This is a genomic window from Vibrio sp. Isolate34 (assembly GCF_022397915.1).
Lineage (GTDB): Bacteria > Pseudomonadota > Gammaproteobacteria > Enterobacterales > Vibrionaceae > Vibrio.
Genome location: NZ_JAKEUO010000013.1, coordinates 115,344 through 164,526, shown reverse-complemented (window position 1 = coordinate 164,526; position 49,183 = coordinate 115,344). Strand labels below are relative to the sequence as shown.

Genomic DNA, 49,183 nt, shown 5'->3' with positions numbered 1-49,183 from the left:
ACACTCTACACAGTTGCTTTACCGTAAATACAAGGTATCCGCCCCATGAACCCACGGGGCGATATTACTAATGTTTGAAATTCCAAGGTAGGAGCGCATCGATATCTGGCTCTGCTTTCGCCAGCTCTTTCATGCACTTGACCATGTAGTCGTAGAGGATAAGGCCGTTGGCTTTTGCAGTTTCGACGATACTATAAAGCATCGCACTCGCTTCAGCCCCGTTAGGATTGGTCGAGAAGAGCCAGTTCTTCCTGCCAATGACCAGCGGTTTAATTGCGCGCTCAGCACGATTATTGTCGATAGATAAGTGACCATCGTCGATATAGCGAATGAGCTTCGGCCATTGCCCAAGCGTGTACTTTATCGCTTTACCCAGTGAGCTAGAGCCTATCACTTTCTGAGTTGTCATCCATTCGTAAAAATCATCCAGTATTGGTTTAGCGTGTATCTGTCGCTCTGCTTTTCGTTTTTCGGCAGAGATGCCTTTCAAGCGTGATTCTATTCCATAGAGCTTCTGGATTTTAGCCAGTGCTTTATCCGCTTTGCCTGACTTGCCTTTTCCTTGAAGCTTCTTAGCATCCATGAACTTACGCCGTGCATGCGCCAAGCAGCCAACATTGGTCACTTGGTGAAGACCGTCATAGGCACCATAGCCATCGGTTTGCAGATAACCGCTATAGTCTCCCAAGAAGGCGACAGGACACGCCCTCGCGCGACTGTTTTGATAGTCGTACAAGGCGATATTTTTCACGTTGGGAAGTGCGGCTTCTGGCGAGTCTGCGCCCGAGCAGTAGAGCCACATGTAGCACTGCTTATCTTCCTTGAGAACATTGAGTGGTGTTTCATCCGCCTGAACCACTAATTGCTCTAGTAGGTGTGTTTTCAAGGCCGCATAAAGCGGTACGAACTTCTCACTGACTTGGATAATCCACCTTGCCATAGTGGTGCGTGATAATTCGATACCCGATTGAGTAAACAACGACTCTTGTCGATACAGTGGCATCGCGTATTGGTATTTGCCAAGGATGATATTGGCAAGCAAGCTTTCTGTTGCGAAGCTTTTAGGGATAATACTTTGCGGCGCTGGCTTTTGAACGATGCGGTTGTTGTCTTGGGTTTGCTCACACTGACGACAAGCATACTTAGGACGAACATATTCCAGCACTTTGAGTACAGCGGGCGTGAACTCCAGCTTTTCACTGCGGTCTTCACCGATTTTATGCAGACCATGTTTGCAGCATGCGCACTGCTTTTCATGGTCGTCTAAATCGAGTTCGATAACCTCACGAGGCAAGGTATTTGGAAGTGGCTTGCGCTTACCACGCCTCTTCGTTGTGGTGGTTGTCGTGACCTCAACCTCTTTTTCCTTAGCCGCTTCACATTCCACTTCGTTGAAGAGGTCACCTTGAAATTCGTCGTAAGGCTTTAACGCCTCCGAGCGTTTAGCGAACTGGCGGTCGAAGGCAAGCTTGAGCTGTTCAAGTAAGGATTGACGCTCTTGTTGCCATTGAGATTCCTTCTGCTCCTGAGAGAGCATCAGCGCTTTCACCATCGCTTGTAGCTCGGCAACACTTTGACTTTCTGGGTTGATATTTGGCGTCTTTTTCATGACATTTATTATACTAAAATCATGCCGTTAACGCTTGGTGGATAAGGCTTTATTATCGATTAAGTCATTGTAAAATCGTTTATTCGAACGGGTTTATGGCCGATAATCGTGAAGCCAGAAAGCAGTCTATCAAGCTCGAATTGAGTCAGGGTAAACACTTCATTTTTCTCTTTTGTAGGCCACTTGTACTTGGCTTTTTCGAGTCGCTTATACCAAAGGGCGAAGCCTGTTTTATCCCAATACAATACTTTGATTTTGTCGCGCTGTTTGTTGGTAAACAAGAACAGTGCGCCACTACCCAAAGGCAAATCGGTGTCACTTTCGATAATCGCAGCGAGGCCGTTGATGGACTTTCTAAAATCGACACTCTCACGATATAGATAAATCTCTGAAGCGCTGAGCATACGTTTCATGATAGCGCACCGATGAGCTCTGCGAGATAAGTGGCTGGCGTGCCTTGTGGAATGCTCAACTCAACATCATTGACGAGCAGTGTCATGTTAGCCGTTGCTAATTGAGCTTGATACTTGGTTGTCTTTTCAACGACTTCAGCTTTAACAAATCCGACAGGTGCTGATTGAATTGTCGACTGAAGTTGACGGCGTTTTGCGAAGAACGTCGATAAGCTGAGTCCGTGCTGTTCACAGAAAGCACGTTGAGTGATGTTGCTGTGCTCATAGCTTTCTAGAAGAGTTTCCCATTCTTGGTTTGTGCGTCGAATTGCCATTGCAAGTCTCCTTGTGGTTGAAGACCTGATCTTATTACTCGTGCAAAACGATTAGAATGCGGGGTTTATGACGCGCTTACNCAAATCCGACAGGTGCTGATTGAATTGTCGACTGAAGTTGACGGCGTTTTGCGAAGAACGTCGATAAGCTGAGTCCGTGCTGTTCACAGAAAGCACGTTGAGTGATGTTGCTGTGCTCATAGCTTTCTAGAAGAGTTTCCCATTCTTGGTTTGTGCGTCGAATTGCCATTGCAAGTCTCCTTGTGGTTGAAGACCTGATCTTATTACTCGTGCAAAACGATTAGAATGCGGGGTTTATGACGCGCTTACGACACAACTCATCATATTCAAGTTGTTAACAATTAAACCCTTTGGACTTTGGACTTTGGACTTTGGACTTTGGACTTTGGACTTTGGACTTTGGACTTTGGACTTTGGACTTTGGACTTTGGAGAATAGTGTGCTTTGATCACATATCAATGTGTAATTTAAGTATGAGCACTCAATATTTACGCTATACGTCGCATGCTAATTTGACTGAAGTGTTGTTTGGAAATGAGTTTATTATAATTGAGACAAGAAATTAAATACTAGGCATAAAAAAACCCAAGTAAGTACCTGGGTTAGAGTTACAAAAACCACTAATCATTAATGGCGTAAGGAACCTGATTAGTAGCCAGCTATGCGTAACCTGAGGGTTATTTTTATTACTGATCGGCGGCCAAACCAAATGGTGTAATAAAAATGCCAATATAGAGCGACCAAAAAGGTCGCTCTTTTTCTTTCTTATGAGATACAGCTTATCCTTTTACACCACCTGCCGTCAAACCGCCAACCAACCAACGTTGAGCAAGTAAGAACACGATAGTAATCGGAAGTGCTGAAAGTACAGCCGCTGCCGCAAAGTCACCCCATAGGTAGTTCTGAGGGTATAGGTATTGCTGCATACCTACTGCTAGCGTGTAAGAGTTCACATCGGTAAGTAGGATAGACGCTACTGGTACTTCACCTACTGTTGCAATGAACGACAGAATAAACACAACTGCTAGGATTGGCACAGACAATGGCAGTAGAACCAGTCTGAATGCTTGCCAAGGCGTTGCACCATCCAGTGCTGCAGCCTCTTCCAAAGAGTTATCAATCGTCTCAAAGTAGCCCTTAATCGTCCAAACGTGCAGTGCGATACCACCTAGGTAAGAGAAGATCAGACCGCCATGCGTGTTCAAGCCTAAGAACGGGATGTATTGACCAAGTTTGTCAAACAACGCGTAGATAGCCACTAGAGCAAGTACCGCTGGGAACATTTGGAAAATCATCATCGCTTTCAGGATAGTTTCTTTACCCTTGAAGCGCATACGAGCAAATGCGTAAGCCGATGTCGTAGACAGTGCCACAATCAAGATAGACGTCACACCCGCTACTTTAACCGAGTTCCATAACCACGTTAAAACAGGGAATGGAGGTGGCGTTACCGAGCCATCTGCGTTCGTTACTGAAATACCTAGTGCGAGTTTCCAGTGCTCCAATGATGGGTTGTCTGGAATCAAGCTACCCGTTGCGAAGTTACCTTCACGGAACGAGATCGCGATGATCATCAGAAGTGGGAAGATAATCATTGCCAAGAAGCACCACAACACTGCATGCGTTGCCCACACTCGGTATTTAAGGCCTTTACCTTGTACCATAGCCATTGTAGTGCTCCTTAATCTTGAGACAGTTTAGTGAAACGAAGGTTTAGTAACGCTAGTGCACCAACCAATAGGAAGATAAGCGTTGCGATTGCACTTGCTAGACCGAAGTCTTGACCGCCGCCGCCTTCGAATGCAATTCGGTACGTGTAGCTTACAAGCAAGTCTGTGTAACCCGCTGGCTCAGAAGTACCAATCATGTTCGGGCCACCATTCGTCAATAGTTGAATCATTACGAAGTTATTGAAGTTAAAGGCAAACGCTGCAATCAGTAGCGGTGTAAGCGGTTTAATCATCAATGGGAATGTGATGCGCTTGAAGTTATCAAGGAAGTTCGCACCGTCAATTGCTGACGCTTCGTATAAGTCATCAGGAATCGCTTTCAGCAAGCCCATACATAGAATCATCATGTAAGGGAAACCTAGCCATGTGTTAACAATCAACACCATGGTTTTCGCAAGGATTGGGTCTGAGAACCAGTTCGGGCTTAAGCCGAAGATATTCTCGAGCACCATGTTGATCTCACCAAAGCTCTGGTTGAATAAACCCTTAAAGATAAGAATCGAGATGAACGCTGGTACGGCGTAAGGCAGAATCAGTAGAACACGATAAATAGAGCGGCCTTTCAATTCTTCCCATTGTACGATGTTCGCCAGTACAAGACCGATGACAAGTGTGAACACTACGGTACATACAGAGAAGATAACCGTCCAAATAAAGATGCTGATGAACGGTTCTTTAATGCCTTCATCTTTCCACACACGTTCAAAGTTATGTGTACCAATGCTAACAACGAAGCCCGGAGAGATTGTGTTACCTGTAAACTCACCATTGGCATCAACAGATTGGTAGAAACCTAACTCCATATTTGGCTTGAGAACATCACCCGTTTCGTTGTTGATTAACGTTTCGTCATCATCTTGAAGAGTGTAAAGCGGAGCAACAGAAGCAAACTTACGTAAGCCACTCATACGGATGTCACCACCGTCCGGTAGGTTGAAATCAACACCACTGATCGCTGCTCGGTTTTGGATGATCGCTTTGATCTTCTCTTTTTCACCTTGCGTAGACTCGATTGCAGATAGGTCCATTTCTGTCGCTGTCATATTATCTAGAGAAAATACGTCAGTCGCTAATAGTTGGTCGCCATCTTTAACCACGATCTGGTGACCGTCGTCTGTTTTGTACAAAGTGAATGGGTAGCTATCACCACTTTGGAAAGTGCGGTCTAAAAGAACGGTTTGAGTACGTTCTAGAGAAAGCTGGTTTTTTGCGCTGTAGTTTGTAAACGCAAGCCCTACGGTGTATGCCAATGGGAAAAGAATGAATAAGATCATTCCGGCAATACCTGGGTAAATATAACGGTGGGCGTAAGTTTTCTTACTACCAAAAATGTAAAGTGCCAAAGCCGTTAAGATCACTGTAAGCAACGCAAAAGCGAGCTCACCGCGAGAATACATTAGAATTGTAGCGTAGCCGTTAATTAAGCCAACGCTACCAAGCAACCCCCATTTGATGAAGACGCTTTTACTGCCTGGAAGGCTTGATGGTGCTGGGATAGCATCTGTACCTTGAACTGACTGCATAGAGGAACCTGCTAGCGATATAGATAAAAAAATAGAAAAGTAAGGAGAGGTTGCCCTCTCCTTAAAAGGTAGTGCTTGGTTGTTACTTAGTCATACGACCTTCAGCAGCTTTTAGTGCTTGGTCTACTGATTGACGGCCGTCAACTACGTTGCCGATCGCTTCTTCCATGCTGTACCAGAACGTTGTGAACTGAGGGATGTTAGGCATGATTTCGCCGTTCATCGCGTTGTCCATTGTTGCTGCAATACGAGTATCGCTGTCTAGTTGACGTTGGAAAGAGTTAAGAGCAACAGCGCCTAGTGGCTTGTCGTCATTCAGGCTCTTCATACCTTCATCAGTTAGTAGGTAGTTTTCCATGAACTCAACAGCTAGGTCGCGGTTTGGAGAAGCAGTGCTGATACCACCAGCCCATACACCAACGAAAGGTTTAGACGCTTTACCGTTGAACTTAGGTAGCGTTGTTACACCGTAATCTACGCCGGCTTTCTTGATGTTTTCCCAACCCCAAGGGCCGTTGATTGTCATTGCAACGTTACCTGCAACGAATTCAGACTCAGCTACTGAGTAATCCATATCTGCAGAGATAACTTTGTCTTGTACCATCTTCTCGATGAAACCTAGAGACTTCTGAACACCTTCAGTCGCTACGCCCGCATCTTTAATGTCGTAACCTTCTGCTGTCTGTTTGAAGGCGTAACCACCGTCAGCTGCAAGTAGAGGCCATGTGAAGTAAGCGCCGCCACGTAGAGGCCACATGATCGCTTTCTTGCCGTCTTTCTGAAGTTCAGCATTGAGTGCTGGGATTTCTTCCCAAGATTTAGGTGGGTTAGGAACAAGTGCTTTGTTGTAAATTAGAGAAACTGACTCAACGGCAACAGGGTATGCAATTGTTTTACCTTCGTAAGAAACAGCGTCCCATGCGAAGTCTACGATACCTTCTTTAGTCTCTTTAGAAGGTTTGATATCTACAAGAAGACCCGCTTCTGCATAGCCGCCAAAACGGTCGTGTGCGTAGAAGATCATATCTGGGCCGTCGCCCGCTGCTGCTACTTGAGGGAATTTCTCTTCTAGCTTGTCAGGGAAAGCAACTGTTACTTTAACACCAGTATCTTCTTCGAAGCGTTTACCTACTTCAGCCATGCCTTCATAAGCTTTGTCACCACCTACCCAGATTGTTAGTTGTCCTTCTTCGATAGCAGCGTTTGCACCAAAAGAACCCAGAGCAACCAATGTACCTAGAGCTACAGCGCTTAGAGCGTTTTTCATGTGAATATCCTTTTTATATTTATACGTAGGGCACATCTACAAAGACGAGCCAGTTTTCGGAGGTTATGATCTGAGAAAACAGACCCTAGCTCATCATCCTAGCCACTACGCCCTAGCTATTATGGCTTAAATTCGTGATCGCCATCCGGTCAGATTAGAGACTAGAATCACAAAACACATACTCATCGTGATCAACATCACCGTTATGTGGTGGATTTATTTGAACTGGATCGCCAATTATTATTAACCCCCTATATCTACTCCTCCCCTCCTACTCCCCCTAGTTAATTTTCTATTAGGAGGATGTACCCTTCCGCCAATTCACGGAAACTGCATTCATCCAAGAGTGGATAGTAAGAACCCTTTACCAGCAAGTGTCGTGTGTAACCACATTGTTCATTAAGCTGGCTTCACTGCCCGCTGTTGTCTTTATTAAGCATCGAGCTAAATCTGTGATTGAATCACGGGGGAGGTTTAGCTGGATGTGGGGGAAATAGGCACCAGTTTGGCTATGACGGGTGGGCTTGGTTACAGAATCCAAGTCTCACCCACTTTTTTTCTTACTCACTCAATACTTACCAATTCCTACAGTTACTGCTGACCCAAAAATTTCTTATAATGATAAGCAGTAAAACTTAAAATTTGATCGATCGAGGACAAGCTAGATGGCGAGTGTCACGTTAAAAAACGTTTATAAATCATATGGTGATGTACAGATTTCTAAGGACGTAACCTTAGACATCAACGAAGGTGAATTCGTAGTATTCGTTGGACCATCAGGTTGTGGTAAATCGACGCTATTACGTTGTATCGCAGGTCTAGAAGACATTACGTCTGGTGATTTGTACATTGGCGACCAACGCATGAACGACGTTGAGCCATCAAAGCGTGGCGTAGGTATGGTATTTCAATCTTACGCGCTTTACCCTCACCTGAACCTTTACGACAACATGTCTTTTGGTCTTAAGCTAGCGAACGCTGATAAAGCTGAGATTGATAAGCGTGTTGAGCATGCTGCTGAAATCCTTCAGCTTGGTCACTTACTAGAGCGCCAACCAAAAGCTCTTTCTGGTGGTCAACGTCAACGTGTTGCAATTGGTCGTACTCTGGTTTCTCAACCAAACGTATTCCTGCTAGATGAGCCGCTATCTAACCTAGATGCTGCACTGCGTGTTCAAATGCGTTCACAAATCACTAAGCTACAACGTCAACTTGGTTGCACCATGATCTACGTTACCCACGACCAAGTGGAGGCGATGACAATGGCCGATAAGATTGTGGTACTTGATGGCGGTTATGTATCTCAAGTTGGTAAACCACTTGACCTATACCACTACCCTCAAAACCGTTTCGTTGCTGGCTTTATTGGCTCGCCGAAGATGAACTTTATGTCTGTACACATTGAACAGGCTGAAGCAGAACGCGTATTAGTACAGCTTTCAAACGGCATGACTTTCTGGATCCCTGTTGATGGTACAACCGTTAACGTTGGCGACCGTATGTCTCTGGGCGTTCGCCCTGAGCACTTGATGTCTGCTGAAGCGGGTGATGCAACGATTGAAGGCGAAGTAATGATCGTCGAGAAACTAGGTAACGAAACTCAAGTTTACCTAAACCTTGAAAGCGCAGATGCTGACGTTATCTATCGTCAGCCAGACACGCTAACAGTTGAACCTGGCGACAAGCTAGCGATTGGTATTCCAGCGCACCGTTGCCACTTATTCCATAGCGATGGCCGAGCATGTCGTCGTCTATACAAAGAGTACGGCACTGATTAATCGATTCACTGTTATTCGATAACTGTCCAAATTCAGTCCCTCTTACGTTGTAAGGGGGATTTGTCTTTCTGTAAGGTCTTAATCAGTAACACGCATTGCTTTCACTAGCACATTAGTTGCAGGCAATAAAAAAGATCTAGCATGTGCTAGACCTTTATCTGTTCAGTTAGAGCCTCGGCTCAACCAATCACTTCAAACAGCCACTCAAAACCATTACTTAAAAGAGAGGACGTGTCTTAAGCTTAGTGGATTGGCGTATCACTTTTTTTGTTGAACTGGCCAAAATGCTTTTCTAACACTTCTGGAGTCAGTTTGCCTTCCGCTTCTAGTCGCTTAAATTCAGCAACGATCGCTTTTTGCTCTTCAAGTGATGGCAGTTTTACCTCTGGCTCATCGCCCATCTCTTGAGTCATCTGCTCTAGTTCTTTTTCAAAATCGCTCATGATACTTACCTAAATATTAAACCTAATCAGATTTTACTCATTTACGCCCTGTGATGCTAGGGTGATTGAGTTTAAAGCCCGAAACCAGATCAAGCTAAGGTCAATTAGAAGAGAACAAAACCACAAAACAAAAAGAGCTGGATTCACGATTAAATGAGTCCAGCTCTTAGTCGATGTAACCATCTAAGCCATGCTATGACCTAAGGTATTAAAGCTTGAATGAACCAACCATCTTATCTAGACGAGAAGACAAGTCGCGAAGCTCTTGGCTCGCTTCTGCAAGTTGCTCAGCCGTGCCCGTCGTCACTTCGTTGATCGCGTTGATCTCTTCAATGTTCTGGTTGATGGTGTGAACCACGGTTGATTGCTCTTCCGTTGCCGTAGCAACTTGCGTGTTACGGTCGGTAATATCAACGATACGGTCTGAAATGCCACCCAGTACGTCTACCGCCTCATCCGATGCAGATACACCCTCAAGAGTGATCACTTTACCTGCACTCATTGCCGTTACCGCATCTTTCGCATCACTTTGCAGTTGGTTGATCATCTTCTGAATCTCTTCCGTTGAATCGGCAGTGCGGCTTGCTAGGTTACGTACTTCATCTGCTACAACGGCAAAACCACGACCTTGTTCACCGGCACGTGCTGCTTCAATCGCAGCGTTCAGTGCAAGTAAGTTAGTTTGCTCTGAAATATCACGGATAACACCCAGAATAGAGCCAATGTCTTGCGTTGTTGAAGCCAGCTGCTCAACCACTTGGCCTGTGCTTTCAATGTCTTGAGCTAAACGGCTGATCGCGTCTTTGGCTTTGTTCACAACAGAACGACCTACTTCCGTATTGCCTGACGCTTGTGTTGCTGTTTCTGCTGCTGTTGCTGCGTTTGATGCAATCTCACTGATGGTCATACCCATTTGGTTAATCGCAGCCACCACTTGAAGCGTTTGGTCACGCTGTTCTTGGCTATTGTCATGAGTGATGTGCGCTTTGTTAGAAACGCTCTCTGCTGCCACTTGAAGCGCTTGGCTTGTTGAACATACCTCTTTCATCGACTCGTGGATCTTTTCAATGAATCCGTTGAAACCTTTTGAAAGCTGTGCGATTTCATCGTTGCCTTTCACTTCGATACGCTGTGCAAGGTCACCATCACCTTCACCTAGGTCACCAAAGCGTTTAGCCAGTAATTTAATTGGCTGAGTAATGCTGTTTGCTAGTACTACGCCCATTAGGATGAACACTAGCGCCACAACCGCAGTCATGATCAGCATCTTTTGTGCCGTCTCATCTAGCTCAGCAAATACTTCACCTGTTGGTACTACACCAATAACAAACCAGTCCATCGACGACACGTATAAACTTGCCACGAACAGCTCTTGGCCTTGGCTTTCTGTGGTAATCAGGTTAAAGCCAGACTTGTTCAAAAGCTGGCTTGATTGAGAACCATAAAGTTGTTGAAGTGAAGAGTCACTGCGCGAGCGTTCACGGTGGATTTGAACATCACCTTGGCTATCCGTTAAAAAGACGAAACCAGTATTTTCAATCTTGAACCCGTTCAGTAGGCTCACCATGTCATCCATCGATTTTGATAAACCAGACATCGCTAAGCCAGAAGGCTGTTGGTAGTTAGCGAACATTTTCACTTCACCATTGGCTTCTTGGAACATGCTCACCATGGTTGGCTGTCCAGACTGAGTAAAGCCAAAGAACCAACCATCTTGCTGTTGATTTAACTGACGTAAGAAACCATTTTGGTTCCAGTAGTAAGCCGTTTGACGGTTCGCCACTGAAGCATCATTTAACTGATATTGGTTACGAACGTTGTTCAGTTGTTTAACTAACTTATTCTCTAGTGCAGGGTCGCGATCTGTCGATTCAATTGCATCAGAGATGAATTCGTTTGACGCAATTTGCTCCGCCGCTAACAACAGTTGAGAGACTTCACGGTCAATTTCACCATTGATTCGCTCAAGCATCCCAGGAAGTTCAATATCAACCAATCGATGACTCAAGACATCTCTTGCTTGTTGCTGTGCCATCGCGCCAACAATGACCGTAGAAGCAAGAACCGCAAAAGTAATACCAAGTACAACCTTTTGCTTGATACTCAGAGAGTTAGTTTTCAACATATTTGGACCTTCAAAAAGAATCGCTCGTTATTTGTGTACCCTGAACAGGACTTTTTTAGTGCACTCCAAGTAGAAGTGCACAATCTAAGTTATGTATCGACCGCAACCAATAAAACTAGAGAGGATTCTCGCAAAAATTTGCAAATTCGATGTAACAACCGAATTGACTTAGCCTAAGGTCACATCAGCAAGGTAAGTGCACGGAGGTTTGATATTTATTTTTGTTATCTGAGCATTGAGGTTTCACCTAGTTTTCACGAGCGCCCTCCTTTTGAGCTTTAGTATGTAAAAACCAGTTGATATGGTAAAAGTCATAACCGAGTAGTGTTTTTATCTAACTACTTGTAAATCATTCCAAATTTGAAAAAATAAATTACGCAGATGTACTGGAACTTTTTACTACGGATAAGTGACCAATACTCAAAATAAAAATCAAATGGATACCCAGAGAGTCCAAAATGCACAAAACAAATTTCGAAGTCCTTCAAAACTATTTAGAGTCTCAAATCATTGGTCAACAAGAGCTCGTTAAACAGCTGATGATCGCCCTGCTGGCGGATGGTCATATCCTTGTTGAAGGACCTCCCGGTTTAGCAAAAACTCGCGCCGTAAAATCACTGGCTGATTGTGTTGAAGGAGATTTCCACCGCATTCAGTTTACGCCTGACCTACTGCCTGCAGACTTAACGGGTACCGATATCTTCCGACCAGAGACCGGAGAGTTCACTTTCCAATCTGGCCCGATTTTTAACTCGCTTATTCTAGCGGATGAGATCAACCGTGCTCCGGCGAAAGTACAAGCGGCAATGCTGGAAGCGATGGCTGAAAAACAAGTCACTGCAGGTCGAAAAACCTATGCTCTGCCTGAACTGTTCTTAGTAATGGCAACGCAAAACCCGATTGAGCAAGAAGGCACATACCCACTGCCAGAAGCCCAGCTAGACCGTTTCTTACTTCATCTAGAAGTTGAATATCCAGATATGGAAAGTGAACTTGAGATCCTTCGACTCAACCGCGGAGAAGCTCAAGGCAACGAATCGGTTCAGCCACAAGAGATATCTCAGCAAACGATCTTTGAAGCACGCCAAGAAGTACTCAATATTCACATGGCAGATACCATTGAGCAGTACATCATCAGACTGGTAATGGCGACTCGCCAACCTAAGCAGTACAGCGACCAACTTAATCAATGGCTAGATATGGGGGTTAGCCCACGTGCAACGATTGCTCTAGACCGCTGCGCTCGTGCACATGCTTGGCTTGCTGGCCGTGACTATGTTACTCCACAAGACGTTCAAGCGATGGCATTCCCTGTACTGCGTCACCGCCTACTTCGTAGCTACCACGCACAAGCTGAAGGTGTCACTGCAAACCAAGTGATCGCACACCTTATTTCACTGGTTGGCAGCGCATAGGAATACGCGCATGAATAATCAACTACCTAACCACAGTGACGGCGTGATGCTGAATCTGGATGAATTGCTGCAATACAAGGCGCAGTCTGTTCGATGGTTACCTCCGGCGAAGAGCCTCTGGTCTCAACTCAATGGCCAACACGAAAGCAACCGCAAAGGGCGTGGGATGAATTTCTCGGAAGTTCGTCAGTATCAAGCGGGCGATGACATTCGCAGCATTGATTGGCGAGTAACAGCGAGAACCGGCAAGGCGCATACCAAACTGTTCTCTGAAGAAAGAGAGCAACCTGTCATTTTGTTTTTGGATCTATCAAGCAGCATGATTTTCGGCTCAACCTTATTGCTAAAATCGGTTCAACTTGCGCACTTTGCTAGCCAACTGTGCTGGTTAACTGTGGCGCAAAAAGACCGAATTGGTGCTGTGATCGATACGGGCAAAGAGATCATTGAGATTAAACCCAGTGCGAGCAACCACGCTCCGCTGCGTATTTTGCAAAAAGTCATAGAAATCAATAATTCGGCACTGACTAATCACGACAATCATAGTGACACGACCTTAGAGCATGGACTGAAATCTCTGCACCAGCTTTGCTCTAAAGGAAGCGACATCATTATGCTCAGTGATTTTGTGCGTTACCAAGAAAGTGATTACTCACTTATCAGTCAAATACGTCGCCACAACCGAGTACGTCTGGTGCATTTTTATGACCCACTAGAGCAAGGTCAAACGACCTATAAAGGCTCGAAACAAGTTACCGATGGCAATAAAACACAGTGGTTCAACTTCTCCTCTAATAAAGAAAAGGAAAAGCTCAACCATGCCTTCTCGGCCAAGCAGCAACAGCTACAACAGGTGGGATTATCTCTCGCGATACCCTATAGCTCGCTGTCGAGCGCGCAGCCATTGATGAGCCAGATATCAGGAGCTCAGTCATGAATCAACCCTTAGATTTAAGCCCTGTTATTGCGCCAGACGCACCAACATGGTGGCCTTTGGCGTGGGGTTGGTGGGCCGTAATTGTCACAGCCATTATCCTGATTGCTTTGGTGTTTTTTATTGTAAAACGCAGAAAAAACAATCAACAGGCGAAGAGAGAAGCGCTGTCTTACTTCACTAATAGTCAGTCTTCAGATCGTTTGTCTCCAAGTGAAGCACAACGCATCCTTCGTCAGGCTGCACTGAGCTACTTTCCGCGAGAAAAAGTGGCTGGCCTAACAGGGGATGATTGGTTGAAGTTCTTAGACACGCAGCTGAAAAAGCCGTTGTTTGTAGAAAAACAATCCCAGTGGCAACAGTCGCTTTATCAAGATCCAACTTCAATGAATGACGATCTGCGAAAGGTTCAGCAGCAATTAGTTAATGACTGTGAAACTTGGATTCGTAAAGCCCTTCCTCCAAAGCGAGGTAACCATGACTGATCTTTTAAACACGAGCATTCTAAATATTGAATTCGTTTGGTGGTGGATGTTTTTCCTAGCACCACTGCCGTTTCTCGTTTATTTGTTCTCACCTAAGGCGGAATCAAGTAGCGCCCTTAAGCTTCCATTTCTGCCAGAGAACAGCAATACCAAAACACCGAGTACTCGCTTACCAAAAGCGTTGTCAGTGCTTATTTGGCTACTGCTAGTAACGGCGAGCGCTCGCCCGGTCTGGTATGGCGAACCCGTTGAGTTTCAACCGAAGCACCGTGATTTGATGTTGGTTGTCGACCTCTCATACTCCATGAGCCAAGAGGACATGCAATTCAATGGCGAGTACATCGACCGCTTATCGGCAGTGAAACATGTGTTGAGTGACTTCATTGAACGCCGCAAAGGCGACCGAGTTGGTTTGGTGCTCTTTGCCGATCATGCCTACCTACAAACACCTTTGACTTTGGATAGAGACACGCTGTCACAGCAACTCAATCAAGCAGTCCTAAGACTGATCGGTAATCAAACCGCGATTGGTGACGGCATTGGCCTGGCGACCAAAACCTTTGTTGATAGCGATGCACCGCAACGTGTGATGGTGCTACTTAGTGACGGCAGTAATACTGCAGGGGTGTTAGACCCATTAGAGGCTGCAGACATTGCCAAGAAATACAACGCAACCATATACACCGTCGGTGTTGGCGCAGGCGAAATGATGGTTAAAGAGTTCTTCATGAATCGTAAAGTGAATACTGCTCAAGACTTGGATGAACGCACGCTAATGGAAATTGCAAAACGCACAGGCGGTCAATACTTCCGAGCGCGTGACAGTAAAGAGCTGGCGACGATTTACGACACCATCAACCAATTGGAACCCGTGACAAATGCCACTAAGGTTTGGCGACCACAACAAGAGTGGTTTGTATGGCCTTTGTCTGCGGCAATGTTCTTCGCATTTATGCTGTTAGCCATTAGGAGAAACAATGTCTAACTTTACTTTTATCTACCCATATTGGTTCTTGGCTCTTGGCGCGTTGCCCGCGATTTGGTGGCTTAGCAAGAAGCAATCTAAGCAAGGGTTATTAGCGTCTCATATCGCTCGCTACTTGGCGCCAGAATCGAGCAAGCCATCGAAAAACCGCAGCACTTACTTTGGTATCTGGTGGTTAATTGGTGTTATTGCACTAGCCGGCCCCAGCTTTCAAAACAATGAACAGCCGAGCTTTGAAAAAACGCAGGCGCGAGTTGTGATGATGGACATGTCGATGTCTCTATACGCTACCGACATAAAACCAAATCGCCTAACTCAAGTGCGATACAAGGCTCTTGATCTGCTTTCGTTATGGAAAGAAGGTCTAACCGGAATGGTCGCGTACGCTGGCGATGCTTACACCATTAGCCCGCTAACGTCCGACATCAACACCATCAAGAGCCAAGTGCCAAACTTGTCTCCGGATATCATGCCCTACCAAGGCAGTAACGCACCAGCTGCGGTAAAGCTTGCCATTGAAATGATGACTCGCGCGAAGATATATCAAGGTGACTTGGTATTGATTGCTGATGACATAGATGACCAAGAGAAGAAAGAGATCGACTCGCTGCTATCTGGTAGCAATTGGACGCTATCCATTTTAGCGGTGGGTACTGAAAGTGGCGCGCCCATCTCTTTACCAACAGGCTCAATGCTGCAAACCGATTCAGGACAAACCGTGGTCGCGAGAACCCACTTAGAGAACATGCGCGAACTGACTCGCAGTTATGGTGGCACGTTCACTGAGGTTCAATTTGATGACTCAGATGTTGAACATATCGCGAGTTATCTCGACCGAGTTGCAACAACCTCTGAGGTGACCAAGACCAATAACTCCCTCAACACCAGAGTCAACAATGGCTTTTGGTTACTGCCATTCCTATTACTCCCTGCACTTGGGCTGTTTCGGAAGGGGGTTATTTGGTGCGGATTAGCTGTAGCTTTGTCATTCAGCCAACCAAATGCTGCGTTTGCGAATCCTTGGAAAACCGACGATCAGGTGGGTTATCAGCTTTATCAAGATGAAGACTTTCAACAAGCTGCAGAGCAGTTCCAACAACAAGAGTGGAAAGGCATTTCACAATACAAAGCGGGAGACTTCGAAGCTGCAGAGCAGACACTACAAGGTTTGAATGGCGAAGATGCTCGCTACAACCTTGCAAATGCACAAGCTCAGCAAGGCAAGTACGATCAAGCAATAGAAGAGTATCAACACATTCTAGAAAACAACCCTGAGCACGCCTATGCCAAGAAGAATCTAGAGATCGTCAAACAAGCCCAACAGCAACAGCAACAGCAACAGCAACAGCAACAGCAACAGCAAGGCGATTCTGAATCCAAAGATCAAAAAGACCAAGACCAGCAGAATCAGCAAGGTCAGCAAGGTCAGCAAGGTCAGCAAGGTCAGCAAGGTCAGCAAGGTCAGCAAGGTCAGCAAGGTCAGCAAAATGATGCTTCGCAAGACTCGTCGGATCAAAAGCAAAGTTCTGCAGACAATAAAAACTCCCAGAACCCAACAGATGACCAAGCTGAAAGTGCAAACCAAGCACAAGCCAAAGACCAACCGGATGCAAATGCAGGCGAACAAGAAGGCGAGCAAACAGCACAGTCTAAACAGCCAAGTAAAGCCGAGCAGTCAGAAGCTCAAGAGCAAGATGAATCACAACCTCAAAGTGCGAGCGCACAGCAAGCTTCAAGCGAAAAAGGTGAAGACGATGCTCAACAAGCTGTAGCACAAACTTCAGGGCAACCGCTATCGAGTGACCCAGATATGCGAAAGCTTGAGCAAGTAGAAAGCGCCCGTGACCCGAGCCAGCTGCTTAAAGCACAAATGATTTTACAAGCACGACAAAAAGGTGCTCCTAACAACCAGAACAAAAAGTGGTAACCATGCGATTTCTTAACAAGCCATTTTTATCCATACTCCTAACGCTGTTATTAGGCGCTTTCTCGTCCTTTTCGGCATTGGCGGCGACTGCTGTAGCGAGTGTTTCACAAAACAGTGTCACCAAAGATCAAGTATTCCTACTTAGAGTCGCAACCGATGAAAAGGTCTCTTCTGATGCTTTAGATTTAACGGCGCTCCAACAGGATTTCTATGTCAGTACACCAAGCTTTGGCACGTCGATGCGAATCGTCAATGGTAGCCGTTCGGTGTCAAGTGAATGGAACATCAGCCTTGCTCCACTGCGTTTGGGTAAGGTTCAGATTCCTAGCTTCAATATTGAAGGGGCAAAAACCAAGCCTATCACCATCAATGTTGCCGTTAATAAAGCGGCACCCACTCAACATGATATGGCTGAATTCAAGCTTAATCTGAGTAAAGACTCGCTGTACCCACAAGAAGTCGCTGAGCTGGACGTAAAACTCATTATTAAAGCTGACCCAAGAAGACTGCAAGATCCTAAAATAGCGCCACCAAGCTCGCCGGGCTTAGATGTTGAACCTATTGGTGAATCGAAACAATTTCAAGATGTCCTCAATGGACAAGAAGTGACGGTTGTTCAACAGTCTTTCCGTATCTCATCACAAAAAGCCGGACAGTTTAAGCTGAGTGGACCGAAGCTGACTGGAGCCGTTGTCTACTCGACCAACAACTCAAGCACAACGCGATTGTTCCAACTCGACACTCCCGTTGAAACCCTAGATGTAACCGTCAAAGAGGTGCCAAAAGGCTACCAAGGTGAGTGGTTACCAACATCGAACTTCAAGTTGATTCAAAAGTGGTCAGATAGCCAAGGTAACGAGCTAACCAATAACAATGGTTTGGAAGGCGATGACCAAACCATCGAAATGGAAGCGGGTGATTCGTTAACTCGTACCATTACTATGACGGCTAGCAACTTAACCCAGCACCAACTGCCGAAACTCAATGTCACCTACCCTAAATCGGTTCGTGTTTATGAAGAGAAGCCGCAATTTGGTACAACGCAGTCAGGCGATGCTGTGGTGGTTTACAAGCAGGTATTGATCCCGAAAGAAGCTGGAAATATCTCGCTTCCGGATATCTCTCAAGCTTGGTTCAACACCGATTCACAATCTGAGGAAACCAGTAAAGCACTTGGACTAGGGTTAGCGGTAAAAGCAAGTGACCGTGCGACGTCTAGTACACCACCGGTTACAGCACCACCAGCACAACAAGTAAGCCCAACGGTTGTGACTGTTGATAGCCCGGGGTTTTGGCCTTATCTCACCGCTCTGTTCGCTGTCTTATGGTTAATCAGCTCAGCGATGGCTTTCTACTTCTGGTTACGCCGCGGTGTCACGACAAAACCAACACACACTGTTGAACGTCAATCAGATACAGCTGAAGCGCTTATTGAAGCTCTAAAAACGAAAGATGGTGTTATGACCAGAACCTTGTTTGAGCAATGGAAAGCTGAAAACCCAGATTTGAACAATGAGACGTTAGCAGCCGTTGAAGCCGAGCTAAGCAAGTTAAACCAAAGCCTTTATGGTGAAGCTAGCTCTTCAACCTCATCATGGGATCCTTCTGAGGCAATCAAAGCCGTTAAGAAGCCAAAGCGAGTCTCTAGCAAAACGCGTAAAAGCTCACTAGAAACACTTTAATTAACCAGAAAAGCTATAATTGGTAGAAAAATGAAGCCGTGATGACCACCTTGTGAGCATCACGGCTTCTTTTGTTTTACGGTAGGGAGAAACAGATACTAGACTAAGAGATTGAAACTGCGACTTTTTTTCGCTTCAAGGCTGAGACGATTCTATTTCGCCCTGAATCTTTAGCTTGATACAAGGCTTTATCCGCCTTGCCGTAAAGCAGGTCAAAGTCGAACTGGTGTTGGTCTGAAGTTATCGAGGCATACCCGACCGATGCAGTTAAATATGGGCTAGTGCTGCTTTCACAGTGAAGGATTTTCGCCTCTTCAATGCACTTTCTAATCGACTCGGCACGCTGCTTCGTTTCAGAATGATTAGTGCCAATCATCAACAACATAAACTCCTCGCCCCCAATACGACAGAAGGTTTCCTTGTCACTATGAACATGAGCATTAAGTATCTTGCCGATGGTTCGCAGAGCTGCGTCCCCTTCAGTATGGCCATAGACGCTGTTGTACAAACCAAAATGATCCAAGTCGACGAGGATCAACCCAAATGTAATTTCATGCTGCGTAGCAAAGGCACCTTGATCGTCGCAGTTCAAATCTTCTAAGACTTGCGACAACATACGACGATTTCCAAGACGTGTCAGAGGGTCTAATTTAGAAATGATATCCAGTTGCTCATTGGCCAACTCTAGCTCTTGGGTGCGCTTGCTGACTTCCTGCTCCAGAGTTTCATTGAGCTTTTTCAGCTCCTCTTGCGCCATGGTTCTTTGCAACACCTCGGCAAGGCTTGAAGCAAAGATACGTATCACTTCACGAAGCTGCGAGGTTAAAGGGCTGCGAGTTAACAGGTTATCGGCAGCAATAAACGCAATCGGCTCACCTGTATTTGTGGTGAGCATGGTCATTGCCGTCCAACCGACGCCGACAATATTAAAATCGTGATAAATAGGAACAGACTCTTCAAACGCCACTTGGTTAGGACAAGCACGCGCTGCGGCTACGATGTCACGTTCCACAAGCTCTGAGCGATAATAGGACTCATCGACTATGTCGCCTTTAATGTCAGTGCCCCACGTACCTTGCATGTAGCTACAGTTTTTATCAGTGAGGAACACCGCTAATCGGTCAATGCCTAAGTGCTGAATAGCGAAACTGACCGCGGACTTACAGACTTCACTGACACTGTCGCAGCGAGAAAGCTCAACCATGCTCGAATGCAGCATACGTATGTTCTGCTCTTGACGCTTACGGATGTAGATCTGAGAAAGCAGAGAGCCAAAAGACTCAAGCATCTGCTTTTGATAATTAGTGATTGGCGAGCGGTGAATGTAGTTATCCATGGCGATCCAGCCGACAGGTTTGTCCCCTTCACGCAAGATAAGCATACCGTTCCAGCCTTGCCCAACGACCTTCCCTTCTGTGTATAGGGGCGCGTTCTCTATAATGACGAGATTAGTGTGATTATCAGACAATGCCTCAATGTACTCGGCTTCAAGTTGATGCAAGTCGTATTGAGTATGATGCTCGCTATTTGTCTTGCCCGCTTCGTCAGTGCCATAGGTGCCACTGAAACAACGCTTTTTCATATCGAGCAACATGAAGATCGCACGATCAAAACCTAAACGGTCACGAACAGCTTCAACCGAAGCTTTATACAAGGCATCTAAGGACTCAGGGTTAGAAAGCTCTAACGCGACTTGATGAACCAATTTCATGTTCTCAACAAACAGCTCTCGTAGCTTTATCTCATCAAGGTACAGTGCTTCGCGTGTGTCTCGGTGCTTTATCTCAAGAGCGGCATTCTTTTCGGCACGAATACATTGCCAACGGGCAGCCGCGAGCTGTAAGACATCAAGATCTTGATCGAAGGTTTGATTAACCTTCTCAGCATTGCAATTTTGAACAATTAAATAAGTTCTGCAGGCAGGCGCGTTGTCGAGCATCATGATGAATGACTCTCCACCCAGCACCTTCATATGCTCCCACTTACAAGTATTGATAGCCATAGGCAACACCCCGTCCGCGGTATCGAACTGGGCAACCCAAGGCCAAAATGTGGAAGGATAACTCGATAACGAGGTTAATTCGCCGAAAGAGAACAGCGCTAACGAATCGCTCTCCGGCGTCGGCTCCGCAAATATTCCAATCCCTTGAGGAGCGAGTACCTTAACCAGATAGTCAAAAAGAGGTTCAGCCAATAAACGATGGTCGCGCGCAGCAGATATTTGTTTTGCAAAGGCTTTTACAGGCACAGCTTCCGTCCATTGGCTATTGAGAATACAGCAAAAATACAGAAGCCTTGATATGCAATCAATGTAACTAAAAATGAGATGTTAAGCGGGTCGCAATTTCACTTTTAACATTATCACAAGCATGAGAAGGACGACAAAAATGGGATTTTCTGCCCAAAATTTCATCGACATTAGGACTTTTTTAAAGGCATAAAAAAGCCCCACCTAAAGTGGGGCAAAACTTCCATCGCTTATAGTTATAGTGATAATTCTGTCGATCTATTCGATTATCTAACCTGCGTATCAGTTAGCGTACTGGTTTTGCTAAAAGGCCAAACACAGCACTTGAATAATCAATTAACCAAAGTCACCGTTTACGTAACCTTTAGTACGATCATCTTTTGGTTCGCTGAAGATAACACTTGTTTCGTTGTGCTCTACAAGCTCTCCCATTAGGAAGAAAGCAGTACGGTCTGAAATACGACGCGCTTGCTGCATTGAGTGCGTTACGATAACGATAGTGAAGTCTTTCTTCAGATCTTCCATCAATTCTTCAATCTTGTGTGTCGCGATTGGGTCTAGAGCCGATGTTGGTTCATCCATTAGGATTACATCCGGTTCCATTGCAATGGTACGAGCGATACATAGACGCTGTTGCTGACCACCAGACAAACCAAATGCGTGTGCTTTAAGACGGTCTTTTACTTCGTCCCAAAGTGCCGCACTGCGCAGTGAGCTTTCTACTACTTCATCAATGTGCTTCTTGTCTTTGATACCTTGAGCACGCAAGCCGTAAGCCACGTTCTCGTAGATGCTCATTGGGAATGGGTTTGGCTTTTGGAATACCATGCCTACGCGGATACGTAGGTCAGCGACATCGATATTACCGTAGATGTCAGTGCCATCCATATCCAGCTTACCCTTAATCGTAACGCCTTCAATTAGGTCATTCATGCGGTTCAAACAACGTAGTAGTGTCGATTTACCACAACCCGATGGGCCAATCAGTGCCGTAACCTGACGAGTTGGAATTGGCAGGTTGATAGATTTAAGCGCTTGGTTTTCGCCGTAAAACAGATCTAGGTTCTCAATATCAAATTTGTTCATTTTCATAATCTCTAAATTCTTAAATTCGTGTCTAGCTTGATGCTTTCTTTATCACGGAGGCTCTTTTTATTGTGGAGCCAGCTAATCAGCTTAGTAAGTTGCCGTGTTGAAGCGTCTTGCAATCAGTTTTGTAACCATGTTGATCAAGAGAACCAATACGATTAGGACTGTCGCGGTGCCGTAGGCTTGGTTCCACTCATCGATAGTAAATAGCTCTGTTGTCAGCTTATATAGGTGAACCGTTAGTGTACGGCCAGAATCGAATACTGATTCAGGAACACGTGCCACCATACCTGCTGTTAAAAATACAGGTGCTGATTCGCCAATTACACGACCAATACTAAGAATGACCGAAGTTAAGATACCTGGCATTGCGCTTGGTAAGATCAAACGCCAGATAGTGTAGATTTTTGAAGCGCCAAGGCCGTATGAGCCTTCACGGTAAGTTTGTGGTACTGCCATCAATGCTTCTTCTGTAGTACGAATAATTACAGGAAGAATCAAGATACTTAGCGTTAATGCACCCGATAGAATCGAGAAGCCAAGACCAAGAATCGAAACAAAGAAGGTCATACCGAACAGACCAAAGATAATCGATGGGATACCAGCGAGCGACTCAGTACAGAATCGAATCACTTTCACCAATCGGCTACCTACTTTCGCATATTCTGTTAGGTAGATTGCCGTCATGATGCCTAGTGGTGCTGCAACGGCAATCGATGCAATTACCATGTAGATCGTGGCGATGATCATTGGGAAAATACCACGCTCTTCACCCGTACGAGTGTAATCGTCAGTGATGAAGTTCCAATCTACGTATTGCAGACCGTTCGATAGGATGTACCAAATAATCCAGAATAAGAAACCAACGGTTACAGCGGCTGCTGCCCAGATAAAACCTTTCAGGATGTTATCTTTGGTTTGACGTGCTTGTTTTAGTTTTACGAGATCCATATTACTTATCCTCGCCTACTTCGATTTTTCACGGTTAAGATAAAGTAGAGCACCATTTAACATCATGATGAACACTAGAAGTACAACACCTGTTGCGTACAATGCGTTAGCGTGAACGCCACTTGCGTAAGACATTTCAATAGCAATGTTTGCTGTTAGCGTACGAGCCGAGTCCAAAATACCTTCTGGCATTGCTGGCGCGTTACCCATAACCATGATGATTGCCATCGTTTCGCCAAGTGCGCGACCGATACCCAAAATCACACCAGTCATAATGCCTGAACGTGCCGCAGGAACGAGTAGCTTAAAAATCGTGTAGATTTTCGAAGCACCCAGTGCAAGTGAACCTTCTTTGTACGTACGAGGTACAGCACGAATCGAAGTTTCAGAAACCGTGATAACGGTAGGAAGAATCATGATACCCAGAACAATGATACCTGCCAGGATAGTGTTACCCGCTGGTACTTGGAAAATGTTCTGAATCATTGGAACGATGATTACCAGACCGAAGAAGCCGTAAACTACCGACGGGATACCCGCTAGAAGCTCAACTGCTGGTCGAATAATATCTGCAAGACGCTTTGGAGCAATCTCGGCAATAAAAATAGCGGTTAATACACCTACTGGTACACCAACAACTACAGCGCCTAGTGTCGAAACAATCGATGCAACAATCATAGTTGCAACACCGAATAGAGCTGGAGGTAACCAGTCAACCCCCAGAACGATGCCAGAAACACCAGCCTCTTGGAATGCAGGGATACTCTCTGCAACAATAAAGTAAGCGATAACGGCTAGTGATACGATGCCAATTACAGCACTCGATAAGAACAAGCCGTGGAAAATTCTTTCTCTCCAGTCAATGCGCTTTTTAGCACGTAGACGCGGCTTATTGATTTGAGTCGCTTCAGTATTCATAAGCTTTTCACTATTTGCGATGGTCATAAATAAAATCTCAAACTTTGTGGCTCAAAAAGAACTCGAAATAGACAAAGTTGAAAGAAAAGGCTCAGCCTAAACAGGCTGAGCAATAATTAAAAGTGAGTCAGTTAAAATTAGTTAACTGTGATGTAGCCTTTCTTATCAGCGATAGCTTGAGCTTCATCTGCAACCATCCAGTCTAGGAATTGTTGAGTTTCAGCTGATGGTGCGCCATCTTTGTAAAGTACTAGGAAAGGACGAGCAACTTTGTAAGAACCGTTCTTAACGTTATCTACAGTCGCAGCAGCGCCGTCGATAGTTAGAGCTTGAACAGATTCATCAACGGTACCTAGAGAGATAAAGCCGATAGCGTATGGGTTGTTTGCTACAGAAACTTTAAGTGCGCCGTTACCGTTTGCAACTTGTGCACGTTGAGAGATAGCCGATACTTTCTTATCGCCAATCTTTTTCTTAAGCTTCATGATGTCTTCGAATGCACCACGTGTACCAGATGCAGTATCACGAGTGATTGCTACGATTGGCTTGTCAGCACCGCCAACATCTTTCCAGTTAGTGATGTCGCCTTTGTAGATTGAAGTGATTTGCTCAGCAGTTAGAGCAGATACTTCGTTGTTCGGGTTAACAACAACTGCGATACCGTCACGAGCGATAACTAGCTCTTTCAGGTCAGCTGATTTTTCTTCTTCTTTTAGGTCACGAGAAGAGATACCAAGGTCAGCACTTCCATTTTTTGCTGCTTTGATGCCTGCAGAAGAACCTGGTGCTTGAATTTCGATGAACACTGGTTCGCCTTTATTCATGTAGGTTTCTGCAAAAACTTCAACCAGTGGAGAAGCACTGTTAGAGCCAACTACAGAGATAGTTTCTTTAGCTGAAGCTGTATTCACTGTTAGAGCGCCTAGTAGTGCGATTGCACCGATAACTGTCTTTTTCATCACAAATTTCCTTTAGTGGCGTTATTGCCGTTATGTTTTGCTTGAACGAGGCCTACTTTAGAATCCGAATGTGACAGTTGTGTTTCACTAAATTGAAGCCTATATGACAACTGCAATTTATTTTCTTGGTTTTCCCTTACTAAATAGCATTGAGCTAATAGAACGAGTGAATTCATAGGCGAAAAGTATTAATTGCAACGTCTTCAAACCAAAACGCTTAATATCTCACCACCCCTTGTCATTACTGACTACCAGCCTCTTACCTGTATTAAATTACCCACTTTATTTAAGGGCAAAACCTTGTTTGTACAATAAATATTCAATATTTATCAAATACCTATCGCATATATCAAAATCGAATCTATTACTGATTGAATTGTCATTCTCAGAAGTTAGAATCACCTGCTAATTACAATAATAACAATTGCTTCTGCTCATTTACTTATTCAAAGAGGGACAATACATGCGCCAACTTCTCAGTGGCTTATCTATAAAAATACAAATTCTCATTCCAGTACTCTTTTCTGTCGTACTACTTTTGACGGGTGTCATCATCGGTGGTGACAAACTGGAAAACGCTTTTAAAGATGTATCAACAGCAACCGATCAACTCATCCTACATAAAGAAGAACTCAGCGAAATCGTCGACAACAGCTATGGCATGCGCATCAAAGCGATCTACAGCCTATTCAATGCTGATGATGTAAAGACACTGGTTGCAACGCTCAATGAAAAGCGTGACCAGAATACTCGTTTACTGAATTCATTAGACACAGTGCCAGGTATGCAAGATGAAGTAGCCGCGATGAGCAAAGCGATGAATCACTATGTCGACTTTTCTCGAACTACTATGCTTCCTCTATTAAAAGCAAAGCATGGCGATACTGCGCTATCTTCTGATTTTGAGGCTCGCTACCAAGTTGCCATCGATCAATACCGTCACGCGGGTAATGACATGGTGCAAGCAATCAACACGCTGTCTAAAAAGCTGAACCTGCTTGCGACTCAAGAAGTCGACATCAATGGTCAGCAACACACCAGTACACTGAATACAGCGACCATTGCCCTACTCGTGATTCTTTCAATTGCATTAATCATCAGTTGGACGCTTGCTGGCATCATTGTTAAGCCGCTGAGTAATATCCAAGAAACCATGCGCGAAGTAGCCAAAGGTAACCTACTGGTTAAAGCGGAAGAGTATGGCGATAACGAGATTTCACGTCTTGCACAAGACGTAAACAAATCCGTTGAGCAACTGCGTGACACGGTAAGTTCATTGTCTCGAATCAGTATCGAAGTCGCTTCTGCATCTACGGAACTGGCTGCGGTAATGACACAATCAAGCGCTAACTCAGACCAAGAGAAGCAAGAAGTGGAACAAGTTGCTTCTGCCGTGAACCAGTTAGAAAGCACAGCAGCAAACGTGAACGAGAACGCAGTACAAGCTGATTCGGCGTCTAAACAAGCTGACGAAATGGCGACACACAGCATGAGCTTGTTTAATGAGAGCAACCAAGCTAATGAGCAAATGGCGGTTCAACTGAGCGAAGCAGCTAACGTTGTCGGCACCCTGAAAGAGCATTCCGAACAGATTGGTAAAGTGATTGAGGTGATTCAAAGCATCTCTGAACAAACCAACCTGCTTGCGCTTAACGCGGCAATTGAAGCGGCACGTGCGGGGGAAAGTGGCCGTGGTTTCGCGGTTGTTGCTGATGAAGTTCGTATGCTGGCAGCACGCACTCAAGACTCAACCAAAGAGATCCAAACCATTATTGAAGGTTTGCAGGTTCAATCTGGCAACGCTAACGAGAGCATGAGCAGCTCACTAGCAATGATAGAGCACAACCAAACTCTGACAGCGGAAGTAAGCACGGCCCTTTCAGGCATTGCTAACTCGGTAACAGATATGACGGAGATTAACACTCAGGTAGCCTCTGCAGCAGAAGAGCAAAGCCAAGTAACCTCAGACATCAACCGTAATATCTCAAACATCTACAGCTTAGTAAGCCAAAACGTAACCGGTATCACTCAAGCCGCAGCAGCAAGCCACGAGCTATCTAACCTCGCTGAGCAACAAAAGCAGCAGTTGGACTATTTTAAAGTATAAGTGCAAGGTTTTGGCTTTAAGGTGCAAGCTTTAAGGCTTAGGTTTTGAGTTATAAAGCCCAAGGTGTAACTCCTCCATACACATAAAACCAGTCACTCGTGACTGGTTTTTTATTTTAAATCGAGACTTTCTTGGCATAGAAGACCTACTCGCCAAGATCTTCGTCCCAAATCCTTTCTATCGCTTCTACTCTTCTAATCTGCTTTGAAGGAAAGTGTGCGACCCTAAGATCAGCGATCGTTTCTTGTTGTTCTACCTGTGACAGCGCAGCATCGTTGAGGATGTCATTTCGTTCTACTTGGTAAACTTCCAAGGCATCTTCAAACTCGGCTCTTTGTTGGTCGAGCGCTTCAAGCCTTTGCGCAGCTTCTTCGCCAACAAGTTCATTTCGCTTTAAATATTTATCTTGCTGTTCAAGCCCCTCGGAGCTTGATAGCTGTTGAAGCAAAACCTGATTTTGATGGCTCGTTTGAACGTAATCTGGCTGCTCAGATAGATAAGACTCAAGCCTTTGCTGATATTCTGACTCGTCTAACCCTTCTTGTTTCAGAAGTAACTTTTCTAAAGCGACTTCTCTCATGCGATTGTCATGAGTAAACAGAATACTTATCTCGCTCTGGCTAAAGAATCGGGCCTGGAGATCGACTAGCGCTTGATTAAGTGCGTGTAAATCTCCGGCTGAGATTGATGTCGTGTCGAACTGAACGTCCAACGCGGTCAGTGCCGATTTATATTCAAGGTATTTGGCAAACAGTGCTTCATCGACAACGGCACTTTGTGATTGATCGTGATGTTTTGCCACGTTGTCACGAATATCTTCGAGAGTTAGCTCTGTATTGCCTGAGACGAAATATTCCATCATGTCTTTAGCTGATGCATTATCGATTTCGGTATCTTGTTGAGAGGTTGCCTTCAAAGAGGAGGCGCTGTGTTCTATTTTTTTGTTTGAATTTAGCTCGTCTGTCTTAACAGGAAAAAAGGTTGGATACAAAAAGACCACCGCTGCACTCATCAGGGCTATCGTGGTTATCGAAAAAATGGCGGTCTTTTTCATTATGTGTTCCTTAAGGTCTTAATAAATAGGTAGGCAACCTAAAGGCCGGCCAGCTTCAATCGATTCGCGTGTTGACGATAGAGCGTCACAGGATCGGTCTCAAAGAGATGGTGAATGCCCAGTAATCCATTAATTTCGTCTAGGTGATTCATTTTATAATCGTCACCAATCACTTTGCCCAAGTGTGCGCTGCACGCCCCCACTAGCCCATCATTCGGTTCATTGAAGGCTAAGCCAAGAATTGTCATTGCTCCGTCGGTAGGATCAAGAAGGTTGGTAAAAGTGGATGACCCTGTCCAGGAGTAGTAATAAACGCCGTTACCTGCTTGCCATTCACCATCACCGCACTCAGACGTTGGAACGCCTTCAGGGTAAAACTGATTGAATACAAGCGAACCTTCTGTAGTCAGAGCTTCAAGAGATGCGAGACCGTCTTGGTCAAGATCCGTTCCACCAGATAACAGATTGATGAGCGTAGTCAATCCACCAGCAAGTTTGACCGCAATCCCTTCCGTGGCTGAACCTTCAGGTACAGTGCCACGAACTAAATCGGCCACCTTAGAGCCTTTATGAACGCCACCAATACTTGTCACTGATGCAACCAGATCTGGACGAACTGATGCCACATAGCGTGCTGTCGGTCCACCATGGCTGTGCCCAACCAGATTCACCTTACTCGCTCCGGTTGCCGCTAAAAGTGTTTCAACTTGAGCCAGTAACTGTTCGCCACGAACTTCAGAGCTGTTGGTCGCAGAAACCTGAGCGACGTATACGCTCGCGCCATCTTTTGTCAGCGATTCCGGTACGCCATAGAAATAGTCGACGCCTGCTAATGTATCGAAACCAAACAAGCCATGTACCAACACAATAGGATATTTGGTTTCAGTGTATCCGCTGACTTCTAGTGCCGATGCGCTCGTTCCTGCATAGGCACCAAAACTAGATAGACAAGCTATCGTCCAAATTAATATCTTTTTCAATGCTCTTTCCTTAAACAGATTAGACCTCCGATGAGCAAAAGAACCGTAGTTGATGATTTTATAAAGCAGAAAGTAACGACTCGATATTTGTGAGATCGAACTGGAATTAAACAGTAGTGATTAACATCAACACAAACAGAACAAGACTTAAAGCCAAGGCATTAACTAATTGATTAAATTAACATTTAAATTAATCACATGAACTCGTACTTTCAATAAACTCACTAAAATATCAGCCTCATATTCGCAAAATTCAAAAGCACGATGGAAAACGTTCAAGCGTTTAAACCGTTATTTATCAACCATAAACCCGTTGGAAATTTGATATTTATACCAGTAATGACACTCCAATAGTTTGAATGTATTGACGTAAATTATTAATTTTATGTATAGGTCGTACCAGTGATTTAGTTATTCACTTATCAACAAGCAACAACGTTTCCATTGGCTTACCTCAAAATAAAAAAAGAGAACACAATGATAAAAAATACGGCTTTAATACTCGCGTTAACCATGCCTTTTGGTGCTTATGCCGCTGAAGACCCAATACCAACACCTGAATCGATAACATCCGCTCAAGTGCTTAGTACGCAAGGCTCAGAAACTTACTCTTACGTTCGATGTTGGTATCGAACCGATGCGTCGCATGACTCTGCAGCTACCGATTGGAAATGGGCTGAAAGAGAAAACGGGGACTATTACACGATAAAAGGATATTGGTGGTCTTCCGTTTCATTCAAAAACATGTTCTACAGCGATGCCCCGCAATCTGAAATCAAACAGCGCTGTGAAGAAACGCTCGACATCCAGCATGACGTCGCTGACATCACCTATTTTGCCGCAAACAATCGCTTCTCTTACAACCATTCAATCTGGACCAACGATAACGTAGTTCAAGCCAATACCATTAATCGTATTGTTACTTTTGGTGATAGCCTTTCTGATACTGGGAATCTATTTAACGGCTCTCAATGGGTTTTCCCCAATGCGAATTCATGGTTTCTGGGGCACTTCTCAAACGGTTTGGTTTGGACGGAATATTTAGCTAAAGCCAAAGACGTTCCACTTTATAACTGGGCTGTTGGCGGTGCGGCAGGCACTAACCAATATGTCGCGCTGACAGGTGTCTATGACCAAGTCACTTCCTACTTAACCTACATGAAAGTCGCTAAAAACTATCGTCCTGAAAACTCCCTGTTTACGCTCGAGTTTGGGCTCAATGACTTTATGAATTACGATCGAGAAGTCGCCGATGTGAAAGCCGATTTCAGCAGCGCTCTTATCCGACTAACCGAATCTGGTGCGAACCATATCTTACTCTTCACATTGCCCGATGCGACAAAAGCACCACAATTCAAATATTCAACCGAGCAAGAGATCATCAAAGTCCGAGGAAAGATCTTAGAGTTCAACCAGTTCATTAAAGCACAAGCTGAGTATTACCAAAGCATGGGGAAAAACGTGGTGTTGTTCGATGCGAGTTCATTGTTCGCTAGCATTACTGATAATCCTGAACAACATGGCTTTAGAAATGCGAGTGACGCTTGTCTTGATCTCAATAGAAGCTCAGCCGCTGACTATTTGCGAAGCCACAGCTTAACCAATGACTGTGCCACCTATGGTTCAGACAGCTATGTATTCTGGGGCGTGACACACCCAACCACTGCTACTCATAAATACATTGCCGACCACATCTTGTCGTATTCGTTCTCGACGTTCGATTTCTAGATATATATCGAAAACTATTGGCTTAGCCAAGGTCGAGATACAAAAAAACCGCCTAATATTGGCGGTTTTTATTTATGTCATTTTTACCAGCAAACACTTTAAAACTGCTGGTGATTACTCGTCGTCCACTTTTGGTGCGACTTTCTTCTTAGGGATAAACACGGTATCACCCACGGCCACATTTTGGTGGAAGCTCTTATCGCGCTTAACTGGTTTCTTCGGCGTTTTCTTCGCTTGAGTGTTGGTCTTCTTCTTAGCAGGACCGCCTTTAGCAAACGCAGGTTTACGTGGCTTAATGCCTTTAAATTTACCTTTTAGGCCTTCAAGTACAGAGAAGGTCAAATCTTGTTGAAGGTAAAGCTCAACACGCTTGAAGCTGTCCCAATCTTTTGGACCAACCAAAGAAATCGCATCACCTTTGTTACCCGCACGGCCAGTACGACCAACACGGTGCACGTACTCTTCCGTATGCTTAGGCATATCAAAGTTGATAACGTGGCTTACGTTTGGAATATCAATACCACGTGAAGCAACATCGGTAGTTACCAAGATCTTGTAAACCGCACGCTCGAACTGGCTCATAATAGCATTACGTTGTGTTTGGTTTAGGTTGCCACTCAGTGCTACCGCTTTAAGTTTCTTCTCGTTCAACTTATCTGTTAAACGGTCAGTATCAGCGCGTGTTGCTGTGAAGATCATTACCTGACGGTATTCAGCTTCTTCCAGTACACGGTCTAAAATCGCTTCTTTGTGATCTAGGTGATCACATAAGTAGAATTTTTGAGTGATATCTAAGTGTTGCTCGTTAGAAACACCAACAGAAATACGCTTAGGTGCATCTAGCATTTCATTAGCAATGCCGTTTACTTCAGCGTGATCAAGCGTTGCAGAGAACATCAACGTTTGACGACGACGGTGTTTAGCTGCATTGGCAATGCGACGAAGCTCTGGAGCGAAACCCAGATCAAGCATACGGTCCGCTTCATCAAGGATTAGCGTTTCAACACCATCTAGAAACAATGAACGATGTTCTAAGTGGTCAGCAAGACGGCCTGGAGTCGCAACGATAAAACGAGGGTACTTACGCAGTGCTTTAACTTGGTCGTTAAAGTTCTCGCCACCCAAGATAAGCGCCGCTTCGTAAGACAAACCACCTAGCATGCTACGTAATTCACCGTAAACTTGCTTAGCCAGCTCACGAGTAGGAGCCAAAATTACACCACGAGGATCACGAGCAGAAAACGCTTTGGTTTTTAATGCTTTGTGAATCATTGGCAACACAAACGCCAATGTTTTACCTGAACCCGTTTTTGATGAAGCCAATAGATCCTTACCGGCAATAGCAACAGGGATCGCTTTCGATTGGATCTCTGTCGCTTTCTTAAAGTCGTAATGTTTTAAGTTCTTCAGTAAGCGATTATCTAAGCCTAAATCTTTAAAGTGCAAAGGACTCTCCAGTCATGATGGTATTGAATAAAATTAATTTAACGCGACATGATACCGCGAAAGTACTTTATAAGGATAGAGATCACATTAAATTTATCTCTTTATCTGTCGTTAGCTAGAACATTCTATGTATTGCTAACAAAGGGATGGCTGCGCTAAACCTCTTAAAATCGGAGGTCAAATCTCCCATCTCATAAATGAGACAGATCGTGATACTGAGCTAATTAGCTCAAAAATTTAGCAATTTCTTTAGTTATTGTTTTTGCAGTTAAAAAATTAGTCGCTACAATCATTATTGAAGCGACTATATGATAAAGAATGTATAGCGCATCTTTTGATGATAAATAAGCAAGGAGTTCTTATGAATAAGACGTTAATCGCAGCTGCAGCCTCAGTTTTCATTTTAGCCGGTTGTTCTTCAGAGCCAGAAGAAGCTGCAGTGTCAGAAATGGATCAACTAACTAACCAAGTCGCTCAACTAACAAGCGAAGTTGAAGCACTTAAGAGTGACAAAGCAGCTGCTGAAATGAAGGCTCAAGAAGCAGAAGCAGCCGCAATGGCAGCGAAAGAAGAAGCGGACCGTGCTAACGACCGTATCGACAACATTGCAGAGTCTTACACGAAGTAGTTGAGATATAAGCGCTACTAGCTTTAGATCAAATAAGTCGTAAAAGTAAAAAGCAGTAATTAGATAGGCACCACCTCTTGACGGAAGTGGTGCTTTTATTTGGAATAAAGAAAATGAAGATAAGGGAGAGAGGAAAGCCATAACGCTTTCCCAAAAACTATCGAATTAAAACTCAATCACAGGTGGTGCGATCTCAACAGGCACACCGTTTTGCGCAAAGATAACCGCTTTCGCTTTTGAGTTAGGAAGATCAGCGTCTTCAAGCCACCATTTCAATTCAACCGGAATTTTTAGAGACTTCTTAGAACCGTCGCTTCTCGTCAATGGTTCGTGCGCTTCAACAAACACACTTCTATCCGGTTCGAGCGACACTTTAATCGGCTCATTAATGATCGTGACTTGTTCACCACGATTCACTTGTTCGAATAGCCATTCAATATCCTTAGGCTCCATTCGGATACAGCCAGAGCTTACTCGCAAACCTATTCCAAAATCTTTGTTGGTACCGTGGATCAAATAATCCCCAGCGCCATAAGCCAGTCGCATTGCGTATTCGCCCAGTGGGTTTTCAGGCCCGGCTGGCACCACTCTCGGTAATTCGATACCTTTCTCTAAATACTCATCACGGATCGACTTAGGCGGCGTCCAAGTAGGATTAGGTCTCTTTTGACTTATCTTAGTGATCATTTCTGGCGTATCGCGCCCAACTCGACCAATCCCGACAGGGAACACATGCACCTGATTCTTCTCAGGCTCAAAGTAATACAGCCTTAATTCGGCAAGGTTAATGACAATGCCTTTTCTTGGGGTATCCGGCAGAATTAAACGGCTAGGAATACTTAACACGTAGCCTTCAGCAGGAAGAAAAGGATCAACGCCCTTATTTGCCGCCATTAAAGAGAGAAAGCCAATATCGTACTGCTTTGCAATAATCGCTAAAGTTTCACCTGCTGCGACTTCGTGTTGCTGTATTCTGCCTACAATGCGACTTTCCGCTGGAGGCAACTCAAACGTAGCAGCATACACCCACGATGAAGTCATCCCTCCAGCAATTAAAGCGGTTCGCACAGCACGCGAAGCGATCTTACGTAATCGAGTTTTCATAGCATGTAAAGGCGTCGAGCTAGCACAATACGACATACAATTCCTTGGTTTGTCTTTTATCAAAGTTTAGATTATCGCTGATTAAACGTCGCGACAACGGTTAGTTACCGCTAAATTCATATCCCTTTCTCTCTCAATAGACCTTCCCTTCTGCTGATACAAAGCGATTTACCCACACAAAATCGATTGCCTTTAAGGTTTCAACACATTTGGTTATCAATAACAATAAAACACTATGGGTAGACCCATTTTGTGACAGGTATCTCATGGAGCCTCGTTTTAACTCGCTAATATTGCCTCAACAAAACGAATTCAATTCAACAGAATCGGTAATTGATTAAATTCTGTTCCTATAATTACCGTTTAAACTTTGGAGAACGACCATGGCTACACCTCATATTAATGCTCAAGCTGGTGATTTCGCAGAAACAGTACTTATGCCAGGCGACCCGCTTCGCGCAAAATACATTGCTGAAACATTCCTTGATGACGTGAAGCAAGTTTGTGACGTTCGCAATATGTTTGGCTACACAGGCACTTACAAAGGTAAGAAAGTTTCTGTAATGGGCCACGGTATGGGTATCCCATCATGCTGCATCTACGTACACGAGCTAATCGCTGAGTACGGTGTGAAAAACGTTATTCGTGTAGGTAGCTGTGGCGCAGTACGTGACGACGTTAAACTAATGGACGTTGTTATCGGTATGGGTGCTTCTACTGACTCAAAAGTAAACCGCATTCGTTTCAACAACCACGACTTCGCTGCTATCGCTGATTTCGGTCTTCTAGAAGAAGCAGTAAACCAAGCTCGTGCACAAGAAGTTCCAGTTAAAGTTGGTAACGTATTCTCTGCAGACCTTTTCTACACTCCAGAAGCTGACCTTTTCGAAAAAATGGAAAAACTAGGCATCCTAGGTGTTGATATGGAAGCAGCTGGTATCTACGGCGTTGCTGCAGACCTTGGTGCTAAAGCACTGACTATCCTAACAGTATCTGACCACATCATCCGTGGCGAGAAACTAAGCTCTGAAGAGCGTCAAAAGTCTTTCAACGACATGATGAAAGTTGCTCTAGAGACAGCAATCAACATCTAACGATTTGATAAAAGATACATTGAAAAGCGTTACCCCGCAGCCAAGCTCACTTGGCTGCTCAAATAATCCCGAGGGGGAGATCGTGTCTAACGACAAGCTGCCAAAAGATGCGGATGGTTTGCAACTCAACTTTTGTAAAACATTGGCGTGTGACAACTTTGGCTTGAGCGATGCAAAACGGTATGTTTTGCAACACGCTAACCCTAAGCGTCCAGCGATGGTTTGTCGTGAATGTGGAGCTTTCCCCCCCTTACTTAACAATCGTGAAGTGTTAAGCGAACTTCATCGCCTAAGACAACTTCACAGCGATGGGCTCCCTGCCTGTCGTAATGATGATTGCGGTAACTTCGGCTTATCGGTTCATACCCACAAACATCTTTATCATGCCTTCGGTTACAGTGGCGACAGGCAGCGTTATCGATGCAAAGACTGCCAATCAACCTTCGTTGATAAATGGTCTGGATCCAATAAAAAACTCCAGTTTCAAGAGAACCTCATGGGCTTATTGTTCATGGGCTATTCCGTACGTGAAATCTGCAGAAAATTAGAGATCAACCCGAAAACTTTCTATGACCATGTTGACCATATCGCCAGCCGATGCCGTCGCAAATTAGCGATGATCGATGCACGATGGGTTAATCATGCCAAAGACTATCAATTCGCTTCCCATTATCAGCGTTTACAACCACAGAGTAACAACGGTGTGGTTTGGATAGCGACCGGTGAAGCTCATTCTGGCTATATCCTTTGCCAGCATGTTAATTACTCACAAAATGAAGACCCATCAGGGAATGTAGATCACAACCCTTATGATGATGTGGCGCGCTTTGTATCCAAAGAGCACTCTTCAGAAGCGAACCTTGAGCTTCCTCAACCGTCAGACAAACTAAAAGAGCGTATTGAACAGCAATATCAAGTGATTCTGGCAAGAGGGAATGTTGAAGACCCTATGGGGAATCTCACGACATTTAGCTACCCTTCAAAAGGGGCGCTCATTCGACCGCCTTATACGTCTTATGCTCACTTCCTGCATGTGCTTGATATGTGTGATGAGAACAAGCACGTTGCGATCTATATGCCACAAGATCCATTACTAAGATCTGCCGCTTTAAGCGTATGTTTGCCGCGCATTCAGAGTCAAAATATTGACCTTATGTATGTAGAGGAAGATTCAGGCTGGCAAGACGATCAAAGTTTTGAAAAGATCGACATCGTTCATATGAGTTGGTGGCGAGATCGTTGGGCTATTGCTAACCAAGGTGATAATCAGAAAGGCATCTGCTACCTAACGGGTAACAATCCAGAACCAAAACAGTGGTTTAACACGGCCTCAATTCAACAAACTAAGTTCTATCAACAGCGCTTTCAGCTGTTATTTGATAGCTTCATCAATGAGCCCAGACGTAAACTTCGTCCTGGGGGCATTCTTCCATTGCTCGACATATTTAGAGCTTGGCACAATCTGTGCTACCAAGATAAGCAAGGGCTCACGGCAGCGCAACGCTTGGGCGTAGCAGAGCAGCCATTAACTCTAAAGCAACTACTTTCATAGCAACAAAGCCTCTAGATAATTATTCGGGAACTCATTGATTTTAAAGCAACAACATGAGGTAACACCCATAATTAGAAAAGATCGATGTTCCTTTGACGCTCTAAGAAAGATAATTGGTGCTTATCTCAAATTACACTCTTATAATGATTGTGTTATCAATATGTTCGATAATCATGGATCTAAGTCTTGGACAAAAATCAGTACCTTCTTGAAACAGAATTAGAAAAACTCAAAACTCGTGTTGACTCTGAGCCATTGGTGATCCTCGAGATTGCCCAACAATGCCTCGTCAGATCTGAGCAAGTTCTGTTTGAAGAGGGCGCGATCCAGTCGCTGATGTTAATGGTAAGATGTTGTTGGAACCTAATGGATTACCAGAAAGGTTTAAAATACATCAAAGAAGCCTACAAGCGGCAAAACCGATTAGACACCGATCTTTTTCTCCCTGAAATCCTCCACTTACATGCGCTCCAGTTCTGGGGACAAGCCAAGTATTACTCCGCCCAACAGTTTTGGATCAATGCCTTAGAGCAGTCAGCATTAGTTGATGAAGTCGAAATACAGATCGAATGCCTCATCGGTCTCGGCAACATTTGGCGGATGACCCATGAATATATACTAGCCCGCTCGACCCACCAACTTGCCGTTAAAGTGGCTAACAACAGTCGCATTGGTTGGTTAGAGGGTAAAGCCAGAATACTGCTCGCGTGGGATTACTACCTGCTCAACAACTATGTTGAAATGCTATCGGTATTAGACGGTGCAGAAGAAGCATTAAAAGACCATAAAGATAACACTTGGCATGCTGAGGTGTGGGACTTCCGAGGCCTTGCCCTAATTGGTCTTGAGCGCTTAGATGACGCAGAGCGCGCCACTGCTAAAGCGCACAATCTGGCAGTTGAACACAACCTAATATGGATGAAGGCGCACTCATACATCAGCCGAGCTAGATTGGAGCTCCTGAGAAAAAGGCCAGAACAAGCGGCGGAATTACTGAGGCTCGCAGAACAATCCGCAAACAAGTTCGATAATGGGGAGTTGCTGAGCCAAATCTGTTACCAACAATCCTTGGTTGCGGAAGAAAACCAAGACTTCCAAGCCGCACTCGTCGCCTTTAAAAAATATCGTCAATATTCTATCGGCATGCTCAAAGAGCAAACGACACGTGTGGGACTAGATAAAGCGCGAAGTTCAAAACGCCAACTAGAACAGAGAGCGCGAAAACTGATTAACCGTATTCGTGGCCAACACGAGTACGACCCAGAGAATCACCTATCTTATGTCGTTTCAGAAACATTTTGGTGGGAGCAACTAGTGCTCTTCAAAACAGAACTTAAGCGTTCAAACCACAGCATTATTATGTTCCATCATGTCGATACTGATTACTTAGATGTCTGTACCGAGATTGCTCATGCTTTATGTAACCAGAATGACTTCATCGCAAGGCTAAGTTCTGAACGTGTCGCGCTTATGCTTTCCGAGAAAGGCGAAGCCGCAGAACAAACCTTCCAAACGCTGAGCACCATGCTTGATATCTATCCATGGCATAGAAAGGGATTAAAAGGTTCCAAACCGACTGTCAGCCTCAATGACATTTTGACGTTCCCGTTCACTCTTGAACAACTAGAAGAAGATGATGCCGAGGTAACTGATTAATGGAAACGCTATTAAGTAAGATCACAGACGCTGGTTTGGACCCTTCATCAGTATCGGGTGAAGAGGCGATCATATTCTGGGATCACATTCGTCAGCACGTTTCGACGACCAAAACAGAACAAGCGCACTGTTACATCATCAGCTCGGAATACCGCACTGAGTTACAACAGAATCAAACCAGCATCGAAGAACTAAGGTTGGCACTCGACCTACTCCACTTACCTGCTGATATAGAAGACATTCTGACAGTCAAGACCAGCTTAAGTGACCGCTTGGTTGAAATTGGTGATTACACATCAGCACTCAATGAATTCGTCAGTTCTTCATCAATCGCTGTAGAGCACGGTTACATCGATGAATACGTCATGGCGATTTTAGGTATGGGCAACCTATGTGATGCCTACGGTGATCACGGCAGAGCCCTTCGCTACTACCAGAAAATCAACAGCATCGACCATGCGATAAGCAGTCGCTCGCTTCGCCTCAAGTTCAAGCTGCACATGGTGGCAAGCCTGTTATTACTCAACCGAATTACCGCAGCCAGTGATTTACTGAATGAGTGCGAAGAACTGAGTATTTTGGTGAGTGATAAGTTGCTTACCGCTCAAATATTGCTTTACCAAGCGAAGGTGCTGCGCGCTAAGAAGAAATACCATGAGGCGCTACGCTGTCTGTCTAAGGTTCAATACCCAACCAACAGCACTAAAGCAAGCTGGATCGCAACCATGACTCGTCTAGAGCTAGCACATTGCCTAAGTGCAACCGGCAAGCAAGACTACGCGAGCATGATTCTATCAAGCACAAACAAGCGGGTAAAAGCTTATTCATCCCCTGTACTTGCAAAGCGATTCTACGACTCTCTGAGTGACGTGTGTATGAATCAAGGGCGTTTTCAAGAAGCGCTAAGCTATGAGAAAAAAGGCTACCGAATTGAAACCGATCTGATGAAGCAGATCCCGATCAGTGAGCTCGGTGCAAGCCAGCTACGCCGACTGTCTCGTTTTGAGTTACAACTCAAACTCATTCTCTCAGAACAAGAGAACAAAGAGCTAAAAGAGACCACAGAGCAACACAAAAATGCCGTGGCTCAACTACAACAAGATGTGTTCACTGACCCGCTGACTGGTTTACATAACCGTCGATGGTTGGACGTAAAACTAAAAGACATGCTATTACACGAGACCTCGTTTGCATTAATGGTTGTCGACATTGACCACTTTAAATCGATTAACGATGAGCTAAGCCATTTAGTCGGCGATAAGGCGATTGTCAGTGTGTCTCAAGAGCTGCGTTCATACTTTAAGTTTAAAGGTGCTTCGTGTGTCCGATTTGGTGGCGAAGAATTCTTGGTCATCCTAGAAAATACCAATCTTGCTAAGGCAGAGATGCACTCTGAAAATTATCGGGAGCGCATCTTCCAATTTGGATGGCATGAAATACTTGGGGAGCGCGGTTTGACCGTGAGTATTGGTATCACTCTGCACCGCGAGGGCGAGAATACTCAGCGCACATTCTACCGAGCGGATAAAGCACTATATCGAGCCAAAGCCAACGGCCGTAATCAGGTGTGCACTGAGTAGGTAACCAGATTAGAGTATGTACAGCGCATGCTCTGTACTTACTCACCATCAATAGCGGCAGATCCAATGTGAGCTAATGATAGTAGCCAGAGCTATTGATAGAAAAACAGAGATATTCCACCCAACGCAGCAAGTGTGCCGATGATACTTTGCTTTGACACCTTCTCTCCTTTAAGCGCGTAAATCACCAAAATAAACACTGGACTGGTCGCTATCAATGTTTGAGCAATCGCAGGGTTAGCATTTTTCAACGCTACTTGCTGCAACCATAGAGCGAGGAACGTTCCTACAAAGATTGCCCCTAAAAGCCAGAGTTTGTCGAGCTTGGTCATTTCCCATAAATCTCTTTTTATTGAGGCATAAGGCTTCTCCTCAATAAATGGGATTATCAGCATCACTGCAAACACGCCAATCGTTAGACGAATCAAGGCGCCTAGCAATGGCTGGATATCACCAGCGACTAACGCATAGTGAGAAATAACCACACCCGAAGCCTGACATACACTCGCCACAAGCCCATAACCAATGCCACTCCACTGCGTCTTGTCATTAGATTCACCATTGGTCGATTTAGAGGGTTGAAACACAACAAAAGTGACCGCGAGCGTTGTGATGACAACGCCTAACCAACTTTGTAAGGTTAAGGCTGCACCAAGGAGCATCAATGCTAATACACCGGAAAGCGGAGGCGCCAAAGACTCAAGCAACAAAGTTTTGTTCGCACCAATTCTTTTCAAGGCTGCAAAATAAGCGCTGTCTCCAATGGCAATGCCAATCAAACCTGAAATTGCCAATATCAGAAAATGATTGGCACTCAATTCGAATTCGGGCATCGGAATTAAAGGCATTATCAGCAACATCATCCCTGACGCCACTACACCCTTAACAATGTTCAATTGCATCGCAGAGAAGCGATGTCCAAATTGTCCATAGATCCATGTCGCACACGCCCACACAATCGCAGCGCCAATGGCCGCTATTTCACCTATATACATTTGTATTCATCCTTGGGGTTATGTATATCCACTTACATTGCTCCAGAAATCACTTTATTAGAATGCCAAACAAGAGCCCAGAAGAAACCTCTCCAAACAGGATGTCGATTTTATAAGATAGAACAATAATATCGTTCACATTAGAAGCAAAAACACATTATTTGTAACTCGGTAAATCATTTTGATAACAATTACTTGGATGATAGCGTAGTATATTTATAACTCATATCTAACATTACAAGGATCTGTTATGTTTTTAGACTACTTTGCCCTCGGTCTACTGATTTTCGTAGCATTAGTCATCTTTTACGGCATCATCGTTATTCACGATATTCCCTATGAAATTGCGAAAGAACGCAATCACCCTCATCAAGATGCTATCCATGTCTCAGGCTGGGTTAGCCTATTCACCTTACACGCTATTTGGCCATTCCTTTGGATTTGGGCGACGCTATGGCGCAAAGATCGCGGTTGGGGCTTCGCTAAACTCGAAGAAGAGCAACACGATATTCATCATCGCGTCGATATTCTCATCGATCAAGTGAGTACCCTGCAGGAAGAGATCGCACAACTCAAACAGGCGAGTACTGAGCAAAACAGTCCAAAGAAAGAGACAGACAGCGCTCAAGATCAGGAGGTTAAGTAATGGATTTACTGCTGATAATGACCTATGCGGCACTTTGTATCACCATTTTCAAGGTGTTCAATATCCCGCTAAATAAATGGACAGTACCTACCGCCGTTCTTGGTGGTGTTATCATCATAGGAACTTTGATCCTGCTGATGAACTACAACCACCCTTTCACGCAAATTGGTAACCAAGTTTACTCAACAACGCCAGTCGTTTCAGGCGTTAGGGGTAAAGTTATCGAAGTGCCCGTAGAGGCAAACAAACCTCTGAAACAAGGGGATATTCTTTTCAAAATCGACCCAGTTCCATTCGAAGCTGAAGTTGCAAGATTAGAAGCTAAGGTAAAGGAAGCAAGCCAAGGTGCTCTTGGAATGGAATCTGAAGTGACTGAAGCTGAGGCTGCAAAAATCAAAGCCATCGCAGAGAGAGATAAAGCCCAACGTGAATTCTCTCGTTACAAGCGCGGTTATGACAGCGGAGCCTTTACCGAGCAACAATTAGATACTCGTAGACAAGCTTACAAGGCATCAGAAGCCGCCGTGAAAGTGGCAGATGCCAATCTAGAACAAGCAAAAATTGCCCTAGATTCTGAAATCGGTGGCGAGAACACCGCAGTATTGAGCTTATTGGCCGAATTACGTAAAGCTCAGTTTGATTTAGAGCAAACCGTTGTTCGAGCTCCTACTGATGGATACGTTACTCAGCTAGCATTACGTCCAGGTGTAATGGCTGTGCCACTTCCTTTAGCTCCGGTAATGACGTTTGTTCACACAGAGGAGCAGTTCTATACCGCTGCGTTCAGACAAAACTCTCTACAACGCCTGCAACCGGGTTACGAAGCTGAGTTCCTATTTAGAGCACTGCCAGGAAAAATATTCAAAGGACGTATTGATGAAGTGATTCCAGCTATTGGTGAGAGCCAATTCCAAGCTAGAGGCGCGCTTCTAGGTACTGACGCATTACGTACCAGTGGTCGTGTGTTTGTTAAACTGAGCATTACTGATGATTTGTCTGATTACCATTTACCTATGGGTACCGCAGTTGAAGTTGCTGTTTATTCTGACAGTTTCACTCATGTGTCTATTATGCGTAAAGTGCTTATTCGTATGAAGAGTTGGCAGAACTATCTATATCTAGACCACTAACGATATCTAGACCACTAAACGGTCGTAGATATTTGACGAACCCGCTTAACACATTGTTAATATGAATGAAAAAGCCAGACCCGCTCTGGCTTTTTTGTTGTTTGATTAACCGTAAATTTGCGTATTTTTCATCATATCTAGGTGTTCAGATGGAATTTTAGACATCTAGACACTTACCTTCCCTTATGGAAGGGTTCTACTGTATAATGCGCGCCTTATTTTTTATATTTGCCCAAAAAACGTTCTCATTGAGACGCATATTAATAATGGCGAATATTCGTTCTTTATCATGTTTTATCTTTCAGTATTCGAGGTTATCTATGAACTTTTCAGCTAAAACAGTCGTCGTTATCGCCATTGGCGCGGCACTGTACGGCATTGGTGGTTTACCTATGTTTGGTGTCCCAGTGTTTGCGAACACGACATTGAAACCAGCAATGGCAGTTCTAGCACTGTTTTCTGTTTTGTTCGGCCCAATTGTAGGCTTCTTGGTAGGCTTCATTGGCCACTGGGTAACAGACTTGTTCGCAGGCTGGGGCGTATGGCTAACTTGGGTATTGGGCTCAGGTATCGTGGGCATGGTTATTGGTCTATTTCCTATGATGACTAAAAACCGTCTTCAACAAGGCGAACTGCCAATGAAAGATTTTGCACTATTTGTCGTGCTTGCTCTTGCAGGTAATGTTGTCGGCTACGGCTGTTCTGCATTCCTAGATACCATCTTATACGCAGAACCGTTTACTAAAGTCTTCACTCAACTGTCTATCATCGCAGCGGGTAATACCGTTCTGATCGCTGTTGTTGGCTTCCTGATCCTAAAATCAGTCGCTAAGCGTAACAAACAAAGCCGCAACCTGACTGAGGCATAAGCGATAATGACTATAGCATTTTCGAACTTCTCTTTTAGATATGAATCGCTGGATAAACCGACGCTAAAAAATATCAATCTAAGGATAGAGAAAGGAGAGAAAATCGTCATTATTGGACCAAGTGGTAGTGGTAAATCTACGCTAGGTCAATGTCTTAACGGTCTGATCCCTCACGCGATTAAAGGTGAGGTTTCCGGTTCTTTAGAGATCAACGGCAAGAACATCTCTGAGTTTTCAATGCACGACTATACCGAGCAAGTCGGCACGGTATTGCAAGATACTGACAGCCAATTTGTCGGCTTAAGTATCGGCGAAGACATCGCATTCGCATTGGAAAACCAGTTGATGTCGAACATCGATATGTATCCTCTTGTTAAGTCGACAGCAAAAATGGTCGACTTGGCGGGTATGCTCGATCGCTCTCCGCACGACCTTTCTGGTGGTCAAAAACAACGAGTATCGTTAGCGGGTATCTTAGTTGATGACGTTGATATCTTGCTGTTTGATGAGCCTCTGGCCAGCCTTGACCCTAAGACGGGCAAGGCAACGATTGAGATCATCGACCAACTGCATAAAGAAACCAACAAAACTATCGTGATTATCGAACACCGCCTTGAGGATGTTCTACATCGCGATATTGATCGTGTGATCTTAATGGAACGCGGCGAAATCGTTGCAGACATGACACCCGATGAAATCTTGGCTTCTGAACTGCTTGAGACACACGGTATTCGTGAACCACTTTACCTATCAGCACTTAAAGCAGCCAAAGCGCCTTTAACAAGTGAAGACAAGCTGTCCAACCTCAAAGCTTTGGACTACAAAAGGTTCCGTCCAGCGGTTCAAGCTTGGTTTGCTGAACGCCCTACTGCCGTTGCTGAAAAACAGTATCAGCCTTTGCTCGAAGTGCATGGCCTGACTTACTCTTACGACGGTGAAAAAAACGCACTCGAAGATGTCAGCTTTAAGATTGGCAAGGGTGAGTTTGTTTCAATATTGGGTAAGAACGGCTCGGGTAAATCGACCATCACCAAGATTATCATGGGTGTGATTGACGCGGATTCTGGCTCTTCGTACCTGAACGGCGAAGACTTGTCTGAGCTTTCTATCTTCGAAAGAAGTCAGAAAGTCGGTGTGGTCATGCAGAACCCGAACCATATGATCTCACATCATATGATTTTTGATGAGGTTGCATTTGGCCTTCGTAACCGTGGTGTTACAGAAGACGAAATCAAAAACAAAGTAGAAAACGTTCTTGAGCTTTGTGGCTTGAGTAAGTTCCGCCACTGGCCAATCGAAGCACTGAGCTACGGTCAGAAAAAGCGCGTAACAATAGCGTCTATCTTAGTTTTAGAACCGGAGCTTCTGATCTTAGATGAGCCAACGGCGGGTCAAGACTACCGTAACTACACATCGATGCTGGCGTTCATTCAAAAACTCAACCGCGACCTAGGCATCACCGTTGTGATCATCTCACACGACATGCACCTCGTTCTCGAGTACACCACACGTTCAATCGTGATTGCAGACAGCAAGCTGATTGCCAATGCCGCGATGACGGAAGTATTCAGTCAACCATCGCTATTAGAACGTGCAAATCTTTGTACCACCAGCATTTATGAACTCGCGACCATGATGAAAATCGACGACACCAATGCATTTATGCAGTACTTCATCGACTACGAGAGAAGCACTCAATGAATGCATCAAAAGTAAAATTCGGCATCAATTACATTGATACCAAATCACCGCTACACGCTCTCAATGGCATCACCAAGTTTGCGTTGTTTTTGGCTTGGGTAACCGTTGTCCTTACAACGTTCGATCTCAGACTCATCGTTGTTTTGATCCTGACTGGCTTATATCTATTAAAGCTGACTCAAGTTCCAGTACGTGTTTACAAGCCGCTATTGATTGGTACTGCAAGTGTTCTGAGCCTAAATGCCTTATTTATGTATTTACTGGCTCCACAACAAGGTCCCGAACTCATCGGCAGTGAAACGCTATTATTGACGCTTCCTGGCAATTACTCATTGAGCCAAGAGACACTGTTTTACTTAGTGACCGTGACGCTCAAATACATGAGCATGTTCCCGATAGCGCTGATCTTTGTCTTCACAACGCACCCAACTGAGTTCGCAGCGAGCCTCAACCGTATCGGAGTTCCTTACAAGATTGCTTATGCGGTGAGCTTAACGCTACGTTACTTGCCAGAAGTTAAGAAAGATTTCGTCAATATCATGCACGCCCAACAGGCTCGTGGTGTAGAACTATCCAAGAAGGCACCACTCATTACCCGCATCAAAAATGTTGCAAAAGTGTTAGGGCCATTGATTTTTTCAAGCTTGGATCGAGCAGATGAGATCTCAAATGCGATGACACTGCGTGGTTTCGGACGACATAAGTCTCGCACTTGGTACAGCTATGCTCCTCTCAAACGAGTCGACTTTATGTGCTTGGTGGTCATTGCCTTGATAGTGATATTATCCATCGCAAAACGTATTGTTGAGCCTGAATTATTTTGGTATCCATTCTAGTTCTTATTTACCACGTATAAACAACAGCTTAAAATAACACACAGCTCAATAGAGCGGTGTTTTTATATGGGCTCAGAGCCGCTTGAAATTCAAGCGAACGATCTATTTTTATCGACTTTTGACGATAAACTGACGTACTTTTCACGTCTAGGGTTTGAGATCTCTATCAGAAACTCTTAATATACTTTACAGAATGTTACACTCAATAGAGGTTTGTAATGGCTCGAATTACTCAAGTACAGAAACTAGAAAACCAAAAACACTACGATGAAATCGTACTAAACCTTTTTCTGGCTGAAGGACATGAAGCACTAACTTATGCAAGGATTGCTCAAGAAATTGGCATTAGTTTAACGACGCTTCAGGGCTATTATTCATCGACCCGCGCTATCCGATCAGTGCTTCACAAACACATGTTATCGATTGTTATCGAAAGCTTGGACTTCTCGTCAGAAGTCGCGTTTGTACAGTCTTGGCAAGATGCTCTAGAAGATGAACAGTTCCGATACGTTATTAAACTCATGTTTTTCCATGCATCTCAGGTTAAAAGCCCTGAAGAATTTAATGTCAGTTCAGATGGTCACTTTCGTGAGAAGATGCTTGAGAGCTTTGGGACTGACTCAATTAGGATTATTGAAACCGTGGTAGGACGTTCTATGCTTTACCTTACGAACTTCAAGCAGCACTAAACGAGATACTCTCAAATAGAAAAAGGGAACCATAAGGTTCCCTTTTTATACTTTCTACTACGTGAATTATATTACGAATTCAGTTTATAGAAGACTGTTGATAGCGGCGGTAAACGCAACTCAATCGATGTATCCAGACCTTCGCTTTCTACTGATTCGATCTCCGCAGTCTGCTTCACTTCAAAACCACTACCGGCGTAGTCAGTCGAGTCTGTATTCAACAATAGTGAGTACTCACCTTGTACTGGCACACCTAAACGAAAGTGCTCGTGAGGAACTGGCGTAAAGTTAGATACCACTAATATACGCTCACCAGATTCACTGATACGTTCGTGCGCTAGGATACTCGCTTCTGCTGAATCTTGAAGGCGCCATTCAAAGCCTTTCGGGTCAAAATCAAGATCGTGCATTGCTGCTTCTGAACGGTACAGATTATTCAGGTCTTTGGTTAAACGCTGAACACCTTGATGACGCTCATAATCTAACAAGAACCATTGCAGTTGGTCGTCATGGTTCCATTCAGCCGTTTGACCAAATTCAGCCCCCATGAAGTTCAACTTCTTACCCGGTTGTGCATACATGTAACCCATGTAAGCGCGTAGGTTAGCGGTTTGCTGCCACTCATCGCCCGGCATCTTGCTATGGATAGAACCTTTACCGTAAACCACCTCATCATGAGACAGAGACAATACGTAGTTCTCACTGTGTGCATAAACCAGCGGGAAGGTAATCGTATCGTGGTGATATTTACGGTTGATTGGGTCTTCTTGAATGTAAGACAAGCTATCGTGCATCCAACCCATGTTCCACTTAAAGCCGAAGCCTAAACCGCCCATAAAGGTTGGCGCTGAAACGCCAGGGAAAGCCGTCGACTCTTCCGCAATTGTCATTGCATTCGGGAAGTGCTTGTACACTTCTTCGTTCATCCACTTAAGGGTAGCGATAGCATCGTAGTTTTCGTTGCCACCATCCACGTTTGGAATCCACTGATCATGGCTGCGCGAGTAATCGAGGTACAGCATTGAAGCTACCGCATCCACACGAATACCATCAATATGGAATTGCTCGAACCAGTACAGCGCGTTTGCCACTAAGAAACGACGTACGTGTTCGCGACCTAAGTCATAGATGTACGAGTTCCAGTCTTGGTGCCAACCACGACGTGGATCTGGGTCGTGGAACAGCGGTGTACCATCGAAGTTAGCCAAGCCGTGATCATCACTTGGGAAGTGTGCTGGAACCCAGTCAAGTACAACACCTAGACCAGCTTGGTGACATTGGTCGACAAAGTATTTGAAATCATCCGGAGAACCAAAGCGGCTCGTTGGTGCGAAAAGACCAACTGGCTGGTAGCCCCATGAACCATAGAAAGGGTGTTCTGAAACTGGCATCAACTCGACGTGAGTGTAACCAAGCTCGGTGAGGTACGGGATCAGCTCTTCTGCTAACTCGCGGTAGTTTAGAAAATCACCTTCAGCATTGCGCTTCCAAGAACCAGCATGTAATTCATAGAACGACAGTGCTTCCTTACGCTTCTCTGTCACTGGGCGATTTTGCCATTTGGCATCTTGCCACTCATAACGAGCGTGATCGTAAGTCACAGAAGAAAATGATGGGTATTGCTCGGAGTAGAAACCCCATGGGTCAGCTTTATGCGGTAAGCCTTCGCCATCCGGTCCTTTTAATTCAAACTTGTATTGAGCGCCCTCTTTCAGTTCAGGAATGAATAGGCCCCACATACCGTAATCTAGACGTTGCATTGGGTGGCGGCGACCATCCCAAGAGTTGAAGTTACCCACCAAGCTTGCCGCTGTTGCGTGCGGTGCATACACCAAGAAACGAGTACCTGAAATCGTCTGTCCATCACGCTCTAGCGTAATAAACTGAGCCCCCATGTGATGGTACATATCTTTCGGTGTATGAAGATCTTCATAGCTCGCGTACAGATCATGATACTGGTAAGGATCATCGATGATCTGCTCTACTCCCGCCCAATCAACTGCGAGCTTATAGTGAGTAAAACGCAAGTCTCTTTCTTGCTTAAGAATGAATCCACTTTCATCCTCTCGCTCTAACTCAATACGAGGTTCCTTTCCAACAATCAACTCGACTTTATCTGCCCCTGGGATCCATACACGTAATGCACCTTGCTCTGAAGGTAGGTATGGACCTAAAAACGCAAATGGGTCAGTGAAACAAGCCTGTGATAGTTGGGTATATATTTGTTTTTGCTTTGAAATCGAACTTAGTTCCAAAACGTTTCTCCCTAACCAAACATCCAAAAAATATAATACAAAAATGCCCGCTATTAGTGCGGGCAATATAACGACGATTTATTCTACCAGATGAGCATTCATTATTGAGTGACCAAGGTTGTAGTTTCGTATGCCGTAAGCAAAAAACCACCTATATTCAAAGCCACTCAAACCCATCATTTACCTGCTTTTTCTCGAACTTCTGTCAGCTTAGAAGCGATGCGATTAACGCCTTCGTGGGCAAAGATTTCGTCCAAGTTCATTGATAGTTTACGACGCCAGTTAGGGTACTCATCGACGGTACCAGGAATGTTTAC

At 44.7% G+C, this 49,183-nt stretch carries 40 protein-coding genes and 1 pseudogene (1 of these 41 running past the window's edge); 20 read left to right on the top strand and 21 right to left on the bottom strand.

What is annotated here, in order from left to right; all coding sequences use genetic code 11:
• Nucleotides 1-67: 67 nt before the first annotated feature.
• From L1D22_RS15110 to malE, 7 genes and pseudogenes are all read right to left on the bottom strand, one after another.
• Complete coding sequence (locus tag L1D22_RS15110; protein ID WP_239830404.1) at nucleotides 68-1,609, bottom strand: IS66 family transposase; 1,542 nt, start codon at nucleotides 1,607-1,609, stop codon at nucleotides 68-70.
• A 59-nt stretch (nucleotides 1,610-1,668) separates the two neighbouring features.
• Nucleotides 1,669-2,022, bottom strand: coding sequence for an IS66 family insertion sequence element accessory protein TnpB (tnpB, locus tag L1D22_RS15105; RefSeq protein WP_239830403.1), 354 nt, complete (start codon nucleotides 2,020-2,022; stop codon nucleotides 1,669-1,671).
• A complete protein-coding gene (locus L1D22_RS15100) occupies nucleotides 2,019-2,336 on the bottom strand; it encodes an IS66 family insertion sequence element accessory protein TnpB (protein WP_239830402.1) in 318 nt (105 codons plus the stop codon). The genes tnpB and L1D22_RS15100 overlap by 4 nt, the downstream gene beginning before the upstream one ends.
• 82 nt (nucleotides 2,337-2,418) lie before the next feature.
• Nucleotides 2,419-2,586 (bottom strand): annotated as a pseudogene (locus L1D22_RS15095) (IS66 family insertion sequence element accessory protein TnpB); the annotation flags it as partial.
• 550 nt (nucleotides 2,587-3,136) lie between these two features.
• A complete protein-coding gene (gene malG / locus L1D22_RS15090; RefSeq protein ID WP_017633186.1) occupies nucleotides 3,137-4,027 on the bottom strand; it encodes a maltose ABC transporter permease MalG in 891 nt (296 codons plus the stop codon).
• Nucleotides 4,028-4,038: 11 nt separating this feature from the next.
• The gene (gene malF / locus L1D22_RS15085) at nucleotides 4,039-5,610 is read right to left on the bottom strand and encodes a maltose ABC transporter permease MalF (RefSeq protein WP_239830401.1); all 1,572 of its coding nucleotides are present in this window, start codon (nucleotides 5,608-5,610) and stop codon (nucleotides 4,039-4,041) included.
• Between the two features lie 82 nt (nucleotides 5,611-5,692).
• On the bottom strand, nucleotides 5,693-6,877 hold the full coding sequence (gene malE, locus L1D22_RS15080) for a maltose/maltodextrin ABC transporter substrate-binding protein MalE (RefSeq protein WP_239830400.1): 1,185 nt from the start codon (nucleotides 6,875-6,877) through the stop codon (nucleotides 5,693-5,695).
• A gap of 665 nt (nucleotides 6,878-7,542) precedes the next feature.
• Between malE and malK the strand changes: the two genes are divergently transcribed.
• On the top strand, nucleotides 7,543-8,655 hold the full coding sequence (gene malK / locus L1D22_RS15075) for a maltose/maltodextrin ABC transporter ATP-binding protein MalK (RefSeq protein WP_017633183.1): 1,113 nt from the start codon (nucleotides 7,543-7,545) through the stop codon (nucleotides 8,653-8,655).
• A gap of 242 nt (nucleotides 8,656-8,897) precedes the next feature.
• Here the strand turns inward: malK and L1D22_RS15070 are convergent, their stop codons facing one another.
• On the bottom strand, nucleotides 8,898-9,098 hold the full coding sequence (locus tag L1D22_RS15070; protein ID WP_017057910.1) for a hypothetical protein: 201 nt from the start codon (nucleotides 9,096-9,098) through the stop codon (nucleotides 8,898-8,900).
• 208 nt (nucleotides 9,099-9,306) lie between these two features.
• Nucleotides 9,307-11,223: a methyl-accepting chemotaxis protein gene (locus tag L1D22_RS15065; RefSeq protein ID WP_239830399.1), complete on the bottom strand. Its 1,917-nt coding sequence runs from the start codon at nucleotides 11,221-11,223 to the stop codon at nucleotides 9,307-9,309.
• A gap of 458 nt (nucleotides 11,224-11,681) precedes the next feature.
• Between L1D22_RS15065 and L1D22_RS15060 the strand changes: the two genes are divergently transcribed.
• The 6 genes from L1D22_RS15060 to L1D22_RS15035 are packed head-to-tail and all read left to right on the top strand — an operon-like array spanning nucleotide 11,682 to nucleotide 18,651.
• Entirely contained in the window at nucleotides 11,682-12,638 is a 957-nt protein-coding gene (locus tag L1D22_RS15060; RefSeq protein WP_239830398.1) for a MoxR family ATPase, read from the top strand.
• Between the two features lie 10 nt (nucleotides 12,639-12,648).
• A complete protein-coding gene (locus L1D22_RS15055; protein ID WP_239830397.1) occupies nucleotides 12,649-13,575 on the top strand; it encodes a DUF58 domain-containing protein in 927 nt (308 codons plus the stop codon).
• Nucleotides 13,572-14,057 (top strand): DUF4381 domain-containing protein, encoded by a 486-nt coding sequence (locus L1D22_RS15050; protein ID WP_239830396.1) that lies wholly within the window; start codon nucleotides 13,572-13,574, stop codon nucleotides 14,055-14,057. The genes L1D22_RS15055 and L1D22_RS15050 overlap by 4 nt, the downstream gene beginning before the upstream one ends.
• Nucleotides 14,050-15,042 carry a VWA domain-containing protein gene (locus tag L1D22_RS15045; RefSeq protein ID WP_239830395.1) on the top strand — a complete coding sequence of 331 codons (993 nt, stop codon included), beginning with the start codon at nucleotides 14,050-14,052 and terminating at the stop codon, nucleotides 15,040-15,042. Before L1D22_RS15050 ends, L1D22_RS15045 begins: the two co-directional genes overlap by 8 nt.
• A complete protein-coding gene (locus L1D22_RS15040) occupies nucleotides 15,035-16,969 on the top strand; it encodes a VWA domain-containing protein (protein ID WP_239830394.1) in 1,935 nt (644 codons plus the stop codon). Before L1D22_RS15045 ends, L1D22_RS15040 begins: the two co-directional genes overlap by 8 nt.
• Nucleotides 16,970-16,971: 2 nt before the next feature.
• Nucleotides 16,972-18,651: a BatD family protein gene (locus tag L1D22_RS15035; RefSeq protein ID WP_239830393.1), complete on the top strand. Its 1,680-nt coding sequence runs from the start codon at nucleotides 16,972-16,974 to the stop codon at nucleotides 18,649-18,651.
• Nucleotides 18,652-18,754: 103 nt separating this feature from the next.
• Here L1D22_RS15035 and L1D22_RS15030 read toward each other — a convergent pair whose 3' ends face one another.
• The 5 genes from L1D22_RS15030 to L1D22_RS15010 all read right to left on the bottom strand — a co-directional run bounded on the left by L1D22_RS15030 (nucleotide 18,755) and on the right by L1D22_RS15010 (nucleotide 24,816).
• Entirely contained in the window at nucleotides 18,755-20,899 is a 2,145-nt protein-coding gene (locus tag L1D22_RS15030) for a GGDEF domain-containing protein (protein WP_239830392.1), read from the bottom strand.
• A 336-nt stretch (nucleotides 20,900-21,235) separates the two neighbouring features.
• Nucleotides 21,236-21,985 (bottom strand): phosphate ABC transporter ATP-binding protein PstB, encoded by a 750-nt coding sequence (gene pstB, locus L1D22_RS15025; RefSeq protein ID WP_239830391.1) that lies wholly within the window; start codon nucleotides 21,983-21,985, stop codon nucleotides 21,236-21,238.
• A gap of 90 nt (nucleotides 21,986-22,075) precedes the next feature.
• Nucleotides 22,076-22,939: a phosphate ABC transporter permease PstA gene (gene pstA, locus L1D22_RS15020; protein WP_017632259.1), complete on the bottom strand. Its 864-nt coding sequence runs from the start codon at nucleotides 22,937-22,939 to the stop codon at nucleotides 22,076-22,078.
• A 15-nt stretch (nucleotides 22,940-22,954) separates the two neighbouring features.
• Nucleotides 22,955-23,884, bottom strand: coding sequence for a phosphate ABC transporter permease subunit PstC (pstC, locus tag L1D22_RS15015; protein WP_239830390.1), 930 nt, complete (start codon nucleotides 23,882-23,884; stop codon nucleotides 22,955-22,957).
• A gap of 110 nt (nucleotides 23,885-23,994) precedes the next feature.
• A complete protein-coding gene (locus tag L1D22_RS15010; protein WP_239830389.1) occupies nucleotides 23,995-24,816 on the bottom strand; it encodes a phosphate ABC transporter substrate-binding protein in 822 nt (273 codons plus the stop codon).
• Between the two features lie 463 nt (nucleotides 24,817-25,279).
• Here L1D22_RS15010 and L1D22_RS15005 point away from each other — a divergent pair, with 463 nt between their 5' ends.
• Nucleotides 25,280-26,923: a methyl-accepting chemotaxis protein gene (locus tag L1D22_RS15005; protein WP_239830388.1), complete on the top strand. Its 1,644-nt coding sequence runs from the start codon at nucleotides 25,280-25,282 to the stop codon at nucleotides 26,921-26,923.
• Nucleotides 26,924-27,068: 145 nt separating this feature from the next.
• Here the strand turns inward: L1D22_RS15005 and L1D22_RS15000 are convergent, their stop codons facing one another.
• Both L1D22_RS15000 and L1D22_RS14995 read right to left on the bottom strand, forming a co-directional pair.
• Nucleotides 27,069-27,977, bottom strand: a complete 909-nt coding sequence (locus L1D22_RS15000; protein WP_239830387.1) for a lipase secretion chaperone — start codon at nucleotides 27,975-27,977, stop codon at nucleotides 27,069-27,071.
• A gap of 38 nt (nucleotides 27,978-28,015) precedes the next feature.
• The gene (locus L1D22_RS14995) at nucleotides 28,016-28,957 is read right to left on the bottom strand and encodes a triacylglycerol lipase (protein WP_239830386.1); all 942 of its coding nucleotides are present in this window, start codon (nucleotides 28,955-28,957) and stop codon (nucleotides 28,016-28,018) included.
• 480 nt (nucleotides 28,958-29,437) lie between these two features.
• Here L1D22_RS14995 and L1D22_RS14990 point away from each other — a divergent pair, with 480 nt between their 5' ends.
• Nucleotides 29,438-30,685, top strand: coding sequence for an SGNH/GDSL hydrolase family protein (locus L1D22_RS14990; RefSeq protein ID WP_345772812.1), 1,248 nt, complete (start codon nucleotides 29,438-29,440; stop codon nucleotides 30,683-30,685).
• A gap of 114 nt (nucleotides 30,686-30,799) precedes the next feature.
• On the opposite strand, the gene L1D22_RS14985 is transcribed toward L1D22_RS14990, so the two are convergent.
• Nucleotides 30,800-32,131 (bottom strand): DEAD/DEAH box helicase, encoded by a 1,332-nt coding sequence (locus L1D22_RS14985; protein WP_239830384.1) that lies wholly within the window; start codon nucleotides 32,129-32,131, stop codon nucleotides 30,800-30,802.
• Between the two features lie 361 nt (nucleotides 32,132-32,492).
• Here L1D22_RS14985 and L1D22_RS14980 point away from each other — a divergent pair, with 361 nt between their 5' ends.
• Nucleotides 32,493-32,759 carry an Lpp/OprI family alanine-zipper lipoprotein gene (locus L1D22_RS14980; RefSeq protein WP_017064250.1) on the top strand — a complete coding sequence of 89 codons (267 nt, stop codon included), beginning with the start codon at nucleotides 32,493-32,495 and terminating at the stop codon, nucleotides 32,757-32,759.
• A 165-nt stretch (nucleotides 32,760-32,924) separates the two neighbouring features.
• Here L1D22_RS14980 and L1D22_RS14975 read toward each other — a convergent pair whose 3' ends face one another.
• The gene (locus tag L1D22_RS14975) at nucleotides 32,925-33,899 is read right to left on the bottom strand and encodes a L,D-transpeptidase family protein (protein ID WP_239830383.1); all 975 of its coding nucleotides are present in this window, start codon (nucleotides 33,897-33,899) and stop codon (nucleotides 32,925-32,927) included.
• Nucleotides 33,900-34,246: 347 nt separating this feature from the next.
• Between L1D22_RS14975 and deoD the strand changes: the two genes are divergently transcribed.
• The 4 genes from deoD (at nucleotide 34,247) to L1D22_RS14955 (ending at nucleotide 39,745) form a co-directional block, all read left to right on the top strand.
• Nucleotides 34,247-34,957, top strand: coding sequence for a purine-nucleoside phosphorylase (gene deoD / locus L1D22_RS14970; protein ID WP_048661021.1), 711 nt, complete (start codon nucleotides 34,247-34,249; stop codon nucleotides 34,955-34,957).
• Between the two features lie 82 nt (nucleotides 34,958-35,039).
• On the top strand, nucleotides 35,040-36,509 hold the full coding sequence (locus L1D22_RS14965; protein WP_239830382.1) for a lactate dehydrogenase: 1,470 nt from the start codon (nucleotides 35,040-35,042) through the stop codon (nucleotides 36,507-36,509).
• A 186-nt stretch (nucleotides 36,510-36,695) separates the two neighbouring features.
• A complete protein-coding gene (locus L1D22_RS14960) occupies nucleotides 36,696-38,165 on the top strand; it encodes a hypothetical protein (RefSeq protein WP_239830381.1) in 1,470 nt (489 codons plus the stop codon).
• Nucleotides 38,165-39,745, top strand: coding sequence for a GGDEF domain-containing protein (locus tag L1D22_RS14955; protein WP_239830380.1), 1,581 nt, complete (start codon nucleotides 38,165-38,167; stop codon nucleotides 39,743-39,745). The genes L1D22_RS14960 and L1D22_RS14955 overlap by 1 nt, the downstream gene beginning before the upstream one ends.
• A gap of 92 nt (nucleotides 39,746-39,837) precedes the next feature.
• On the opposite strand, the gene L1D22_RS14950 is transcribed toward L1D22_RS14955, so the two are convergent.
• A complete protein-coding gene (locus L1D22_RS14950; RefSeq protein ID WP_239830379.1) occupies nucleotides 39,838-40,740 on the bottom strand; it encodes a DMT family transporter in 903 nt (300 codons plus the stop codon).
• Between the two features lie 250 nt (nucleotides 40,741-40,990).
• Between L1D22_RS14950 and L1D22_RS14945 the strand changes: the two genes are divergently transcribed.
• From L1D22_RS14945 to L1D22_RS14920, 6 genes are all read left to right on the top strand, one after another.
• Complete coding sequence (locus tag L1D22_RS14945; protein WP_239830378.1) at nucleotides 40,991-41,386, top strand: DUF3302 domain-containing protein; 396 nt, start codon at nucleotides 40,991-40,993, stop codon at nucleotides 41,384-41,386.
• Nucleotides 41,386-42,516: an HlyD family secretion protein gene (locus tag L1D22_RS14940; protein WP_239830377.1), complete on the top strand. Its 1,131-nt coding sequence runs from the start codon at nucleotides 41,386-41,388 to the stop codon at nucleotides 42,514-42,516. The genes L1D22_RS14945 and L1D22_RS14940 overlap by 1 nt, the downstream gene beginning before the upstream one ends.
• A 320-nt stretch (nucleotides 42,517-42,836) precedes the next feature.
• Nucleotides 42,837-43,385: an ECF-type riboflavin transporter substrate-binding protein gene (locus L1D22_RS14935; protein ID WP_048662433.1), complete on the top strand. Its 549-nt coding sequence runs from the start codon at nucleotides 42,837-42,839 to the stop codon at nucleotides 43,383-43,385.
• Nucleotides 43,386-43,391: 6 nt separating this feature from the next.
• A complete protein-coding gene (locus L1D22_RS14930; protein ID WP_239830376.1) occupies nucleotides 43,392-45,086 on the top strand; it encodes an ABC transporter ATP-binding protein in 1,695 nt (564 codons plus the stop codon).
• The gene (locus L1D22_RS14925) at nucleotides 45,083-45,922 is read left to right on the top strand and encodes an energy-coupling factor transporter transmembrane component T (protein WP_239830375.1); all 840 of its coding nucleotides are present in this window, start codon (nucleotides 45,083-45,085) and stop codon (nucleotides 45,920-45,922) included. Before L1D22_RS14930 ends, L1D22_RS14925 begins: the two co-directional genes overlap by 4 nt.
• A gap of 218 nt (nucleotides 45,923-46,140) precedes the next feature.
• A complete protein-coding gene (locus tag L1D22_RS14920) occupies nucleotides 46,141-46,611 on the top strand; it encodes a TetR/AcrR family transcriptional regulator (RefSeq protein ID WP_239830374.1) in 471 nt (156 codons plus the stop codon).
• 71 nt (nucleotides 46,612-46,682) lie between these two features.
• On the opposite strand, the gene glgB is transcribed toward L1D22_RS14920, so the two are convergent.
• Together glgB and malQ are read right to left on the bottom strand one after the other, a co-directional pair.
• A complete protein-coding gene (gene glgB / locus L1D22_RS14915) occupies nucleotides 46,683-48,866 on the bottom strand; it encodes a 1,4-alpha-glucan branching protein GlgB (protein ID WP_239830373.1) in 2,184 nt (727 codons plus the stop codon).
• 176 nt (nucleotides 48,867-49,042) lie between these two features.
• Nucleotides 49,043-49,183, bottom strand: partial view of a 4-alpha-glucanotransferase gene (gene malQ / locus L1D22_RS14910; RefSeq protein ID WP_239830372.1) — the 3' end only. It continues 2,040 nt past the right edge of the window; 141 of the gene's 2,181 nt are visible here — the last part of the coding sequence; its start codon lies beyond the right edge, outside the window; it ends in the stop codon at nucleotides 49,043-49,045.

Coding starts and splice junctions, on each gene's coding strand:
- malG (WP_017633186.1), bottom strand. CDS start 4,027: ATGGCTATGGTACAAGGTAAAGGCCTTAAATACCGAGTGTGGGCAACG.
- L1D22_RS15005 (WP_239830388.1), top strand. CDS start 25,280: ATGCGCCAACTTCTCAGTGGCTTATCTATAAAAATACAAATTCTCATT.
- L1D22_RS14945 (WP_239830378.1), top strand. CDS start 40,991: ATGTTTTTAGACTACTTTGCCCTCGGTCTACTGATTTTCGTAGCATTA.
- L1D22_RS15060 (WP_239830398.1), top strand. CDS start 11,682: ATGCACAAAACAAATTTCGAAGTCCTTCAAAACTATTTAGAGTCTCAA.
- L1D22_RS14975 (WP_239830383.1), bottom strand. CDS start 33,899: ATGTCGTATTGTGCTAGCTCGACGCCTTTACATGCTATGAAAACTCGA.
- pstB (WP_239830391.1), bottom strand. CDS start 21,985: ATGAACAAATTTGATATTGAGAACCTAGATCTGTTTTACGGCGAAAAC.
- malF (WP_239830401.1), bottom strand. CDS start 5,610: ATGCAGTCAGTTCAAGGTACAGATGCTATCCCAGCACCATCAAGCCTT.
- L1D22_RS14980 (WP_017064250.1), top strand. CDS start 32,493: ATGAATAAGACGTTAATCGCAGCTGCAGCCTCAGTTTTCATTTTAGCC.
- L1D22_RS14950 (WP_239830379.1), bottom strand. CDS start 40,740: ATGTATATAGGTGAAATAGCGGCCATTGGCGCTGCGATTGTGTGGGCG.
- L1D22_RS15070 (WP_017057910.1), bottom strand. CDS start 9,098: ATGAGCGATTTTGAAAAAGAACTAGAGCAGATGACTCAAGAGATGGGC.
- malK (WP_017633183.1), top strand. CDS start 7,543: ATGGCGAGTGTCACGTTAAAAAACGTTTATAAATCATATGGTGATGTA.
- L1D22_RS15100 (WP_239830402.1), bottom strand. CDS start 2,336: ATGGCAATTCGACGCACAAACCAAGAATGGGAAACTCTTCTAGAAAGC.
- pstA (WP_017632259.1), bottom strand. CDS start 22,939: ATGGATCTCGTAAAACTAAAACAAGCACGTCAAACCAAAGATAACATC.
- L1D22_RS14940 (WP_239830377.1), top strand. CDS start 41,386: ATGGATTTACTGCTGATAATGACCTATGCGGCACTTTGTATCACCATT.
- deoD (WP_048661021.1), top strand. CDS start 34,247: ATGGCTACACCTCATATTAATGCTCAAGCTGGTGATTTCGCAGAAACA.
- L1D22_RS15000 (WP_239830387.1), bottom strand. CDS start 27,977: ATGAAAAAGACCGCCATTTTTTCGATAACCACGATAGCCCTGATGAGT.
- L1D22_RS14920 (WP_239830374.1), top strand. CDS start 46,141: ATGGCTCGAATTACTCAAGTACAGAAACTAGAAAACCAAAAACACTAC.
- L1D22_RS14930 (WP_239830376.1), top strand. CDS start 43,392: ATGACTATAGCATTTTCGAACTTCTCTTTTAGATATGAATCGCTGGAT.
- L1D22_RS15035 (WP_239830393.1), top strand. CDS start 16,972: ATGCGATTTCTTAACAAGCCATTTTTATCCATACTCCTAACGCTGTTA.
- L1D22_RS15110 (WP_239830404.1), bottom strand. CDS start 1,609: ATGAAAAAGACGCCAAATATCAACCCAGAAAGTCAAAGTGTTGCCGAG.
- pstC (WP_239830390.1), bottom strand. CDS start 23,884: ATGACCATCGCAAATAGTGAAAAGCTTATGAATACTGAAGCGACTCAA.
- L1D22_RS14925 (WP_239830375.1), top strand. CDS start 45,083: ATGAATGCATCAAAAGTAAAATTCGGCATCAATTACATTGATACCAAA.
- malE (WP_239830400.1), bottom strand. CDS start 6,877: ATGAAAAACGCTCTAAGCGCTGTAGCTCTAGGTACATTGGTTGCTCTG.
- L1D22_RS15065 (WP_239830399.1), bottom strand. CDS start 11,223: ATGTTGAAAACTAACTCTCTGAGTATCAAGCAAAAGGTTGTACTTGGT.
- L1D22_RS15055 (WP_239830397.1), top strand. CDS start 12,649: ATGAATAATCAACTACCTAACCACAGTGACGGCGTGATGCTGAATCTG.
- L1D22_RS14935 (WP_048662433.1), top strand. CDS start 42,837: ATGAACTTTTCAGCTAAAACAGTCGTCGTTATCGCCATTGGCGCGGCA.
- L1D22_RS15040 (WP_239830394.1), top strand. CDS start 15,035: ATGTCTAACTTTACTTTTATCTACCCATATTGGTTCTTGGCTCTTGGC.
- tnpB (WP_239830403.1), bottom strand. CDS start 2,022: ATGAAACGTATGCTCAGCGCTTCAGAGATTTATCTATATCGTGAGAGT.
- L1D22_RS15050 (WP_239830396.1), top strand. CDS start 13,572: ATGAATCAACCCTTAGATTTAAGCCCTGTTATTGCGCCAGACGCACCA.
- L1D22_RS14955 (WP_239830380.1), top strand. CDS start 38,165: ATGGAAACGCTATTAAGTAAGATCACAGACGCTGGTTTGGACCCTTCA.
- L1D22_RS15045 (WP_239830395.1), top strand. CDS start 14,050: ATGACTGATCTTTTAAACACGAGCATTCTAAATATTGAATTCGTTTGG.
- L1D22_RS15010 (WP_239830389.1), bottom strand. CDS start 24,816: ATGAAAAAGACAGTTATCGGTGCAATCGCACTACTAGGCGCTCTAACA.